The sequence below is a fragment of the Streptomyces aquilus genome, from assembly GCF_003955715.1.
In the GTDB taxonomy this organism is placed as follows: Bacteria; Actinomycetota; Actinomycetes; order Streptomycetales; family Streptomycetaceae; genus Streptomyces; species Streptomyces aquilus.
This window is the reverse complement of sequence record NZ_CP034463.1, coordinates 8,999,604-9,054,083: the sequence shown is the minus strand read 5'-3', so window position 1 is coordinate 9,054,083 and position 54,480 is coordinate 8,999,604. Positions and strand designations below refer to the sequence as shown.

General features: G+C 72.1%; 55 protein-coding genes (2 of these 55 running past the window's edge). 25 read left to right on the top strand and 30 right to left on the bottom strand.

All coding sequences use genetic code 11. From position 1 onward, the window contains the following. Both EJC51_RS41485 and EJC51_RS41480 read left to right on the top strand, forming a co-directional pair. Positions 1-89, top strand: the 3' portion of a protein-coding gene (locus EJC51_RS41485) for a methylated-DNA--[protein]-cysteine S-methyltransferase (RefSeq protein WP_126275813.1). The gene continues 427 nt to the left of window position 1, outside the view; only the last 89 of its 516 coding nucleotides appear in the window; its start codon lies beyond the left edge, outside the window; its stop codon occupies positions 87-89. 13 nt (positions 90-102) lie between these two features. Beyond that, positions 103-825: a 2OG-Fe(II) oxygenase gene (locus EJC51_RS41480; RefSeq protein ID WP_126275812.1), complete on the top strand. Its 723-nt coding sequence runs from the start codon at positions 103-105 to the stop codon at positions 823-825. 20 nt (positions 826-845) lie between these two features. Here the strand turns inward: EJC51_RS41480 and EJC51_RS41475 are convergent, their stop codons facing one another. Further along, positions 846-1,457: a hemerythrin domain-containing protein gene (locus tag EJC51_RS41475; protein WP_244363079.1), complete on the bottom strand. Its 612-nt coding sequence runs from the start codon at positions 1,455-1,457 to the stop codon at positions 846-848. 172 nt (positions 1,458-1,629) lie between these two features. Between EJC51_RS41475 and sigJ the strand changes: the two genes are divergently transcribed. Beyond that, positions 1,630-2,553: an RNA polymerase sigma factor SigJ gene (sigJ, locus tag EJC51_RS41470; RefSeq protein WP_126275811.1), complete on the top strand. Its 924-nt coding sequence runs from the start codon at positions 1,630-1,632 to the stop codon at positions 2,551-2,553. After that, positions 2,550-3,995 carry a cytochrome bc1 complex cytochrome b subunit gene (gene qcrB / locus EJC51_RS41465; RefSeq protein WP_126275810.1) on the top strand — a complete coding sequence of 482 codons (1,446 nt, stop codon included), beginning with the start codon at positions 2,550-2,552 and terminating at the stop codon, positions 3,993-3,995. The genes sigJ and qcrB overlap by 4 nt, the downstream gene beginning before the upstream one ends. A gap of 134 nt (positions 3,996-4,129) precedes the next feature. Here qcrB and EJC51_RS41460 read toward each other — a convergent pair whose 3' ends face one another. Continuing rightward, positions 4,130-6,373, bottom strand: a complete 2,244-nt coding sequence (locus EJC51_RS41460; protein WP_126275809.1) for a glycoside hydrolase family 9 protein — start codon at positions 6,371-6,373, stop codon at positions 4,130-4,132. A gap of 290 nt (positions 6,374-6,663) precedes the next feature. On the opposite strand from EJC51_RS41460, the gene EJC51_RS41455 reads away from it, so the two are divergent. Beyond that, the gene (locus EJC51_RS41455; protein WP_126275808.1) at positions 6,664-9,045 is read left to right on the top strand and encodes a SpoIIE family protein phosphatase; all 2,382 of its coding nucleotides are present in this window, start codon (positions 6,664-6,666) and stop codon (positions 9,043-9,045) included. Between the two features lie 4 nt (positions 9,046-9,049). On the opposite strand, the gene EJC51_RS41450 is transcribed toward EJC51_RS41455, so the two are convergent. Beyond that, entirely contained in the window at positions 9,050-9,637 is a 588-nt protein-coding gene (locus EJC51_RS41450) for an RNA polymerase sigma factor (RefSeq protein WP_207924687.1), read from the bottom strand. Positions 9,638-9,646: 9 nt separating this feature from the next. On the opposite strand from EJC51_RS41450, the gene EJC51_RS41445 reads away from it, so the two are divergent. From EJC51_RS41445 to EJC51_RS41435, 3 genes are all read left to right on the top strand, one after another. Then, complete coding sequence (locus tag EJC51_RS41445; protein WP_126275807.1) at positions 9,647-11,185, top strand: serine/threonine-protein kinase; 1,539 nt, start codon at positions 9,647-9,649, stop codon at positions 11,183-11,185. 78 nt (positions 11,186-11,263) lie between these two features. After that, positions 11,264-11,923 carry a DUF4232 domain-containing protein gene (locus tag EJC51_RS41440; protein WP_126275806.1) on the top strand — a complete coding sequence of 220 codons (660 nt, stop codon included), beginning with the start codon at positions 11,264-11,266 and terminating at the stop codon, positions 11,921-11,923. A gap of 91 nt (positions 11,924-12,014) precedes the next feature. Then, positions 12,015-13,271, top strand: coding sequence for an arsenic transporter (locus EJC51_RS41435; RefSeq protein WP_208870846.1), 1,257 nt, complete (start codon positions 12,015-12,017; stop codon positions 13,269-13,271). Between the two features lie 12 nt (positions 13,272-13,283). Here the strand turns inward: EJC51_RS41435 and EJC51_RS41430 are convergent, their stop codons facing one another. Next, positions 13,284-15,191, bottom strand: a complete 1,908-nt coding sequence (locus EJC51_RS41430) for a ricin-type beta-trefoil lectin domain protein (RefSeq protein WP_244363076.1) — start codon at positions 15,189-15,191, stop codon at positions 13,284-13,286. Positions 15,192-15,509: 318 nt separating this feature from the next. Then, complete coding sequence (locus tag EJC51_RS41425) at positions 15,510-16,436, bottom strand: helix-turn-helix domain-containing protein (protein WP_126275803.1); 927 nt, start codon at positions 16,434-16,436, stop codon at positions 15,510-15,512. Positions 16,437-16,499: 63 nt separating this feature from the next. On the opposite strand from EJC51_RS41425, the gene EJC51_RS41420 reads away from it, so the two are divergent. Beyond that, positions 16,500-17,297, top strand: coding sequence for a phytanoyl-CoA dioxygenase family protein (locus EJC51_RS41420; RefSeq protein WP_126275802.1), 798 nt, complete (start codon positions 16,500-16,502; stop codon positions 17,295-17,297). Positions 17,298-17,306: 9 nt separating this feature from the next. Here EJC51_RS41420 and EJC51_RS41415 read toward each other — a convergent pair whose 3' ends face one another. From EJC51_RS41415 to EJC51_RS41405, 3 genes are all read right to left on the bottom strand, one after another. After that, positions 17,307-18,275 carry an aldo/keto reductase gene (locus tag EJC51_RS41415; RefSeq protein ID WP_126275801.1) on the bottom strand — a complete coding sequence of 323 codons (969 nt, stop codon included), beginning with the start codon at positions 18,273-18,275 and terminating at the stop codon, positions 17,307-17,309. A gap of 70 nt (positions 18,276-18,345) precedes the next feature. Then, positions 18,346-18,861: a flavoprotein gene (locus EJC51_RS41410; RefSeq protein ID WP_126275800.1), complete on the bottom strand. Its 516-nt coding sequence runs from the start codon at positions 18,859-18,861 to the stop codon at positions 18,346-18,348. 9 nt (positions 18,862-18,870) lie between these two features. Then, positions 18,871-19,329 (bottom strand): nuclear transport factor 2 family protein, encoded by a 459-nt coding sequence (locus EJC51_RS41405; protein ID WP_126275799.1) that lies wholly within the window; start codon positions 19,327-19,329, stop codon positions 18,871-18,873. Between the two features lie 122 nt (positions 19,330-19,451). Between EJC51_RS41405 and EJC51_RS41400 the strand changes: the two genes are divergently transcribed. Then, positions 19,452-20,027 carry a TetR/AcrR family transcriptional regulator gene (locus tag EJC51_RS41400; protein ID WP_126275798.1) on the top strand — a complete coding sequence of 192 codons (576 nt, stop codon included), beginning with the start codon at positions 19,452-19,454 and terminating at the stop codon, positions 20,025-20,027. Here the strand turns inward: EJC51_RS41400 and EJC51_RS41395 are convergent. Then, positions 20,014-20,202: a ferredoxin gene (locus tag EJC51_RS41395; RefSeq protein ID WP_126275797.1), complete on the bottom strand. Its 189-nt coding sequence runs from the start codon at positions 20,200-20,202 to the stop codon at positions 20,014-20,016. The genes EJC51_RS41400 and EJC51_RS41395 overlap by 14 nt on opposite strands. 13 nt (positions 20,203-20,215) lie before the next feature. Next, the gene (locus EJC51_RS41390; protein ID WP_425276822.1) at positions 20,216-21,430 is read right to left on the bottom strand and encodes a cytochrome P450; all 1,215 of its coding nucleotides are present in this window, start codon (positions 21,428-21,430) and stop codon (positions 20,216-20,218) included. Here EJC51_RS41390 and EJC51_RS41385 point away from each other — a divergent pair. Then, positions 21,429-21,737 carry a hypothetical protein gene (locus EJC51_RS41385; RefSeq protein WP_126275795.1) on the top strand — a complete coding sequence of 103 codons (309 nt, stop codon included), beginning with the start codon at positions 21,429-21,431 and terminating at the stop codon, positions 21,735-21,737. The genes EJC51_RS41390 and EJC51_RS41385 overlap by 2 nt on opposite strands. After that, entirely contained in the window at positions 21,734-22,357 is a 624-nt protein-coding gene (locus EJC51_RS41380; RefSeq protein WP_126275794.1) for a LysE family transporter, read from the top strand. Before EJC51_RS41385 ends, EJC51_RS41380 begins: the two co-directional genes overlap by 4 nt. A gap of 285 nt (positions 22,358-22,642) precedes the next feature. On the opposite strand, the gene EJC51_RS41375 is transcribed toward EJC51_RS41380, so the two are convergent. Then, the gene (locus EJC51_RS41375; RefSeq protein ID WP_126275793.1) at positions 22,643-23,077 is read right to left on the bottom strand and encodes a nuclear transport factor 2 family protein; all 435 of its coding nucleotides are present in this window, start codon (positions 23,075-23,077) and stop codon (positions 22,643-22,645) included. A gap of 157 nt (positions 23,078-23,234) precedes the next feature. Between EJC51_RS41375 and EJC51_RS41370 the strand changes: the two genes are divergently transcribed. Next, positions 23,235-23,684: a nitroreductase family deazaflavin-dependent oxidoreductase gene (locus tag EJC51_RS41370; RefSeq protein ID WP_126275792.1), complete on the top strand. Its 450-nt coding sequence runs from the start codon at positions 23,235-23,237 to the stop codon at positions 23,682-23,684. A gap of 214 nt (positions 23,685-23,898) precedes the next feature. Here EJC51_RS41370 and EJC51_RS41365 read toward each other — a convergent pair whose 3' ends face one another. Beyond that, the gene (locus tag EJC51_RS41365) at positions 23,899-24,903 is read right to left on the bottom strand and encodes a cation diffusion facilitator family transporter (RefSeq protein WP_126277327.1); all 1,005 of its coding nucleotides are present in this window, start codon (positions 24,901-24,903) and stop codon (positions 23,899-23,901) included. Between the two features lie 136 nt (positions 24,904-25,039). Here EJC51_RS41365 and EJC51_RS41360 point away from each other — a divergent pair, with 136 nt between their 5' ends. Both EJC51_RS41360 and EJC51_RS41355 read left to right on the top strand, forming a co-directional pair. Next, on the top strand, positions 25,040-26,068 hold the full coding sequence (locus EJC51_RS41360) for a glutathione S-transferase family protein (RefSeq protein ID WP_126275791.1): 1,029 nt from the start codon (positions 25,040-25,042) through the stop codon (positions 26,066-26,068). Between the two features lie 39 nt (positions 26,069-26,107). Next, the gene (locus EJC51_RS41355) at positions 26,108-26,416 is read left to right on the top strand and encodes a DUF4235 domain-containing protein (protein WP_126275790.1); all 309 of its coding nucleotides are present in this window, start codon (positions 26,108-26,110) and stop codon (positions 26,414-26,416) included. Between the two features lie 32 nt (positions 26,417-26,448). On the opposite strand, the gene EJC51_RS41350 is transcribed toward EJC51_RS41355, so the two are convergent. Together EJC51_RS41350 and EJC51_RS41345 are read right to left on the bottom strand one after the other, a co-directional pair. After that, entirely contained in the window at positions 26,449-26,841 is a 393-nt protein-coding gene (locus tag EJC51_RS41350) for a VOC family protein (RefSeq protein ID WP_126275789.1), read from the bottom strand. Positions 26,842-27,095: 254 nt separating this feature from the next. Beyond that, entirely contained in the window at positions 27,096-27,815 is a 720-nt protein-coding gene (locus EJC51_RS41345) for a TetR/AcrR family transcriptional regulator (protein ID WP_126275788.1), read from the bottom strand. Between the two features lie 126 nt (positions 27,816-27,941). Here EJC51_RS41345 and EJC51_RS41340 point away from each other — a divergent pair, with 126 nt between their 5' ends. The 3 genes from EJC51_RS41340 (at position 27,942) to EJC51_RS41330 (ending at position 32,997) form a co-directional block, all read left to right on the top strand. Next, positions 27,942-29,441, top strand: a complete 1,500-nt coding sequence (locus tag EJC51_RS41340; protein WP_126275787.1) for an APC family permease — start codon at positions 27,942-27,944, stop codon at positions 29,439-29,441. 26 nt (positions 29,442-29,467) lie between these two features. After that, positions 29,468-31,108, top strand: coding sequence for an amidohydrolase (locus EJC51_RS41335; RefSeq protein ID WP_126275786.1), 1,641 nt, complete (start codon positions 29,468-29,470; stop codon positions 31,106-31,108). 182 nt (positions 31,109-31,290) lie between these two features. After that, positions 31,291-32,997, top strand: a complete 1,707-nt coding sequence (locus EJC51_RS41330) for a hypothetical protein (protein ID WP_244363074.1) — start codon at positions 31,291-31,293, stop codon at positions 32,995-32,997. Positions 32,998-33,069: 72 nt separating this feature from the next. On the opposite strand, the gene EJC51_RS41325 is transcribed toward EJC51_RS41330, so the two are convergent. The 6 genes from EJC51_RS41325 to EJC51_RS41300 all read right to left on the bottom strand — a co-directional run bounded on the left by EJC51_RS41325 (position 33,070) and on the right by EJC51_RS41300 (position 38,112). Further along, positions 33,070-34,320 carry a cytochrome P450 gene (locus EJC51_RS41325; protein ID WP_126275785.1) on the bottom strand — a complete coding sequence of 417 codons (1,251 nt, stop codon included), beginning with the start codon at positions 34,318-34,320 and terminating at the stop codon, positions 33,070-33,072. Next, positions 34,317-34,922 carry a GTP-binding protein gene (locus tag EJC51_RS41320; RefSeq protein WP_097271731.1) on the bottom strand — a complete coding sequence of 202 codons (606 nt, stop codon included), beginning with the start codon at positions 34,920-34,922 and terminating at the stop codon, positions 34,317-34,319. The genes EJC51_RS41325 and EJC51_RS41320 overlap by 4 nt, the downstream gene beginning before the upstream one ends. Next, positions 34,903-35,274, bottom strand: coding sequence for a DUF742 domain-containing protein (locus tag EJC51_RS41315; RefSeq protein WP_059194658.1), 372 nt, complete (start codon positions 35,272-35,274; stop codon positions 34,903-34,905). Before EJC51_RS41315 ends, EJC51_RS41320 begins: the two co-directional genes overlap by 20 nt. Then, positions 35,271-35,681, bottom strand: a complete 411-nt coding sequence (locus EJC51_RS41310; protein WP_109494137.1) for a roadblock/LC7 domain-containing protein — start codon at positions 35,679-35,681, stop codon at positions 35,271-35,273. Before EJC51_RS41310 ends, EJC51_RS41315 begins: the two co-directional genes overlap by 4 nt. Positions 35,682-35,687: 6 nt before the next feature. After that, positions 35,688-37,412 carry an ATP-binding protein gene (locus tag EJC51_RS41305; protein WP_126275784.1) on the bottom strand — a complete coding sequence of 575 codons (1,725 nt, stop codon included), beginning with the start codon at positions 37,410-37,412 and terminating at the stop codon, positions 35,688-35,690. 223 nt (positions 37,413-37,635) lie between these two features. Beyond that, on the bottom strand, positions 37,636-38,112 hold the full coding sequence (locus EJC51_RS41300; RefSeq protein WP_126275783.1) for a GNAT family N-acetyltransferase: 477 nt from the start codon (positions 38,110-38,112) through the stop codon (positions 37,636-37,638). Positions 38,113-38,208: 96 nt separating this feature from the next. Between EJC51_RS41300 and EJC51_RS41295 the strand changes: the two genes are divergently transcribed. Next, the gene (locus EJC51_RS41295) at positions 38,209-38,571 is read left to right on the top strand and encodes a DUF1304 domain-containing protein (protein ID WP_097271723.1); all 363 of its coding nucleotides are present in this window, start codon (positions 38,209-38,211) and stop codon (positions 38,569-38,571) included. Beyond that, complete coding sequence (locus tag EJC51_RS41290; protein ID WP_126275782.1) at positions 38,568-39,125, top strand: TetR/AcrR family transcriptional regulator; 558 nt, start codon at positions 38,568-38,570, stop codon at positions 39,123-39,125. The genes EJC51_RS41295 and EJC51_RS41290 overlap by 4 nt, the downstream gene beginning before the upstream one ends. Before the next feature lie 4 nt (positions 39,126-39,129). Here the strand turns inward: EJC51_RS41290 and EJC51_RS41285 are convergent, their stop codons facing one another. Together EJC51_RS41285 and EJC51_RS41280 are read right to left on the bottom strand one after the other, a co-directional pair. Then, positions 39,130-39,984: a hypothetical protein gene (locus tag EJC51_RS41285; protein ID WP_126275781.1), complete on the bottom strand. Its 855-nt coding sequence runs from the start codon at positions 39,982-39,984 to the stop codon at positions 39,130-39,132. Between the two features lie 61 nt (positions 39,985-40,045). Next, positions 40,046-41,002 (bottom strand): GlxA family transcriptional regulator, encoded by a 957-nt coding sequence (locus EJC51_RS41280; RefSeq protein ID WP_126275780.1) that lies wholly within the window; start codon positions 41,000-41,002, stop codon positions 40,046-40,048. A gap of 71 nt (positions 41,003-41,073) precedes the next feature. Between EJC51_RS41280 and EJC51_RS41275 the strand changes: the two genes are divergently transcribed. Further along, positions 41,074-42,024, top strand: a complete 951-nt coding sequence (locus EJC51_RS41275) for an NADP-dependent oxidoreductase (protein WP_126275779.1) — start codon at positions 41,074-41,076, stop codon at positions 42,022-42,024. A gap of 41 nt (positions 42,025-42,065) precedes the next feature. Here the strand turns inward: EJC51_RS41275 and EJC51_RS41270 are convergent, their stop codons facing one another. Beyond that, positions 42,066-43,172: an NAD(P)-dependent alcohol dehydrogenase gene (locus EJC51_RS41270; protein WP_126275778.1), complete on the bottom strand. Its 1,107-nt coding sequence runs from the start codon at positions 43,170-43,172 to the stop codon at positions 42,066-42,068. Positions 43,173-43,212: 40 nt separating this feature from the next. Continuing rightward, positions 43,213-44,667, bottom strand: a complete 1,455-nt coding sequence (locus tag EJC51_RS41265) for an aldehyde dehydrogenase family protein (protein ID WP_126275777.1) — start codon at positions 44,665-44,667, stop codon at positions 43,213-43,215. Between the two features lie 115 nt (positions 44,668-44,782). Between EJC51_RS41265 and EJC51_RS41260 the strand changes: the two genes are divergently transcribed. Together EJC51_RS41260 and EJC51_RS41255 are read left to right on the top strand one after the other, a co-directional pair. Further along, positions 44,783-45,220 (top strand): MarR family winged helix-turn-helix transcriptional regulator, encoded by a 438-nt coding sequence (locus EJC51_RS41260; RefSeq protein ID WP_126275776.1) that lies wholly within the window; start codon positions 44,783-44,785, stop codon positions 45,218-45,220. Between the two features lie 206 nt (positions 45,221-45,426). Continuing rightward, positions 45,427-45,807, top strand: coding sequence for an anti-sigma factor antagonist (locus EJC51_RS41255; RefSeq protein ID WP_244363072.1), 381 nt, complete (start codon positions 45,427-45,429; stop codon positions 45,805-45,807). A 6-nt stretch (positions 45,808-45,813) separates the two neighbouring features. On the opposite strand, the gene tuf is transcribed toward EJC51_RS41255, so the two are convergent. Then, positions 45,814-47,007, bottom strand: a complete 1,194-nt coding sequence (gene tuf / locus EJC51_RS41250; protein WP_126275774.1) for an elongation factor Tu — start codon at positions 47,005-47,007, stop codon at positions 45,814-45,816. A 55-nt stretch (positions 47,008-47,062) separates the two neighbouring features. Continuing rightward, the gene (locus tag EJC51_RS41245; RefSeq protein ID WP_126275773.1) at positions 47,063-48,016 is read right to left on the bottom strand and encodes a ribose-phosphate diphosphokinase; all 954 of its coding nucleotides are present in this window, start codon (positions 48,014-48,016) and stop codon (positions 47,063-47,065) included. Positions 48,017-48,215: 199 nt separating this feature from the next. Here EJC51_RS41245 and otr(A) point away from each other — a divergent pair, with 199 nt between their 5' ends. Next, the gene (gene otr(A), locus EJC51_RS41240; protein ID WP_126275772.1) at positions 48,216-50,072 is read left to right on the top strand and encodes a tetracycline resistance ribosomal protection protein Otr(A); all 1,857 of its coding nucleotides are present in this window, start codon (positions 48,216-48,218) and stop codon (positions 50,070-50,072) included. Between the two features lie 9 nt (positions 50,073-50,081). Here otr(A) and EJC51_RS41235 read toward each other — a convergent pair whose 3' ends face one another. Further along, a complete protein-coding gene (locus EJC51_RS41235) occupies positions 50,082-51,272 on the bottom strand; it encodes a cytochrome P450 (protein WP_126275771.1) in 1,191 nt (396 codons plus the stop codon). Positions 51,273-51,415: 143 nt separating this feature from the next. Between EJC51_RS41235 and EJC51_RS41230 the strand changes: the two genes are divergently transcribed. After that, positions 51,416-52,078, top strand: coding sequence for a DUF4230 domain-containing protein (locus EJC51_RS41230; protein WP_126275770.1), 663 nt, complete (start codon positions 51,416-51,418; stop codon positions 52,076-52,078). On the opposite strand, the gene EJC51_RS41225 is transcribed toward EJC51_RS41230, so the two are convergent. The 3 genes in view from EJC51_RS41225 to mbhE are tightly spaced (each overlapping or abutting the next) and all read right to left on the bottom strand, a layout consistent with a single transcriptional unit that may run on beyond the window. Further along, positions 52,079-53,842 (bottom strand): complex I subunit 5 family protein, encoded by a 1,764-nt coding sequence (locus tag EJC51_RS41225; protein WP_126275769.1) that lies wholly within the window; start codon positions 53,840-53,842, stop codon positions 52,079-52,081. Continuing rightward, positions 53,842-54,189, bottom strand: a complete 348-nt coding sequence (locus EJC51_RS41220) for a sodium:proton antiporter (protein ID WP_126275768.1) — start codon at positions 54,187-54,189, stop codon at positions 53,842-53,844. The genes EJC51_RS41225 and EJC51_RS41220 overlap by 1 nt, the downstream gene beginning before the upstream one ends. Further along, positions 54,189-54,480 carry the 3' end of a hydrogen gas-evolving membrane-bound hydrogenase subunit E gene (mbhE, locus tag EJC51_RS41215; RefSeq protein ID WP_126275767.1) on the bottom strand. It continues 443 nt past the right edge of the window, so 292 of the gene's 735 nt are visible here — the last part of the coding sequence; the start codon falls outside the window, past its right edge; the stop codon is at positions 54,189-54,191. Before mbhE ends, EJC51_RS41220 begins: the two co-directional genes overlap by 1 nt.

Below are 54,480 nucleotides of genomic sequence, written 5' to 3'. Positions count from 1 at the left end.
ACGGCTCGATGCGCGGGTACGCGGGCGGCGTGGAGCGCAAGGTGCGGCTGCTCACGCACGAGGGCGCACTGCAACCGACGCTCGTCTGACGGGAGGACCCTCATGACCCTCACCCTGAACCAGGCCCGCCAGCGGGTCGCCGGGACCGACTGGGACGCGCTCGCCGCGGAGCTGGACGAGTACGGCAGCGCGCCCACGGGGCCGTTGCTGACGCCCGCCGAGTGCCGTGACCTGACGGCCCTGTACGAGAAGCCGGAACTGTTCCGTACGACCGTCGACCTGGCCCGGCACCGCTTCGGCTCCGGCCAGTACCGGTACTTCACCCACGACCTGCCCGCCCCGGTGGCCGCGCTGCGGGCCGCGCTCTACCCGCGCCTGCTGCCGGTCGCCCGCGACTGGGCGGCCCGCCTCGGCCGTCCGGCGCCCTGGCCCGACTCCCTCGCGGAGTGGCTGGAGCGCTGCCACGCGGCCGGGCAGGACCGGTCGGCGCAGATCCTGCTGCGGTACGGGACGGGCGACTGGAACGCCCTGCACCGGGACGTGTTCGGCGAGCTGGTCTTCCCGCTCCAGGTCGTCGTCGGGCTCGACGTGTACGGCACGGACTACACGGGCGGCGAGTTCCTGATGGTGGAGCAGCGGCCCAGGGCGCAGTCCCGGGGCATGTCGACCGTGCTGCGGCAGGGCCACGGGCTGGTCTTCACCACCCGGGACCACCCGGTGCGCACCCGCCGCGGCTGGTCCGCCGGTGCGATGCGGCACGGCGTGAGCACGGTCCGCTCCGGCCACCGGCACACCCTGGGCCTGGTCTTCCACGACGCGACCTGAACCAGCCCCTGCCCTGGCCCTCAGCCGTGCGCCCACAACCCCTTGCGCCGGTAACCGGCCTGCCAGAACAGGCGGTTGAGGACGCGGACCGGCGGCGGCATGCTGCCGAGGAACCTGGCACGGTCGGCGGGCGGGGCGCCGTCGACGACCCACGGCACGAACACCGCGGCGCCGCGCACCCCTTGGGTCTCCCGGATGCGGCCGATGAAGGCGCCCCAGTCGGCGTCCGTCAGGACGTCCTGGATCAGGGGCAGGGCATCGTCCTCCTCGTGCTTGAGATGGTCGTCCAGGGTCGCGGTCAACGCCCGGACCAGATCGCCGAGTTCGGGGGCGCGGTCGGCCAGCGCGGTGTCGACGGCGGCCAGCAGGGGATCGATGCGGGAGTGCTCGTCCTCCATCGCGTCGAGCAGCGCGAGCTCGCGCGGCCGCCCGGCGACCCGCTCCCTGACGCGCGGCCACAGCCCGGCGTCCTCGGCGGTGTGGTGGACGTGCAGCTGGTGCTGGAAGTTCTGCCAGCCGGTCCGGACCGCGGGGGTGCCGGCCCGTCCCTCGGCGACGGCGTCGGCCAGCCGGGCCAGATCGCGGCGGAAGGCGTCGTGGGACGCGTACATGGCGGTGAAGTCGATGGTCACCGGTCCTCCTCAGGGCCCACGGATGCGGACTCGCGGTCAAGAGGCCGGGGTGTCGCGGCGGTGTGACACCGCGCCCTCCCGGTGAGGCACACGTCACATTCAGGCCGTCCGATGTCACATTCGCGCCTCCGGAAGCCCTCGCAGTAGTGAGCGCGTACCGGGAGGCCCACGCATGTCCAAGATTCGTTTTCCCGAGGCCGACGAGGCGACGGACGTCTTCGTCGGCCATCGTGAGCTGCTGTTCGGCATCGTCTACAACATGCTGGGCAGCGTCGCCGACACCGAGGACGTCTTGCAGGAGACCTGGCTGTCCTGGACGGCCCGGCGCCGGATCACCGACTCGCCCCTGGACGGGATCGCCAACCCGCGCGCCTATCTCGTCCGTATCGCCGTGAACCACGCCCTCGGCCGACGTGCCGCGATCAACCGGCGGCGCGAGACGTACGTCGGCCCGTGGCTGCCGGAGCCACTGGTCGCGGACGACACCGCCGACGACCCCGCGATGCGCGCCGAGTCGGTCTCCCTGGCGCTGCTGGTGGTCCTGGAGTCGCTGACCCCGCTGGAACGCGCGGTGTTCGTGCTGCACGAGGTGTTCGGGTACCCGCACACCGAGATCGCGGAGATCCTCGACCGCACCCCGGCGGCGGTACGGCAGGTGGCGCACCGGGCCCGCGACCACGTGCATGCCCGGCGGCCGCTGTACGAGGCGCATCCCCGGGTGCGGCGGGAGGCGACCGAGCGGTTCGTGGAGGCCGCGCTCGGCGGGGACATCGGCGCGCTGATGGAGATCCTCGCCCCGGACGTGACGGTGTGGACGGACGGCGGCGGCAATCGCCGGGGGGCGGGGTCGCGCCCGGTGCGCGGCCGGGACAAGGTCGCGCGTCTCATCGACGGGTTCCGCTCCCGCGGTGCCTCGCTCGACCTGGAGCTGCGCTACCGGCAGGCCAACGGCGACGCGGCGGCCGTGCTGTTCGAGGGCGGGGCGCCGTACGCGGTGATGGTCATGGACCTCACGCCCGAGGGCGACCGGGTGTCCGACATCTACATCGTCGCCAACCCCGACAAGCTCGGGCACGTCGAGCGGGGGGAGCGATGAGCGGGGAGCGGATCGCCGACTGGTTCGACGGCCGGCTCGGCATCCACTCCCTCGGCCGGCGCTATCTGCGCAAGGTCTTCCCGGACCACTGGTCGTTCCTGCTCGGCGAGATCTGCTTCTACAGCTTCGTCGTGCTCGTCCTCAGCGGGGTGTGGCTGACGCTGTTCTTCCATCCCTCGATGAACGAGGTGACGTACCACGGCGGTTACGTCCCGCTCAACGGGGTGCGGATGTCCGAGGCGTACGCCTCCACGCTGGAGATCAGCTTCGACGTGCGCGGCGGGCTGCTGATCCGGCAGCTGCACCACTGGTCGGCGCTGGTGTTCGTGGCCGGGATGCTGACGCACATGATGCGGCACTTCTTCACCGGTTCGTTCCGCAAGCCGCGGGAGGTCAACTGGGTGTTCGGCTGGACCCTGTTGTTCCTCGGGCTGTTCGAGGGCCTCTTCGGCTACTCGCTGCCGGACGACCTGCTGTCGGGCACGGGGCTGCGGTTCGTCAACGGGGCGCTGCTGGCGGTGCCGGTCGTGGGGACGTATCTGTCGATGTTCCTGCTGGGCGGCGAGTTCCCCGGGAACGACATCGTGGCCCGCTTCTACTCGCTGCACATCCTGGTGATCCCGGGCATCATGGCGGCCCTCGTCGTGGCCCATGTCCTCCTCGTCGTGTACCACAAGCACACCCAGTTCGCGGGCCCCGGCCGGACCGAACGCAACGTCGTGGGCGCCCCGTTCCTGCCGGTGTACCTCGCGAAGGCGGGCGGCTTCTTCTTCCTGGTGTTCGGCGTCCTCACCCTGATCGCGGCGATGGCGAGCATCAACCCCGTGTGGCAGTACGGTCCCTTCCGCGCCGACCAGGTCTCCACGGGCGCCCAGCCGGACTGGTACCTGGGCTTCGCCGAGGGGCTGGTGCGGATCATGCCGGGCTGGGAGATCACCCTGTGGGGGCACACGCTCGTGCTGGGCGTCCTGATCCCGATCCTGGTGTTCCCGTTGCTGCTGGTGTTCATCGGCGTCTACCCGTTCGTGGAGGCCAGGGTCACCGGCGACCGGCGCGAGCACCATCTCCTGGACCGCCCCCGCAACCGCCCGGTCCGCACCGCGATCGGCGCGGCCTGGATCAGTCTGTATCTGATCCTGCTGGCAGGCGGCGGCAACGACCTCGTGGCGACCCGCCTCCACCTGTCGATCAACACGGTCACCTGGGTGGTGCGGGTCGGGGTGTTCGCCGTCCCGGCGGCGGTCTTCGTCGTCACCCGGCGCATCTGCCTGGGCCTGCAACTCCGCGACAGGGAACTGGTGTTGCACGGCCGCGAAACGGGCGTGATCAAGCGCCTCCCGCACGGCGAGTACATCGAGGTCCACGAGCCCCTGGACCAGGCCAGGCTGCACACCCTGACCGCCCACGAACGGCCGAAGGAGCTCGTGGAACACGAACGTTAGTCACCAGGCGCGAACTCGAAGGTCTCCGGGGCCGAGTCGTGGAGCCGCACGGTTCGCGGGAGTTCGATCGCCGGGAGGGGCTCCATGACCCCGGAATCGCCCGGTGCATGGAGCCCCCGCGAACCGTTTTCCTCCTACGTCTGGTCCGCCACGAAGGAGGCCATCCGGGCCAGGGCGGAGTTCCAGTTGATGGTGTGCTCGTTCGTCGACCAGGACTGGATGTCGTCGATGTAGCAGAACTGGCCGACGCAGCCCTGGAGTTTGCTCTGTGCGTAGGGGTCCTGGATGCCCGAGTTCGGTCCGCCGGCGAGGGTGCCCTTGGGCGGGTTCGGGAGGTTGGGGTCGAGCTGGTGGGCGTACCAACGGCTGTGCTGGTTGTGGGAGTTCACCTCGCCGTAGCCGGTGACGTACGACATGTTGAGCGCGTTGCGGCCGAAGAGGTAGTCGACGCTCTGGAGGGCGCCGTCCCGGTACTTCGAGCCGCCCGTGATGTCGTACGCGGTGGCGATGACGATGCCGTTGTGCAGGATCTGGTGGTTGGAGCCCCAGTCGTAGAGGTTGTCGGTGGGCGCGTACGGCATGCCGTACGGCTGTGACGTCAGCGTGGTCAGGTAGCGGTCGGCGCCCTTGACGACCGACTGGCGGACCTTGTCGCGGCCGGGCAGCTTGCTGGGCACGGTCGCGAGGTCGAGGCGGGCCGCGGCGGCCGTGCGGGCCCAGTCGTAGCCGAGGGGGCCGAAGATGTCGGCGGTGTGGACGGGCGAGTTGAGGACGTAGTCCGCGAACTGCTTCTCCCCGGTGGTGAGATACAGCTCGGCCGCCGCCCAGTAGAACTCGTCGGTGGCGTCGGTGTCCGCGTAGGCGCCGCCGCCGATGCCGTCGTTCGGGTCGGCGTGCAGGGCGGGGTGCGCGAGCGCCGCGGTCCAGGCCGTGCGGGCGGCCGCGAGGGTCTTCGCCGCGAACGCCTTGTCGTAGGGCTTGTAGAGGCGGGCCGCCTGCGCCGCGGTGGCCGCGAGGTTCAGGGTCGCCTCGGTGGTCGCCGGGTGCAGTTCACGCTTCTGCGGGTCCTCGCTCGGCAGCAGTGGAAGGCCGGTCCACGCCTCGTCGTGGATCTTGTGGTGGGCCATTCCGGCCAGCGGCTGCCCCGCGGGCACCTGCATCTTCAGCAGGAACTCCAGCTCCCAGCGGCTCTCGTCGAGGATGTCCGGCACCTTGTTGCCGCTCTCCGGGATGGCGAGGGTGCCGTCGCCGAGCTTGCCGGGCCGTCCGGTGCGGGCGTGCAGGGCACGCTCGTAGGTGCTCAGCAGCTCCCAGGTGGAGATGCCGCCGTTGACGACGTACTTGCCGTGGTCGCCGGCGTCGTACCAGCCGCCGGTGACGTCGAGCTTGTAGTCGCAGACGCCGGGCTGGCAGGGGACGGCGGAGTCGCCCTGGTTGGGTGCCACGTCGACATGGCCGGCGGCGCGGCCGTAGCCGGGGCGCAGGTCGTCGCGGATCGCGATGCCGCTGCGCTGGGTGTAGTAGTACTTCAGCGCGTCCAGGCGGAGTTGCCGGTAGGCGGCGGTGCCGATGTCGAAGGGACGGCTCGTCTCCCCGTCGGCGACCAGCGTGTACCCGGTGCCCTCCTTCCGGTACGACCCGAAGTCGATCGACTGGACGTTCTGCCCGGAGGACGCGTCGACGCCCCGCGGCGTGGTCGACCCCTGTGCCACGACGGTCCCGGAGGCGTTCTTCAGCTGCCAGGGCAGCTTGCCCGTCGCGTCCGTGACGAGCGTGGCGTTCTTCGGACCGGAGGGCAGATAGGCGACCTGGTTCACGCGCACGCGCGGCCCGGTGTCGGGCTCGTACACCTCCGGCGGCACCCCGCCGAGCAGGGACACGTCGTCCATGCAGAACTTCCAGGCGTCCGCGCTGCCGCCGAGCTGGAAGCCGACCTGCGCCTGGGTGGCGTCCACGGGCGAGGTGAAGGTGTACGAGTACGTGTTGCCGGAGACGCTGAGCTGCGGGCTGACCTCGAAATAGGTGTCGTACGGCGCCACTTGGAGCCCCACGATCGCGCGCACGACATGCCCGTCGGGCGAACCGTTCGCGGTGAAGGCGAACTTGTACGACTCCCCTTTGACCAGCGTGACGTCGTTCTGGCCGACGGCGGCGTCCCAGCGGTTGGCGGTGCCGCCCGGCACGTCCGCGCACAGCTGCCCGCCGGACAGACCCGCGGTGACGTTGCTGGTCGCCCACCACGGCTCGGTGGTGGTGTCGAAGGTGCCGTTCTTGAGCTGCTCGACCTCGTCGGCGGTCGCCGGCGAGGACGGCGCGGCGACAAGTACCGCTCCCAGCAGGGCCGTCAGGGACAGCAGGGTGGTGTTGCGTCTTTTCACGTCCGGGCTCCTCGGTGAGCTACGGGCGACGCTCGCAAAATGGGAGCGCTCCCAAGAGACGGTCGGAGGCCATGCTTGTTGCAGGCATGACACCTCGTCAACGGTCCGGACGGGACTGGTTGGCCAGACGGCCCCACCCGTCACATCGGCCGGATTTCCCCCTTGACCGCGGGGCGTCCCCGCCATCGGGCGGCTAGGGGGGTTCCCGTCCGCGCCGGGGCCCGACGCACTAGGCTGGAACTCAAGTGACGGCTTTGTTCACTGTGAGTGTCCGCAATGGAGTGGCGACGATGAGCCCGGACTACCCGTTCGACGATGCCGCGACGGCACGGGCTGTCATCGACGAGCGGGGCCGAGTCGTGGAGTGGAACGGCGGCGCGGAGCGGCTGCTCGGGCTCCCGGCCGCCGACGTCGTGGGCCGTCCCGCCGAGAACCTGCTGGTCGGCGACGGGGCGGGGGCGGCCTTCGCCCCGGCCGGCGCCCGCTGGGACGGCACGGTCACGCTGCGCCACCGCGACGGCCGCGCTGTGTCCGTGTGGCTGCTCGCCCACCACCGCCCCTCCGACGACGGCACGCCGGGCCACTGGCTCGTCGTCACCCCGCTGGAGGGCGGCGGCCCCCGCTCCGCCGACGACCCCCTGGCCACCGCGGCGCTCGTGCAGTCGCCGTGCGCCGTGGCGGTCTACGACGAGCGGCTGCGGCTGAGCCATCTCAATGACGCCATGGCCGAGGTGATAGGGCTCCCGGAGGAGCGCATCCGGGGCCTCAGGCTGTCGGAGATCGGCGGCAAGCCGCAGAGCGCGGAGCTGGAGCGGCATCTGCTGCGGGTGCTCACCTCCGGCCGGGCCGAGGACGTCCAGACCTACATGCGCACCGGCGGCGAGTCGCTGGCCCACGCCTGGCTGGCCCGGATGGCCCCCGTCACCGACCGCGAGGGACGGGTCCGGGGCGTCTGCCTGGCGGCGCACGACTTCACCGAGAACTACCTCGCGCGCGAGCGGCTGCAACTGGTCAACGAGGCGAGCGTCCGCATCGGCACCACCCTCGACGTCACCCGGACGGCCCAGGAGCTCGCCGACGTCTGCGTGCCCGCGCTCGCCGACTTCGTCAGCATCGACCTGCTGGACCCGCGGGAGAACGGCGACCCGCTCCCGCCGGTCACCGCCCCGATCGTGCTGCGCCGGGCCGCCCACCAGTCGGTCAACCCGGGCACCCCGGAGGCCGTGGCCAAGCCGGGGCAGGTAGAGATGTACCCTGCCTCCTCGCCACAGGCCGACTCGCTGGTGGCGGGCCGTACGATCGTCGCCACCGTGGCCTCCGGGCAACTGGACGAGTGGCTGAACTGGAACAAGGCGCGCGGCGACGCCGTCCGGCAGTTCGGCATCCACTCCACGATGTCGGTGCCGATCCAGGCCCGCGGTCTGACCCTCGGGGTCGCGGTGCTGACCCGGTTCCGGCGGCCCGATCCGTTCACGCCGGACGACGTGCTGCTGGCCGAGGAGGTCACGGCCCGCGCGGCCGTCTGCATCGACAACGCCCGCCGGTTCTCCCGCGAGCGGGAGACCGCGCTCGCGCTCCAGCGCAGCCTGCTGCCCCGCTCGCTGCCGCGCACCGCGGCCGTGGCGGCGGCCTCCCGGTATCTGCCGGCCGCGCGGGCGGGCGTGGGCGGCGACTGGTTCGACGTGATCCCGCTGTCCGGGATGCGGGTCGCGATGGTCGTCGGCGACGTCGTCGGCCACGGCATCCAGGCCTCGGCCACCATGGGCCGGCTGCGCACCGCCGTGCGCACCCTCGCCGACATCGACCTGGCCCCGGACGAGCTCCTCACCCACCTCGACGACCTCGTCGTACGGCTGTCCGCGGAGGCCGGTGCGGAGGGCAGTCCGGGCGAGGTCGGGGCGACCTGTGTGTACGCGGTCTACGACCCGGTGTCACGGCGCTGCACGCTGGCCCGGGCCGGGCATCCGGCACCGATGCTGATCCCGCCCGGCGGCGCGCCCGAACAGCTCGACCTGCCGTCCGGCCCGCCGCTGGGCGTGGGCGGGCTGCCCTTCGAGTCGGCCGAGCTGGAGCTGCGCGAGGGCTCGGTGCTGGCGTTCTACACGGACGGGCTGGTCGAGTCCCCGGAGCGGGACATCGACGCCGGGCACGCACTGCTGAGCCAGTCGCTGGCGGTGTTCTCCGACTCGCTGGACGAGACCTGCGACCGGGTCCTGCACGCCCTGCTGCCGGCCGGCGGCTCCACCGACGACGTCGCCCTGCTGCTGGCCCGCACCCGGGGACTGCCCGCCTCCCAGGTGGCGACCTGGCACATCCCCGCCGACCCCGCGCTCGTCGCCCCCATCCGCAAGCAGGTCGTCGACCAGCTCGGCACCTGGGAGATGTCGGAGGCGTCCTTCACCGCGGAACTGGTGGTCAGCGAACTCGTCACCAACGCCATCCGGTACGGCGCCCACCCCATCCGGCTGCGTCTGATCCACGACGCCACCACGCTGATCTGCGAGGTGTCCGACACCAGCCACACGGCCCCGCATCTGCGCCGCGCCAAGACCTGGGACGAGGGCGGCCGCGGTCTGTTGCTGGTCGCCCAGCTCACCCAGCGCTGGGGCAGCCGGCACACGACCGACGGCAAGACCATCTGGGCGGAGATCGAGCTGGTCGACGAGGAGTGAGCGGTCACGGCGCCTCGGCCAGCCAAGGTCTGACCTGACGGCGTGCCTCGTGCAGGCGGGACTTGAAGGTGCCCAGCGGGATGCCGACCCGTTCGGCCGCCTCCGCGTACTCCAGCCGGCAGATGTCCCGGTACACCAACGGCTCGACCAGCAGGGGGTGTTCACGCTCCAGCCGGTCCAGTGCCTCCAGCAGGTCGATCCGCGAACCGGCGATGACACTGGTGGTGCGCGGGTCGGCGCGGAGGTCGTCGACCGTCGCGGCCGGCTGTTCGGCGGAGCGCCGCTTGAGTTCGCGGTACTTCTGCCGGCAGCAGTTGGCCACCACCGTGTGGAGCCAGGTGCCGAAGCGGCTGCGACCCTCGAACGTGCCGATCTTCCGGGCGACTTGGAGCAGCACGTCCTGTGCGGCCTCCTCCGCGTCCTCCCGGCAGGGCAGGAACCGGCCACAGCGCCGGACGACCTCGGGGCGGATCGCCGCGAGCAGCGCGTCGAGAGCGGCCGGGTCACCGGCGGCCGCGCGCCGGGCGAGGTCCTCGGTCGGGGACTGGTCCGGCACGGCTGCTCCCGTCGGTGTGGTCGGTGCGGCAGGCATGATAGTCGTATGCACTCCGTCGAGCGGATCGGCCGCTACCGGGTCCAACGGCGCCTGGGGGCGGGCGCGTTCGGGACGGTGTGGCTCGCGCACGACGACACGCTCGACGCGCCGGTGGCCGTGAAGGTGCTCGCCGACAACTGGTCGCACCGGCTCGACGTCCGCGAACGCTTCCTGGCCGAGGCGCGGTTGCTGCGCCGGGCCGCGTCGCGGCGGGTGGTGCAGGTCCACGACATCGGTGAACTCCCGGACGGCAGACCGTACTTCGTGATGGAGTACGCCGACGGCGGCACCCTCGCCGACCTGCTCGACGACGGCCCGCTCCCCGTCGACGAGGCGCTGCGGCTGACGGCTGCGGCGGCGCTCGGGGCCGCCGCACTGCACGAGGCCGGGATCGTGCACCGGGACATCAAGCCGTCCAACCTGCTGCTGCGCACGGGCACCTCCGGCGATGCCGGCGCCCGGCAGGTGCTGCTGGCCGACCTCGGGCTGGCCAAGATCCTGGCCGAGGCGTCCGGCCTGACGCTGGCCGCCGGTTCGGCGGGGTACCGGCCGCCCGAGCAGGCCGAGCCGGGCACCGGCATCGACGCGCGGGCCGACGTCTACAGCCTGGGCGCGGTCGGCTACCAGCTGGTCACCGGGGTCGTACCGGCCGCGCCCGGCAAGGTCGTACGCCCCGACCGGCTGCGTCCGGGCCTGGACCCCGGGGTCCGCCGGGCCCTGCTGCGCGCCCTGCGTCCGGACCGTGCGCGGCGCTGGCCCGACGCGCGGACGTTCGCGGCGGAGCTGGAACGGCTAGGGCGTGTTGCGAAAGTGCCGTCGTCCGCCCGGAGGGCGGGCCGAGCGGCGTCTGGTGCGTGCTCTCGGCGTGCCGGGCGGAAGCCCTCGCACTGGTTGTACGTGGGCTTCCGCCCGGTGCGGCGAGAGTGCGTGCCAGGCGTCGGGCGGCAGGCGGCACTTTCGCCATACGCCCTAGTGGCGGACCGGCGGCCCCGGCGGTGGCCCGCCCTCCTCGCCGGGACGGCGGTGACGGCGGCCCTGATCGGCGCGACCTTCGCGCTGTGGCCGCACGGTTCCGCGCCCGCCGGCCGGCGGATCGAGGACGTGACGGGGCGGGTGTCGGCCGAGGTGCCCGCCGCCTGGGCCGGTCAGGTGCGCGACGCGGGCTGGGACCCGGCCGTCCTCGGTCTGCGCGCCGGGCACGAGCCGGGGTTCGCCGTCGCCGACGACCTGGCGAGGTGGCCGGACCTCCGCGCGGGCGTCGACGGCGTCTTCGTCGGGGTACTGGAACACGGTGACGTCACGGCCGTGGTGAACGACCGTGCCCATCCCGAGTGCCACTACGACGGCGCGCGTGACCGCACCCTGGCCGCGGGGCACGGCAGGGTGCGCAGCTGGAGCGACTGCCCCGGCGGCGGCTCGGTCGTCGAGGCCGGGCTCACGCCCCCGGACGGGGGCGGGCGGCCGCAGGTGTACGTGCAGATCAGGACGGCCGGCGGCGGTCCGGCGGCGAGGGACGTCCTCGACTCGGTGCGGGTCGGGGACTGAGCGCGCGAACTTTTCCGGCCGTGGGCGCATCGGACTCTCACGACGGGGCACAACGCGCCGTACGAGGAGTGAGACGACATGGTGAACACGTATCGGCCCGGACACCGGGCGGCCCTGCTCGCGGGCGCGGCCACCGTGCTGAGCCTGCTGACCGCCTGCGGCGGTGGCGATGCGGGTGAGGCGGCGACGACGCCCACGACGCTGCCCGGCACCGCCGCGCCGGCCACCAGCGGCGTGACCTCGGCGACGCCCTCGGTGCCACCGAGCGCCGGCCCGACCTCGACCGCCCCCTCGTCGCCGCCCACCGCGAGTCCGGCCGGCAGCCGCTGCCACACCGGCGAGCTGGAGGCCGTCCTCGGCCGCAACGATCCGGGGGCCGGGCAGGAGAACTTCCCCGTGATCCTCACCAACACGTCCTCGCGGACCTGCACCATCCACGGCTACCCGGGCGCCGCCTTCGTGGACGCCGCCGGCAAGCAGCTGGGGCCCGACCCCGAGCGCTCCCCCGGCACACCCACGACCGTGCGGCTGGCACCGGGGCACAGCGCCTGGTCGGGCATCACGTTCGCCAACCCGAAGATCAGCGGCGCCCGCACCGCCAACCCCGACGCCCTGCTGGTGACACCGCCGGACGAGCGGGAGCCGCTGAAGGTGTCGTGGTCGGCGGGAGAGGTGCCGGTCTCCGGAAACGAGTCCACGGTCTTCCTGACGGTGTTCGACCAGGGCCCCGGCGCCTGACTGATCGCCGCTCCCCCGTACCACCGCGGTCTCTTACCCGAGCCTGTTCTCATCGGAGGCCGCAGCTCGACCACGCTCCGAAGGATCCCCCCTGAACACCCCGCTCGCCGAAGTCCTGTCCATAGCACTGCTCGTCGCCGTACTCGCCTGGGCCGTCATCCGTCCACGCGGTCTGCCGGAGGCGGTGCTGGCGGTCCCGGCGGCCGGGCTCGCGCTCGCCACCGGAGCCATCTCGCCCGCGCACGCGTGGACCGAGGCCGAACGGCTCGGGCCGGTGGTCGGCTTTCTCGCCGCGGTGCTCGTGCTCGCCCACTTCTGTGACGTCGAGGGGCTCTTCCGGGCGTGCGGCGCGTGGATGTCCCGCCGGGCCGCCGGCCGCCCCGGCACCCTGCTGGCCTCGGTGTTCGTGCTCGCGTCGGCGATCACGGCGGTCCTGAGCCTGGACGCCACCGTGGTGCTGCTGACGCCGGTCGTGCTGGCCACCGCGGCCCGCAGCGGCGTACCGGCCCGACCGCATCTGTATGCCTGCGCGCACCTGTCGAACACCGCGTCCCTGCTGCTGCCGGTGTCCAACCTCACCAACCTGCTGGCCTTCGAGGCGAGCGGTCTGAGCTTCACGCGGTTCGCGGCCCTCATGGCGCTGCCCTGGCTGGTCGCGGTCGGCGCCGAGTACCTGGTGTTCCGGCGCTTCTTCGCGGACGACCTCAAGACCGCCGTCGCCGCTCCCGACACCGGTGAGGCGCCCGAGCTGCCGGTGTTCGCGCTCGTCACCGTCGGCTGCACGCTCGCCGGGTTCGTGGTGGCGTCCGCCGTCGGTGTCGAGCCGGCGTGGGTGGCGCTCGCGGGCGCGCTGGTGATGGCCGGCCGGGCACTGGTGCGGCGGCGGGCCACGCCGCTCACCGTGGTGAAGGCCGCCGCGCCGGGGTTCCTGGCGTTCGTGCTCGCGCTCGGCGTGGTGGTGCGCGCGGTCGTCGACAACGGGCTCGCCGACGCCCTGCGCCAGGTGATCCCGGAGGGGTCCGGGGTGGTGACGCTGCTCGGGATCGCCGTGCTGGCCGCCGTGCTGGCGAACCTGATCAACAACCTGCCCGCGGTGCTGGTCCTGCTGCCGCTCACCGCGGCGGCCGGGCCGGGTGCGGTGCTCGCGGTGCTGATCGGCGTCAACATCGGCCCGAACCTGACGTACGCCGGTTCGCTGGCGACGCTGCTGTGGCGGCGGATCGTGCAGCGCGACGGTCAGGACGTCGAGCTCGGCGAGTTCACCCGCCTCGGTCTGCTCGCCGTCCCCGCCGCGCTGGTGCCGGCCACGCTGGCCCTGTGGGGTTCGATCCAGCTGATCGGGGCCTGAGCGGCGCCGGGGTCAGCGCCGGCCGCCGCCGTAGCCCCCGTACCCGCCGTAGCCCCCGTACCCACCGCCGTACCCGTACCCGCCGCCGTACTGACCGTCCCCGCCGCAGGAGTACGTGTAGTAGCAGGGGACGTCGGTCGGATACGGGCTGCTGGGGGCCGGCGCCGCGGTCGACGGAGTCGGGGACGGCGTCGGGGCCGCCTTCTTCGGGGTGGGCGTGGGGGTCGGCGTCGGGGTCGGTGTGGGGTCGGCCACCGCGCCCCAGTTGACCCACTCCATCTGAAGGTCGGCCTTCGAGGTGTCGAAGACCCAGCGCTGGACGGCGCTGTCGTCCTCGCGGGACTTCAGGACCAGGGCGCCGGTGCCGTCGGTGGCGGCAGGGGTCAGGGCCAGGTCCTCGTCCCAGCGCGGCACCAGGTTGCCGCGCGCCGTGAAGTCGTACCGCACGTCCTTGTTCTCGGCGTTCCCGGCGCCGGTGCACGGGGCCAGCTGCACCGAGTAGCCGAGGTGGGAGTCGAGGCAGAGCTCGGGGTCGGCGGAACTGCGCAGCAGTCCGTCGGTCTCGTACGTCCACTGCTGCGCGGCGTCCGAGGAGCAGTCGGTGACCTCGGTCTCGGCGCCCTTGACGGCCTTCTTGCCGGCGATGGCCACGCAGAGCCCGGAGTCGACGTTGTGGATCCGGCCGCTCAGGGTGCCCTGCCCCTTCTGGCCCGAGCCCACCAAGGTCGGGTCGGTGGTGGAGTGGTCGGTGCCGGTGCCGGGCGTGTCGGAGGCCTGGGCGCCCGTGGCCGGCGCGGTGTCGTCGCCGTCGGCCAGGGACCACAGGACCAGCGGGAGGACGACGAGGGCGCCGGCGGTGGCGACGGCCGCGGTGAGGTTGCGGCGGCGGGCGGCGGCCTTCTTCGCCGAGTGCCGTCTGCGGCTTCTCGGCGCCGGCGCGGGGCCCGCGGCACGAGCGGCGGGCGGTGCGCCGGGGACGGAGGGGGCGGTACGGGGAAGGGGCGGCGCGTCGAAGAAGGGCTCGCCCGCGATGGTGTGGGCGACGAACTCCGCGGGTGCCTCCGGTGCGGGTGCGTCCGCCGCCTCCTGGGCGGCCCGGGTCTCGGCGTAGGCGCGCCCGCCCCAGCCGAGGACCGCCTCGGCAAGGGCGACACCGAGGCCCTGGTCGTTGAACTGGTTCAGCTGGTCGGCGGTGTGCCGGCAGTGCTTGCAGCGGTCCAGGTGGGCGCGCAGGTCGGGGTCGACGTCGATGCCGCCGCGCCGGTAGGTGACGTCGAGCATCCGCAGGAAGCTGCGGCACTCCTGCTCGGGCGCGAGTTCGCGGTGGACCTGGAGGCACTCCTCGCGCAACCGCTCGCGGGCGCGGCCCAGTTCGACGCGGACGTCCTCCTCGTCCAGGCCCAACAGGGCGCCGGGTATCTCCAGCGGTTCGCCCTCGACCTCGCTGTGCCACAGCAGCGCGCGGGCGGACTGGGGCAGCCGCTGGAACGCGCCGGACAGCAGCCGCCGGTCGGCGGACGGCAGCAGCCGGGCCGAGGCGCGCTCCCCGTGGCCGCTCTCGGAGCGCAGTTCGGGGTGGAGTTGTTCGCGTCGGCGGTCGGTGTCCCATTCGGCGGCGATGCGTCGCACGGTGACGAGGATCTGCGGGCGCCAGGCGGCCGTCGGTCCGTTGTGCCGCAGGGACTCGCCGAAGAGCCGGGTGAATGCGGCGGTGGTGAGCATTCCGGCGGAACGCGGTCCGTCGGTGCACAGCCGGGCGTAGACGTAGGCCGCTTCCCAGTGCCGGTCGAGGAGTTCACCGACGGGGTGGAGGGCGGGCGTCGTTCCCGTCCACTTCTTCAGCTCCGCGCTGAGTTGTGCGTCCGTCACGTCGAAGAGGCGGCCCGGGGCGGTGGAATTCGGCAGGCCTGCGTCTTTCACGGCGGCATTCCTCTCGGGGGCTTGCACAAAAAAGTCCATACCAATAGGCATGGCGCCTCGCCGACGACAGCTCTTGTGGAGCGTGGGGGATGTACGGGAGGGGTGCGCACGAACCGGAATCTTCTTGTCCGCGCGCCGACAAGGCCCCACCTTTGCACAGGTCAGCGAGATGTAACAAGAGATCCCGCGGTTTTGTGCATTGCGTGCGCACCACGTGTTTTTGACGATGAGTCAATACCGGGAGTGTGGCTGAAAGGGCTTTCCCGCGGCAAACCATTGAACTGCCATGACAACGACTGTCCGGCGGGTCCACGCGCGTCATGTGCCAACCATTGGGCCGCCGGAGCGGTACGCACCGGGCGGCATACCGAATCGCTCACGGAAGACGCGGTGGAAATGGAAGGGACTCACGAACCCCGAGGCCGTGGCCACCCGTTCCACCGGCAGATCGGTGGCCTCCAGCAGCCGCGCGGCGTGCCGCAGCCGCGCCTCGCGCAGGGCCCGCATGGGCGACTGCCCGACCTGCCGGGTGAACAGGTGCGCCAGCCGGGAGGGCGACAGCGCGACACGCGCGGCGAGGGAGTCGACGGTGTGGGGCGCGCCGGGGTCGGCGGCGATGAGCTCCTGGACGCGCGCGATGCGGGGGTCGAGGCCGGGGGCCGGGGGACGCCGGCGTGCGGCTCCGGCCGTGAGCAGGACGACCTCCTCCAGTGCGCACAGGGCGAGTTCACGCGCGACGGTGTCGTGCGCCACGGCGATGCGGTCGTCCGTGGCCTCGCGTCCCGGCGCCGGTTCCCCCGTGCCGGGCGGCCGGCGGGCGTCCGTGCGCATCCGGTGGAACGCCGACTCGACGCGGGCGCGCAGGGCGGCAGGGGTCGGGGTGACGACGTACAGGCCGTCGCCGCGGTCGTACGGGCGCAGCCAGGGCAGCCAGGAGGGGCGGGCCTGGCAGTGCGCCCACCAGAACCGCCAGTGCGGGGCGTCCGGTGCGACGCCGTAGCCGTGCGGGGAGCCGGGGGCGAGGACGACGAGATCGCCGGCCGCGGCCCGGGTCGCGGCCGAGCCGTGCCGCAGTTCCCCGCCGCCGGCCGTGGTCCAGGTGAACAGCCAGCTGTCCGAGCCCTGCGGGCGGTTGACGACGTAGCCCGGCGACTCGTCGTAGCGGCCGAGCACGACCAGGCCCGCGGGCGGCGCGGGCACGCCCGGGGCAGCAGTCCCGGACAGTCGGTCAGCGGTCACGGACATCCTCCTGAAGTGGCCCCCCACCTAGCGTGACACGCGGACACACACCGACCGAGGAGGGGACGCATGACCGTCATGGACAAGGAAGCCGCCGACCGTGTGAGGCAGTTCGAGGAGGCGGGGTTCCTCGTCGTCCGGGGGCTGTTCGGGGCGGACGAGATCGACCGGCTGTGCGCGGAGTTCACGGCACTGCACGCGGCCGGGCCGGTGCGCGGGCACTTCGAGCCGCGGCCCGGGGACGACCCGCTGGCGGCGTGGCCGCGGGTGATGCAGCCGCACGAGATCAACGCGCTCGCCCGGCGGACGCTGCTCGACGCGCGGCTGCGGGGTGTCCTGGAAGGACTGCTCGGCGAGGAGGTGCTGGCCGCGCAGAGCATGTTCTACTTCAAGCCGCCGGGGGCGCGCGGGCAGGCGCTGCACCAGGACAACTTCTATCTGCGGGTCGAGCCGGGGACGTGTGTCGCGGCGTGGGTGGCGTGCGATGTGATCGACCGGGAGAACGGCGGCCTGGAGGTCGTTCCCGGTACGCACCGGATGGACCTGTTCTGCCCGGAGGAGGCGGACGACGGGGTGTCGTTCGCACGGGAGTACGTGCCGCCGCCGGCGGGGCTCGCGGCGGTGCCGGTGGACATGGCGCCGGGGGACGTCCTGTTCTTCAACGGCAGTGTGGTGCACGGCTCGCAGCCGAACCGGAGCGCCTCGCGGTTCCGGCGCTCGTTCATCGGGCACTACGTGGGGGCGTCCGCCGAACGCATCGGCGCGTACTACCGCACGCTGTCGATGCGGGGAGAGCGCGTCGCCCTGCGGGAGAGCGAGGGCGCGGGCCCCTGCGGGACGGAGTTCGCACCGCAGGGACCGCACTGAGAAGCGGTGTCAGTGGCCGACGATCGGCCGGGCGGTGTACGGCTGCTCCAGTTCCTCGATCTCCTTCTCGCTGAGGGCGAGTTCGACCGCCGCGACCGCGTCCTCGATGTGGTGGGGCTTGGCCGCGCCGACGATCGGGGCCGCCACCGTGTCCTGGTGGAGCAGCCAGGCCAGCGCCACCTGGGCCCGGGGGACGCCGCGGTCGCCGGCGATACGGGTGACCGCCTCGACGATGGTGCGGTCACCCTCCTGGTAGAGGCGGTTGCCGAAGTTGTCGTTGGCGCTGCGGTCGGTGACCGTGCCCCAGTCCCGGGTCAGCCGGCCCCGGGCGAGCGGGCTCCAGGGCAGCGCGCTGACGCCCTGGTCGGCGCAGAGCGGGAGCATCTCGCGCTCCTCCTCGCGGTAGAGGAGGTTGTAGTGGTTCTGCATGGAGACGAACTTGGTCCAGCCGTGCTTCTCCGCCGTGTACTGCATCTTGGAGAACTGCCACGCGTACATCGAACTGGCCCCGAGGTAGCGGACCTTGCCGGCCTTGACCAGGTCGTGCAGGGCCTCCATCGTCTCCTCGACCGGGGTGTGCGGGTCGTAGCGGTGGATCTGGTAGAGGTCGACGTAGTCGGTGCCGAGGCGGGTCAGGCTGTGGTCGATCTCGGTCATGATCGCCTTGCGGGACAGTCCGCCGCCGTTGGGTCCGGACCGCATCCGGCCGTGCACCTTGGTGGCGAGGACGATCTCGTCGCGGTCGGCGAAGTCCCGCAGCGCCTTGCCGACGATCTCCTCGCTGGTGCCGTCGGAGTAGACGTTCGCGGTGTCGAAGAAGTTGATGCCCGCGTCGAGCGCCTGCCGTATCAGCGGCCGGGACGCCTCCTCGTCGAGGGTCCACTCGTGCACGCCGCGGTCGGGCAGGCCGTAGGTCATGCACCCCAGACAGATCCGCGACACGTCCAGGCCGGTCGAACCGAGCTTCACGTACTGCATCGTTGCTGCTCCTGCCTTCCGAGTGGTTACGAAGGGGAGCGTACGGTGTCCGGCCGCGCCCCTCAGCGGGTCACCTTCCGAGCAGGTCCAGTGCCTGTTCCCAGCCGAACTCCGCCCCCGGCCCGCCCGCGAACGGCGGCGCGAACCGCACGCCCATCCCCCGCAGTCGTATCAGGCTGTCCTGGTAGGCCGGATGGGCGGCCAACGCGTCGGCCACACACGGCAGTACGGCTATCGGGACGCCCAGGCCGTACGCCTCGCACAGGGTGGCCACGGCGAGGGTGTCGGCGAGGCCGGCCGCCCATTTGTTGACGGTGTTGAAGGTCGCGGGCGCGACCACGACGGCGTCCGGCGGCGGGAAGGGACGCGGCTCGCCCGGGGTGCGCCAGGCGGAGCGGATCGGGCGGCCCGTCCGCGCCGCCACGGCGGCGGTGTCGAAGAACCCGTTCGCCGCGACGGGGGTGGCGATGACGCCGACCTCCCAGTCCCGCTCCTGGGCGGCGGTGATGAGTTCGCCGACGTCGGCGGCGATGCCGGCGGCGCAGACGACGACGTAGAGGAAGGGTTTCTGAACCTGTTCGGTCACTCCGGAACCCTACTGAAGGGGGAACGACCGCCCGTGCTCGGCTTCGGGACGCGGGCCGAAGATGCGGCGCTCCTTCTCCTCGATCGGGACGTCATTGATGCTGGCCTCACGCCGGGTCATCAGGCCGTGCTCGTCGAACTCCCAGAGCTCGTTGCCGTAACTGCGCCACCACCGGCCGTCGGGGTCGAGGGACTCGTACTGGAAGCGGACGGCGATGCGGTTGCCGTCGAAGGCCCACAGGTCCTTGCGCAGGGCGTACTCCTGCTCGCGCGCCCACTTCGCGGTGAGGAACGCGACGATCTCCTCTCGCCCGGTGACGAAGGTGTCGCGGTTGCGCCACACCGAGTCCTCGGAGTACGCGAGCGCCACCTTGTGCGGGTCGCGGGTGTTCCAGGCGTCCTCGGCGGCCTGCACCTTCCGGGCGGCGGTCTCGCGGGTGAACGGGGGCAGGGGCGGGCGGTCGGTCATGTCATCCTCCGTGACCAGAAAGGGAGAACGTGCGTTCTCCGCGCTGCTGCTACCGTAGGAGAACGCACGTTCTCGCGTCAAGGGACGCCAGCATTCGTCAAGGAGCTCAAGGAGTGGCCCTCATGGACAGCGCGACCGCCCGGGAGCAGGCACTGGACGCCGCGGAGGAGTTGTTCTACGGCCGCGGCATCCAGTCCGTCGGCATGGACGACGTCCGTGGCGCGTCCGGCGTCTCGCTCAAGCGGCTCTACCAGCTCTTCCCCGCGAAGGAGCAGCTGGTGGAGGCCTACCTGGAGCGCCGCGACGTCCGCTGGCGCGGGCGGCTGGCCCACCACGTCGAGGGACACACGGACCCCGAGGAGCGGATCCTCGCCGTCTACGACTGGCTGGAGTCGTGGTTCGGCGAGGACGGCTTCCGCGGGTGCGCGTGGATCAACTCGTACGGCGAACTGGGCGCGACCTCGGCCCGGGTCACGGCCCAAGTCCGGGCGCACAAAGAGGCGTTCCGGCGCTACCTGGACGGCCTGGTGGCGGACGCGGGACTGCCCGGCGCGTTGTCCGGGCAGCTGTTCCTGCTCGCCGAGGGGGCGATGGTGACGGCGGGGATCGCGCAGGGCACCGCCCCCGCGCGGGAGGCGCGCGAGGCGGCGCGGCTGCTGGTGCGGGCCGCTGGGGGTGGGCCGGCTAGGTCACGGTGATGGCGCCCACGGGGCAGGCCCGGGCCGCTTCGCGGACCATCGGGTTCCCGGCGCCGTCCTCCCGGTCGGGCAGCAGCGTGCTGAATCCGTCGTCGTCCTGGGTGAACACGGCCGGGGCGGCCAGGGCGCACTGGCCGGCGCCGATGCAGACGTCCTTGTCGATGTCGATGTGCATGGCCCTGAGCCTCTTACCAGGTCACGGGGAGTTCCAGCATCCCCTGGATCGTGTCGCCGGGCTTGAAGGGGATCTCGTCCGCGGGGGCGGCGAGACGGAGTGCGGGCAGCCGGGTGAAGAGGGTGCGCAGGGCGATCTCCATCTCGGCGCGGGCCAGGTTCTGGCCGAGGCACTGGTGGATGCCGAACCCGAAGCCGACGTGGTGGCGGGCCGAGCGGTGCCAGTCCAGGGTGTCGGGGGCCGGGTAGACGTCCTCGTCACGGTTGATGACCGAGGTCGAGAAGACCACTCCGTCGCCCGCCCGGATGGTCTCGCCGCCGGCCTCGACGTCCTCGGTGGCCAGCCGCAGCAGCCCGTCGGCGATCGAGAGCATGCGCATCAGCTCCTCCACGGCGGCGGGCAGCAGCTCGGGCCGCGCACGCAACTCGGCCAGCCGCTCGGGGTGTTGGAGCAGGGTGAAGGTGCCGAGGGAGATCATGTTGGCGGTCGTCTCGTGTCCGGCGACCAGCAGGATGGTGGCGAGGGAGATGACCTCGACGCGGTCCAACTCCCCGGTGCGCAGCCGGTCGTGGACGAGTTCGTCCAGCACTCCGTCGCCGGGCCGCTCCTGCTTCAGCTTCTGGTCGATCAACTCCTCGAAGTAGGCGTCCAGTTGGTCGCGCGCGTCCTGGGTGTCGGCCGCCCTCGGGCCGCGCAGCAGCCGACGCGACTGCCCCTCGAAGAACTCGTGGTCGGCGTACGGCACGCCCAGCAGGGCGCAGATCACCATCGAGGGCACCGGCAGCGCGAAGGCGCTCACCAGCTCGGCGGGCGGGCCCTGCGCGACCATCGCGTCGAGCCGCTCGTCGACGATCCGCTGGATCTGCGGCCGCAGTTCGGCGGCCCGGCGCAGGGTGAAGCTGGGCACCATCATCCGCCGCTGCGCGTGGTGCTTCGGGTCGTCGACGCCGAGCAGCGCCACCCTCCGGTTGCGGACCGCCGCGAAGCGTTCGGTGGGCGCGGGGAAGTCCGGGCGGGTGCGGTCGGTCGACAGGCGCGGGTCGGCGAGGAGGGCGCGGGCGAGGGCGTGCCCCGTCACCAGCCAGGCCGGCCGGCCGTCGTAGAGGGTGATACGGGCCAGCGGGCGGCCGTCGCGCAGCGGGGCGTAGGCGGTGGGCGGGTGGTAGGGGCAGGTGCGGTCCTGCGGGAAGGCGACGGGTTCCGTTTGCGTGGGGGGCATTGCCGTCATGGAAGACCTCGCAGACGAAGTGAGCTTCGTGCCCGATGCTGGACGGGACATCGCGCAGATCTTCATTAGATGCCCGGGGCATCTATGCGGCGACGAGAAGTTCGGCCAGATCGGTGGCGCCGGGAGGTTGGCCGGGGATGCTCGCTCGGGAATCGAAAACCGGTTGTGGGCGACGGCGGCTCCGGCCCAGAATCCGGCCATGCCTACGACGCATCACGCCCTTCTGCCGCTGACCGCCGCCGCCACGCCGGTGCGGTTCCAGCAGCAGACCGGCCGTCCGGAGGGACCGACACCTCCCGCCTCGTGACCGGGGCGCTCGTCGCGGGCCTGCTCGCCGGCTATGGCATCGCCATGCCCGTCGGCGCGGTCGCGACCTACCTCGTCTCGCTCACCGCCCGTACGTCCCTGCGCACCGGTGTCTGCGCCGCGCTCGGCGTCGCCGCGGCCGACGGGCTGTACGCCCTGGTGGCCACGGTCGGGGGCACCGCCCTGGCCGCCGCACTGCGCCCGGTGCTCGGGCCGTTGCGGTGGGCCTCGGCACTGCTGCTGCTCGCGCTGGCGGTCCGGGGCGCGGTCGTCGCCGTACGCCAGTACCGCGGCCGTCACCTCGGCGGCCGCACCGACCCTCCGCCCCCGAGCCCCGCCCGCGCCTTCGTCGCGCTCCTCGGGATCACCCTGCTCAACCCGACCACCGTGATCTACTTCGTGGCCCTGGTCCTCGGCACCCGCACCGCGGACCCCGTCCGGCCGCTGGAACAGGGCGTGTTCGTCCTGGCGGCATTCGCCGCGTCCGCGAGCTGGCAGGTACTGCTGGCCGCCGGCGGCGCCCTACTCGGCCGAACGCTGACCGGACGGCGGGGACGCCTGGTGACGGCACTGGTGTCGAGCGCGGTGATCGCGGCACTCGCGGTACGGATGACGCGGTGAAACGGGGCGGGCTGCGCTGCGCTCACGGGGCGCGGACCTGGCCGGCGGGCGGCCAGGGGCGAAGGCCCGGGCGGCGGCCGACAAGGGGCGAAGGCCCGGGCGGCGGCCAACTAGGGACGGAGACCCGGGCCACGGCAGGCCACGGGCGAAGGCCCGGGAGACGACCGACCACGGGCAAGGACCCAGGCGGCGGCCGAGCAGGGGCGGGGGACCCGAGCCATAGCCGGTCAGGGATGATGGCCCCGCGGAGGCCGGTCACGGGACGTGGGCCCGGGCGGGCGCCGGTCAGGTGGTGAAGGCTCGGGCGACCGTGAGGCTGTCCTCGTACACGTGGTGCCGAACGATCAGGCCGTCCTCGACGGTCAGGTGGAGGGCGAACCTGGCCCGATACGCGCGCCCGGTCTCCCGTGCCGTCTGCCGGATCTCGCCCAGGAGCACCGCGTCGGCACCGTCCACCAGGACGCGTTCGATCCGGGTGTCCGCCTCCCCGGGCGCGTGGTGCGCGGCCAGCTCGCGGTAGTGGGCGGCGGCGTCCGCGCGGGTCGCGCGGTGGCGGATCCACGGGGTGGCGGCGTTACCGTGCTCGTCCTCGGGCCAGTTGAGTTTCCAGTCGGCGTGTTCGGCGTACAGCTCGGCGATCCGCTCCGGGTCGCCCCGGCCGATGCGCCGGAGCAGCTCCGCGATCACCGCGCGGGTCGTGGTCTCGATGGTGGTGGTCATGGTCACTCCTCCCCTTCGGTGATGGCCACTGTGCCCCGGGAGACGCGGGAGAGGCGATTACCCCCGAGGTCATGGCGGGGTGGATGAATCCGCAGTACTCCGGTGTTATGGACCTTGGCAGTCAGCCGCAGGACACGACGACGATGGGACGGATGCCATGCCTCTCGAGGGCGAGTACGAACCCAGCCCGACCGCATGGGTGCGCGAGCAGGTGGAGCTGTACGAGAGCTCCGGCGGTACCGAGGGGACGACCCTGATGGACACCGGAATGCCCGTGATCCTGCTGACGACCCTGGGCGCCAAGAGCGGCAAGATCCGCAAGACGCCGCTGATGCGGGTCGAGCACGACGGCAGGTACGCCGTGGTCGCCTCGCAGGGCGGCGCGCCCACGCACCCGGTCTGGTACCACAACATCAAGGCCGACCCCCGCGTGGAGCTCCAGGACGGACCCGAGAAGCGCGACATGACCGCGCGCGAGGTCACCGGCGCCGAGAAGGCCGAGTGGTGGGAGCGGGCCGTGGCGGCGTATCCCCCCTACGCGGACTACCAGAAGAAGACGGACCGCGAGATCCCGGTCTTCGTCCTGGAACCGTCCAAGGAAAGCTGACCCGCCCCGGCCCGCCGAGCCGACGGAACGGCCCCGGCGAGGCGCCTGACCGGTCGCGGCCAGGTGCCCGGCCGGTCCCGGTGAGGTGCTCGACCGGCCCCGGTGAGGTGTTCGACCGGCCCCGGTGAGGTGTTCGACCGGCCCCGGAAAAAGATCTTCGGAAAAAAATTCCGGGGCGGGGTGCATGAAGCCCCGTCGGCCGGGCACCAGCACGTCAGGCCCCGCCGCGCTCCCCCGTCGCGGCGGGGCTTTCTCGTGCCTCGCGCGCGGGCCGGTCGGTGATGTCGAGGAAGATCTGGTCGGCCTCGCTGAAGGTGTCGGCGACGTGTCGCTTGATGCGGACGGCGACCTCCTCGACCCGCTCGCTGTCCAGCCCCGGCACCAGGTCGACGCGTGCCGCCACCAGGACCGATTCCAGGCCCGTCTTCATCGTGAACAGTGCCTCCACGCTGTCGATCTCGGGCTGCTCCTGGAGCACCGCCCGGATCCGGTCGCTCGTCTCCGCGTCGACGGCCTCCCCGATCAGCTGGTCGCGCGCCTCACGGCCGAGCCGGTAGGCGACGTAGACGAGCAGCGCCCCGATCGCCAGCGACGCGGACGCCTCCCACACGACCTGCCCGGTGACCATGTGCAGGGCCATGCCGGCCATGGCCAGGCTGACGCCCAGCACCGCCGTGCCGTCCTCGGCGACGACCGTGCGCAGCGCCGGGTCGCGCAGGCCGTCGCCCATGCCGCCCTGGCGTCGCGTCTGGTGAAGCGCCCGCGCCAGCGACGCGCCCTCGGCGACGAAGGCGACGCCCAGGACGACGAGCCCGGCGACGTATCCGCTGAGCTCTTCCTCGGCTCCGTTGCGCAGCGCCTCGAAGCCCTGGAAGAAGGAGAAGCAGCCGCCCATGACGAAGATCCCCACGGCGGCGAGCAGTGACCAGAAGAACCGCTCCTTGCCGTAGCCGAAGGGGTGCCGACGGTCGGCTGGGCGGCGGCTGCGGCGCAGGGCGGCCAGGAGGAAGACCTCGTTGAGGCTGTCGGCGACCGAGTGCGCGGCCTCCGACAGCAGGGCGGGCGAGTGCGCGACCAGACCCCCGACGGCCTTCGCCACGGCGATGACCAGATTGGCGGCGAGCGCCACCAGGACGGTGACCCGCGTTCTGCGGTCCGCCTTGTGGCCCTCGGCCTCCTGTGCCGGGGCCGGTGGTGATGCCGGGCGCGGGGTGTTCAGGGATGCGTTCGAGGTCGTGTTCGAAGATGTCCCACTCACCTTCGCCGACTGCCCCGACTGGCGGGGCTCACACGCCGAAATCTGGGAACGCGGTCATGGAACACCCGCACGGCGACAGGGCACGACAGGAGGCGGCATGACTGGCTCGGACGGAGGCAACAGCGCGTACGGGAACAAGGCGTTCCAGCGGTCCAAGGCCCACTTCACGGACCGGATCACCGCGGACGGCCGCGACGGCTGGCCGGTGGAGCCAGGGCGCTACCGGCTGGTGGTCAGCCGGGCCTGCCCGTGGGCGAGCCGGGCCCTGGTCTCCCGGCGGCTGCTGGGCCTGGAGAGCGCCCTGTCGCTCGGGGTGGCCGATCCGATCCAGGACGACCGCAGTTGGCGGTTCACCCTCGACCCCGACGGCCGCGACCCGGTCCTCGGCATCCGCTACCTGAGCGAGGCCTATGACCGGCGGGAGACCGACTACCCGGGCGGGGTGGGCGTGCCCGCGATCGTGGACGTGCCCAGCGGTCAGCTGGTCACCAACGACTACCAGCAGCTCACCCTCGACCTCGCCACCGAGTGGCGCGCCCTGCACCGGGAGGGCGCCCCCGACCTGTATCCGGAGGCGCTGCGCGACGAGATCGACACGGTGATGGCGGACGTCTACGAGGACGTCAACAACGGCGTGTACCGGGCGGGCTTCGCCACCGAGCAGGCGGAGTACGAGGCCGCCTGCTCGGCGGTGTTCCGGCGGCTGGAGCTGCTGACGCCGAGGCTCGCCCGGCAGCGCTATCTCGTCGGCGACACCATCACCGAGGCGGACATCCGGCTGTTCACCACGCTGGTGCGTTTCGACGCCGTCTATCACGGCCACTTCAAGTGCAACCGCTGGAAGCTGGCGGAGAACAAGGTGCTGTGGGGGTACGTCCGCGACCTCTACCAGACGCCGGGCTTCGGTGACACCGTCGACTTCGACCACATCAAGCGGCACTACTACCAGGTGCACACCGGCATCAACCCGACCCGGATCGTGCCGCTGGGACCGGATCTGTCGGGCTGGCTGACCCCGCACCACCGCGAGGAGCTGGTCGGCCGGCCGTTCGGCGACGGGACTCCGCCGGGGCCGCCGCCGCCCGACGAGCAGGTGTCGCCCCAGGGCCGGCCCACACCGAAGTAGCGGAACGGACGAGTAGCGGAACGGACGAAGGAGAGACGCATGGCCAAGAAGAACAAGAAGAAGCTGAAGCTCCCCCTCGCCTACAAGCCCCTCGGTTTCGTGCTGGGTTGGTCGAGCGGGGCGCTGGCCGGGATCGCGTTCCGCAAGACGTGGAAGGTGATCCGGCACGAGGACGACGCGCCCGACGCCCTGGACCGGGACCGGAGTTGGGGCGAGATCCTGCTCGCGGCGGCCGTGCAGGGCGCGATCTTCGCGGTGGTGCGCAGCGCGGTGGACCGCACGGGCGCGAAGGCCATCGAGCGGTCCACCGGCGTGTGGCCGACCGCCGACGACGGCGGCCGGGACTGACGTCGCGTCAACTCCGCCTGAGCACCCCGCCGTCAGCCCGTCTTGGGCGCGGTCGGGGTGACGCGGCGCAGGGTGAACGAGTGGCCCGCCGGGTCGGCGTAGCCGCGCTCCTCGAACGGGCCCGAGGCGTCCTTCGTCTCCAACGGGCGCCCGCCGAGCCCGACGACCCTGCGCTCCGCCTCGTCCAAGTCGTCGACGACGAAGTCGAGATGGGCCTGAAGGGCGTTCTCGGGGCGCGGCCAGCTCGGCGGCGTGGCGTTCATGTCCCGGCGGAACGCCATCCGCATCCCGTCGGCCCCCCTGATCTCCACGCGGTTGGCGGTCGCGTCCGTCTCCTCGCCCTCCAGGAACTCCTTGTAGAACCCGGCGAGCTTCTCCGGCTCGGCGCAGTCGAGCACCACGACGCCCGCTTTCACCAGTGCCATGTCTCCTCCGTACGGTCCGGGGCACGGGGCGTTCGTGCCCCGCGGCCCTGTACCTCACGGATAACCCGGTCCGCCCGGTTCAGTCGGCGACCAGCCACTCCCCGTCCCGCAGGCAGCCCGCCGGCGGCGTCGACCGTCGCGCCCCAGACGTCCTCGCGAACCCGCCCGCACGTCCCGCGAGGTGGTCGGCCTCCAGAGGTCATCGGGGAGGGTCTTGGACACTCTCTCGGGAAGGGTCCTGGACAGTCTCACGGTCAGGTGTCCGTCCCGTCCCGGATCCCGGCGAGCCGGGCCGCCGCCGCGCTCAGCAGCAGGTCCAGCGCCATCGGGTACGAGCTGCGGGGCATGTCCGCCACGAGGTGGCGGGCGGTCGCGGCGATGTGCGGGTGGGTGTCGGCGGGCAGCCGGGCGTACGTCGCCCGCCACACGGCCGCCTCCGCCTCCCGGGCGGGCCGGGGCAGGGCGGTGCTCGCCGAGTCCAGGGCGGCGAAGGCGAGCGCCTGGTCGACGAAGGCGTGGTAGATGCGTACCGCCTCGGCGTCGGGGAACCCCGCGTCGCGCAGCACGCCGATGATGGTCTCCACGGCCTGGATCTCGTGGTCGCGCCCGGTCACCCGGTGCGAGCTGAGGACCGCGGCCCGGGGGTGGGCGAGCGCCCCGGCGTGCATGCGCAGGCCCAGGTCCCGCAGGTCGGCGCGCCAGTCGCCGGTGGGCCGCCAGCTGCGCAGGGTGCGGCCGATGAGTTCGTCGGCGACGGCGAGCATCAGGTCGTCGGTGTGCCGGAAGTACCGGTAGAGGGAGCTGGGGTCGGCGCCGAGGGCGCGGCCGAGGCGGCGCACCGAGAGGGCTTCGGCGCCGTGCTCCTCGATCAGCCGCATGGCCGTCTCGACGATCAGCTCCTCGGACAGGACGACACCCTGCTTGGTGGGTCGTCTGCGCTGCCGCGCGGTGGCCGGGACGACGCGGTCGGTCATGGCGTGCCTCCGTGGGTCCGATGGCCGCACCTTATGACAACACCGTTGACCTGTTAACCCCCCGGCCAGTTTCATGTCGCCTCACCGGGGCCGACCAGGCCCCCCGGTGCGAGCGGAGAACCGGCCATGCCCGACACACCACCCCACGCGTCTCCCGCGCAGCCGGTGCTGCGCAAGTCCCTCGGCGTCCTGGACGGCGTCGCCATCGCCGCGTCCAGCACGGCCGCGACCACCAGCATCGGCATCGGCCTCGGGGTCACGGCCGGGGTGGTCGGACTGCACCTCCCGGCGATCATGCTGCTGGCGTTCCTGCCGGTCCTCGGCATCGCCGGCGCCTACGCCCGGCTCAACCGCGTCGAGCCGAACGCCGGCAACGGCTATGTGTGGGTGGGCCGTTCACTCACTCCCTGGCTGGGTTTCCTGGTCGGCTGGGTGAACATCGTCGCGACGGTGGCGTTCCTCGCCTACACCACGGCCGTCACCGGCTCGGCCCTGATCCAGCTGGCCGGGGACGCCGGAGTGCACCGGCTCGGCGGCCTGACCCTGGACCCCGGATCGACGGCCCAGACGACACTCCTCGGGGTCGGGGTCCTCGCCGCGGTCACCCTGACCGCCGTCACGGGCGTGCGCACCGCGGCACGGTTGCAGGCCGGGCTGCTGGTCTTCGAGTACGTCGTGCTGCTGGGCTTCTGCGGATACGGCATCGTCACCGGCCCGCACGCCTTCAGCTGGAGCTGGTTCGACCCGTTCGCGATCCCGTCCGCGACCGCGCTGGCCCAGGGACTGCTGCTGTCGGTGTTCTGTTACTGGGGTTTCGAGGCCGCGTTCAGCGTGTCCGAGGAGGTCCGCGACCCCCGGGACGCCTCCCGGGCGGGCCTGACGACGCTGTTCACGATGCTCGGACTGTTCCTCCTCGGCTCGATCGCCTTCCAACGCGTCCTGTCCGAAGAGGAGTTGGCGGGACACGGTGCGGAGGGCCTGGCGTTCTTCGGCGACCGGCTGGCCTCACAGCCGCTGGCCGCGCTTCCGCTGGTGGCGCTGATGTTCTCGGCGGTCGCCTCGCTCCAGGCCGGCGTGATCCCGACGGCCCGCGGGATGTTCGCGATGAGCCGGGACCGTACGCTCGGGCCGGTGTGGTCCAAGGTCAGCCGCCGGTACGGCACTCCCGCCGCCGGAACCGTGCTGATCGGCGCGCTGGCGGCCGGGGTCGCGCTCCTCGCCCTCGTCATTCCCCGCCTGGCGGACATGATCATGGCGACGGTGAGCGCCATCGGCATCGTGGTGGCCCTGTCGTACGCGCTGACCGCCCTCGCGGCCGCCGTCCGCTTCCGTTCACTGCTGCGCGAGGACTGGCGGGAGGGCGTACGGGCCGTGGTGCTGCCGACGCTCAGCGCGCTGGCCCTGCTCGGGCTCGGCGGCTATCTCGGCTGGTCCTTCTACACCTCCACCGATCACTTCGCGCTCCGCGCGGACAACGGCTGGTTCCTGCTCAGCACTCCCCTGGCGATGATCGCGTCCGGCTTCGTGGCCGCCGCGTGGGCCAAGTGGGTGCGCGGGTCGGCCTACTTCCGCACCGGCGAGGGCACCGACGCGGACTCCCCTCGCCTGATCCCGACACCCCACTGATCCCACACCCCATCAGGAAACGGACCATGCACGCAGATCTGCTCTTCACCGGCGGCCCCGTCCTCACCCCCGAGGGCCGCACCGCGACCGCCGTCGCCGTCAGCGGCGGCCGTATCACCGCCGTAGGACGGGACGAGGTCCTGGAGCTGCGCGGGCCGCGGACCGAAGTGGTCGACCTCGCCGGGCGGTTGCTGCTGCCGGGGTTCCAGGACGCGCATGTGCACCCGGTGCCGGCCGGCCTCGAACTGACGCAGTGCGATCTCACCGGCACGAGGACCGCCGCGGAGACGGTCGCCGCCGTGCGCGCCTACGCCGACGCGCATCCCGAGCGGGCCTGGATCACCGGCGGCGGCTGGTCCATGGAGGCCTTCGAGGGCGGCACACCGACGAAGGAGCTGCTCGACGCGGTCGTCCCCGACCGGCCCGTGTACCTGCCCAACCGGGACCATCACGGCGCCTGGGTCAACAGCCGCGCCCTCGAACTGGCCGGCATCACGCGCGACACGCCCGACCCGGCCGACGGACGGATCGAGCGGGACGCGTCGGGCTCGGGCGAGCCCAGCGGCACCCTCCAGGAAGGGGCGATGCAGCTCGTCGGACGCCTCGCCCCCGCGGCCACCCCGGCCGACCGGCTGGCCGCCCTGCTGCACGCCCAGCGCCATCTGCACGCGCTCGGCATCACGGCCTGGCAGGACGCGCTCGTCGGGGACTTCCTCGGCATGGACGACCCGGCTCAGGCGTATCTGACGGCGGCCCGGGACGGTTCGCTGACCGCGCGTGTCGTCGGCGCCCTGTGGTGGGACCGGGAGCGCGGGGCCGAGCAGATCCCCGAACTCGTCGAGAAGCGAGCCGCGTTGAGCCACGGCCGGTTCCGGGCGGGCACGGTCAAGCTGATGCTGGACGGGGTCGCCGAGACCGGGACGGCGGCGCTGCTCGACCCGTACCTGGACCGGTGCGGCTGCGCCACCGCCAACCGCGGCACCAGCTTCATCGACCCCGGTCAACTCCCCAAGTACGTCACCGAGTTGGACGCGCTCGGCTTCCAGTGCCACTTCCACGCCCTGGGCGACCGTGCCGTACGCGACGCGCTGGACGCGATCGAGGCCGCGCGCACCGCGAACGGACAGCGCGACACGCGGCCCCACCTGGCACATCTTCAGGTCGTTCACCCCGATGACGTGCCGCGGTTCGCGCACCTCGGCGCCACCGCCAACATCCAGCCGCTGTGGGCGGCGCACGAGCCGCAGATGGACGAGCTGACCATTCCCTTCCTGGGGCCCGAACGGGCCGCGTGGCAGTACCCGTTCGGTGCGCTGCTGCGGTCCGGCGCCAGGCTCGCGGCGGGCAGCGACTGGCCGGTGAGCAGCCCAGATCCGCTGGAGGGCATCCATGTCGCGGTCAACCGGCGGACGCCGGACGCGGCCGGCGCGCCGGTGTTCCTGCCCGCCGAACGCATCGGTCTCGCCGAGGCGTTGGCGGCGTACACGGCGGGTTCGGCGTACGTGAACCATCTCGACGACACCGGGGAGGTGCGCGCGGGGGCGCTGGCGGACCTGGTCGTGCTGGACCGCGACCCGTTCGACGTTCCGCCCGCGGAGATCGCAACGACGCGCGTGGCGCTGACGTACGTCGGGGGCGCGCGAGTATACGCAGCTCAAGGGGCTTGAGCAGTAACGGAGATCACGGTCGGGTCACGGTGTAGATCATTTACGCTCTGGGAAGTCTCGTTCCGCTTCTCGATTCAACTTTCGCGCCACGAAGGCGAGTTCGAGTGCATGGGCGGTCTCCCCCTGGACCGCCCACTCGCAGGGGTGGGGGGTTCTGCGCGCCGTCTCCCGAAAGGAACCACATGCCTCAGGCCGTCACGTCCGACCTGCCCTCCGACGCCCCCACCGGCCACCACCAGTCCACGGAGGCGGCTGCCGCCCTGGTCCGCCTCCTGACGCAGCAGATCAAGGGCCTCACCGAGCGGCACCGAAGTTCCCAGGCCGCCGTGCAGCAGCGGCTGGACGCGCTCCGCTCCCCCCACGCCGGGTCCGCACTGCGGCTGGAGGGAGCCCTCCGGCTCGCGCCGCCGGCCTTTCTCCCACCCGACGAGGCGGGCCTCGCCCGGCTGCGGCGGCTGGACGCCGGACTGCGGGTGATAGAGGCCGCGTTCCCCCAGGTCAGCACCGACGTCGAGATCTGCCGGCTGACCTGCACGATGCTGGAAGGCGCCTGGCGCAGCCGGGCACTCGCCCCGCCGCGCGAGGAGGAGCAGGCGGCGGTCTGCGACTGCGCCCTGTGCGGCCGGCTGCCCACACCCCCCGTCCGCACGCTGGGCGACTACGACTGGCGGCACAGCGCCGGCCGTCCGCTCACCGTCAAGACCTGGCCGTACCGCCGGGAGCTCGACAGCGTCCTGACCGGTGGCTGGTCCTGGACCCGGCAGATGAACGACCTGGAGCACGATCTCGGCCATCGGCACCGCTACGAGGACGACATCCTCGTCTTCCACGAGTACAAACGCGTGATCGACACCATCGACACCACCCGCCTCACCCAACTCGTCGAGGACCGCCTGGCCGAGAACTTCAGCACCAACACGGCACGGGCCCTGGTCGCCGGCCTGTTCGCGGCCCACAAGCGGGCCGTCGACGAGTACTGGCTCCAGCGGCACGGCGCGGGCGAGGTCACGCTCCCCCAGTCCAACCCGCTGAGCCACAGCACCTATTCGGCCCTGCAGATGATGGACTGCCTGTTCTGGCACGTCGCGCCCGACACCGAACTCTGGCAGGAGGAGAACCTCGCCTCGCTGCTGCTGTGCCGTGTCATCGACGACATGGCCGACGTCCGGGCCGACGCCCTCACCGGCGAGATCAGCAACTTCTGGCTCGCCGACCTGCCCAGCCACACCAAGGCCCTCTACGGCGCCAGTGCCATCGCCCTCGTCAAGTACGGCTGCACGCCCGAGGCGCACGAGCCGATGTGGAACACCTGGCTGATGACCACGACCATCGTGTGGATGGGGCTCACCGGCCGCCACGCGCTGTGGTTCGACGGCATCACCCAGGGCCTCCCGTCCGCCGAGGCCTGCCCGCTGTGCGCTCTGCAACCCAACCCGTGCACCGGCATCCTCACCGAGGGCACCACGCTCACCCTCGCCCCGCGGGCGACCGTACCGACGCTGAGCGCCCGGACCGCCGAGCTGTCCGCGCGGTGCAGGGACCGACACCCGCAGGCCTGGCCGCTGTTCGACGCCGAGCTGCACGCCTTCGAGGCCGTGCACGGCCCCTGGTCCGGCGACGTCGACAACGCGTGGGAGATCCTGCGCCGCACGTTCATAGCCGGCGTGGAGGCCTCCATGGCCGCGCCGTCCCCGGGCCGTGCCCGGGCCGTCCAGGTGGACGCGGGCGTGGTCGGGTCCGAGAGGTTCCACGCCCTGCACGACCCGCGGACCGGCAGGGAGGACATCGCGCTGCTGGCGTACATGTTCGCCTGCGCGCACCCGCATTTCCTGTGGAACGCCATGGGATACGTGCCCACGGACGTGGCCGGGGACTGGCTCGACGGCTGACCCCGCGGACACCGCCGCCGCCCGGGCCGGGGAATCCGGCCGGGCGGCGGCGGTGTCGCGGCGGCGGTGGTGTCAGACGGCGAACTCCACCGGCAGGCTGTCGAGCCGGGACTCCCAGGTGGAGGCGGTCGAGGAGAGCTCCTCCGGCGGCACCGCCAGCCGCAGGCCCGGCAGCCGGTGCAGCAGGACGTCGACACCGATCTCGATGATGGACTGGCCGATGCTCTGTCCCGGGCACTCGTGCGGTCCGGAGCTGAACGCCAGGTGCGAGTGGTTGCCCTGCACGGTGACGGCCGCGTCGGGCCGTACCTCCGGGTCGACGTTGCCGGCGGCCAGGCCCAGGATCAGCAGTTCGCCCTCCTGGATGTGATGGCCGCCCAGTTCCAGGTCCGAGGCCGCGAACCGGCCCGGCAGCACCGACAGCGGCGGGGTGTCCCACATGACCTCCTCCACCACGGAGGAGATGGTCAGCTGCCCGCTGACCAGCCCCGACAGCCGGCCGGCGTCGGTGAGGACCAGTTGCAGCACCCGGGCCAGCAGGTTGCTGGTGGTGGTGTGCGCGGCGATCAGCACCAGCCGCAGATGGCTGACGACCTCGTCGTGGTCGAGGCCCGCCGGGTGCTGGATGAGGGCCGTGGCGAAGTCGGAGCCCGGCTCGGCCCGCTTGCGCTCGGCGAGTTCGGAGAGGATCTGCATGATCCGGCCGTTGTGCTCCAGGGCGCCCTCGCCGCCCTTGAGGACCTGGGCGCACGACTCGACCAGACGCCGCCCTTCCGCCATGGGAAGGCCCAGGATCCGGGTGAGCACGAGCATCGGCAGGTACTCGGCGTAGTCGGCGACGAGGTCGGCGCGCCCGGTGTCGGCGAACGCGTCGATCTGCTTGTTCGCGAAGAACGTGGCATGGCGCCGCACACCGCGGCTGGACGCCGCGAGCAGCCCGTCGGTGACCGCGCCGCGCAGCCGGCGGTGCGGTTCGCCGTCCTGGGAGATGCAGTCGGGCCGCCAGCCGATCATCGGGATCAGCGGGTGCGTCTCCGGGATGTGTCCCTCCCGCCAGTCCCGCCAGATCCGCGCGTCCCGGCTGAACTGCCGCGGGTTGTCGAGCACCCGCCGGTTGTCCCGGTAGCCGAGGACCAGCCACGCGGGCACGTCGCCCTCCAGCAGCACCGGCGCGACCGAACCGTGCTCCTTGCGCAGCCGCTCGTAGATCCCCTGCGGATCCGTCGCCGCCTCCGGCCCGTACAGCCGCGCGACATCGGCTCCGCCGTGGGCGACGGGGCAGCCGCGCGGGGTGTCGGCGCCGTTTAAGGGCTGATCGGTCATCGGGACTCCAGAGCGACGGCGGAGCGGTCCTTCAAGTGACGTATCAGGGTGACCAGTACGTCCCGGCTGGAGGCCCGGTCGCGGGCGTCGCAGGCCACGACCGGAATGTGCTCGGGGATGTCGAGGGCGTCGCGGATCTCCTCGACCGGGTAGTCCTTGGAGTCCGGGAAGACGTTCAGGGCGACGACGAAGGGGACGTTCTGCCGCTCCATCTCCTCGATCGCCCGGAAGCTGGAGGCGAGCCTGCGGGTGTCCACCAGCACGACCGCGCCGAGCGCGCCCTTGAACAGCCCGTTCCACAGGAACCAGAACCGCTCCTGGCCGGGGGTGCCGAACAGGTACAGCATCAGGCTGTCGTTGAGGCTGATCTTGCCGAAGTCCAGACTGACGGTGGTCTCCGTCTTGTCCGCGACGCCGATCAGGTGGTCGACGTCGGCGCTGGCCTGGGTGAGGGTCTCCTCGGTGGTCAGCGGCTTGATGTCGCTGACCGAGCGGACCATCGTGGTCTTCCCGGTGCCGAAGCCGCCGGCGATCATCACCTTCACCGAGCGGGTGCCCTCGTCACCCGGCCCGCCGGGGTGGTCAAAGCCTTTCAAGTCCACTGAGTACCTCCTCAAGCAGCGCGAGGTCGGGCCCGCGGCGGGCGTCGTGCGCCGGGATGGGGTCACGGGCTTCCACGCGGTCTGCCTCCAGCAGGTCCGCCAGCAGCACCGCGAGAATGTTGAACGGCAATCCGAGGTGGGCGCCGAGTTCGGCGACCGACAGCGGATCACGGCAGCGCCGGAGGATCTCCTCGTGCTCGTGCTGCATCCCCGGGGCGGGGGCGGTGCGGGAGACGATGAGGGTCGCCACGTCGAGACTCGACGCCGAACCGCCCGGCCCGCTACGTCCTCCGGTGAGGACGTAGTAACGCTCGAGACCGGACGGATCTGTGGGCCGGCGGGGAGCACTCATGCAGAGTGCTCCTCCAGCCGCGGAGTCGTGCCGAGGAGCTCGCCCATCCTGCGGGCCAGATCCCTCATCTGGTGCCCGAGCAGGCCCTGGTCGAGGCCTTCCCGGGCCAGCACGCCGAGATACGTCTCCACGCCCGCGCGGACGACGAAGAGGTGGCCGCCGTCGACCTCGATCATCGCCAGCCGCAGCTGCCCCGCGTATTTGGGGAACTGCTCGGCGACGGGCTGGGCCAGCGCCTGCAGGCCGGCCACCACCGCCGCGAAGCGGTCCACGTCGTCGGGGTCCTCGGCGCCGAAAGAGGTGATGGCCTTGCCGTCGCTGGAGGCCACGAGGGCGAAACGGATCTCCGGGATGGACTCCACGAGATCGCGGAGCGCCCAGCTCACGTCGGTTCCCTGTTGCGTCATGTCGACTCAGTCGCTCTCTTCCGTGCGGTGCTCGGTGGACTCGCGGCCGTCGGCCGAGGCGCCGTTGCCCCGGTCCGGGTCGGACTCGCGTCCGGCGGTGGCGAAGGCGGCCAGGCCGGCGAAGGACGCGTCCGGCGGGACGGCGGAGACGGCCGACGTCTCCTCCTGGGTCCGCTCGGTGCGCTCGCCCGGCTGGTGCCGGGTCTCCTCGCTCCGCCTGCTTCTTCGCCGGGGCAGTCCGCCGGGCGTGGTCTCCGCGGTCTCGCCGACCTCGACGGTCTCCGCCAAGGCGGCCGGGGGCGTCGGGGCCTCCTCCCTGACGGGGGCCGGGGCGGAGGCCTGCACCACCGGGGCCGCCGTGGGCAGCGGGCTGAAGTACTTGTGCGGGACCACCACGACCACCGAGGTGCCGAGCCAGGGCGAGTCCGCGAAGGTGACGCGGATGCCGTAGCGCCGGGCGAGGATGCCGACGACCCGCAGGCCGATGGTGGCGTCCTCGGAGACACCGCCGAGTCCGGGACCGGAGCCGGTGCCGGCGAGGGCCTGCTCGGCCTCGCGCTTCTTCTCCTCGCTCAGCCCCTTGCCGGCGTCCTGGATCTCGATGCCGACGCCGTTCGGCACCTCCTTGCCGGAGACGAGCACCGGCTCGGTGGGCGGCGAGTAGCGGGCCGCGTTGTCGAGGAGGTGGGCGAAGATCAGCGTGAGGTGGTCCACCAGACCGCCGTCGACGCCGAGTTCGGGCAGCTGGCGTACGTCGACCCGGTGGAAGTCCTTGATCCGGCCGATGCCGCCGCGGACCACGCTGAGCAGCCGCTGCGGTTCCTGCCACTGCCGGCCGGGCCGGTCCGAGCCGCCCAGCACGCCGATGCTGGCGGCGAGACAGTCGGCGGGGCCGATCTCCTGGTCGAGTTCCATGAGTCCCCGCGCCACGGAGGGCAGCCGGCCGTGCTCGCCCTGCATCTCGTGCAGTCGGCCGCGCAGCTTGCTGGTCAGCACGTGGATGCGGTTGCCGATACCGATGACGGCCTGCTCGGCGGCGGTGGACCGGTCGAACTCGCGCTCGACGCCGATGAGCGCGGTCCGCAGGACCTTGCGCAGCTCGGTCTGGAGCTCCGAACTCACCTTGGCGCACTGGTTGGTGGCCGGCAGCAGGTCGTCGACGGCGTCACCGGCGCGCAGTTGCTCCAGTGCCTCGGGCAGCTGCTCGTCGGCGAGCCGGGCGACGGCGGAGAGCTGGTGGGCCAGCTGCTCCTGCCAGACCTCGGCCTGGTCGGCCAGCTGGGCCTCGTAGCCCGCGGCCTGCTCGGTCAGCCGCCCCTCGTAGGCGCGGGCCTGTTCGGCGAGTCGCTCCTCGTAACCGGCGACCTGCTCGGCGAGCTGGGCCTCGTAGCCCGCTGCCTGGTCGGCCAGCCGGGCGTCCTGGGCGGCGTGCTCGGCGGCGAACTTCCGCTCCAGGCCCGCGACATGCTGCTGCCACTGCTGGGAGTGCTCGGCCTGCGCGCTGCGGAAGCCGCTCTCGGCCTGGTGGAGCTGCTTGCGGGTGCGGACCAGGAGCCGGACGCACACCGAGCTCGCCGCGGTGGCGGCGGCGCCGGCGACGGCCGCGGTTATTCGCTCCGAGCTCATGAAGGTGGCGGCAACCGTCCCGCCTCCTAAGGCCAGCGGCATCAGCCACCAGCTGTACCAGGCGACCGGGGCCCGCGCCGCCGGCGGCGGAGTGGCGAGTTCCATCAGCATCCTTCGAGGCAACACGATCGAACAGGGGGGTGTGCAAGGGGGGAGCGCACTGTCCAATGCGCACCGCAAGACGACCGATCACGACCGGGTCAACTCGCAGCGCCGCAGGGGAGCTTATCGGGTTTGAACCCGAAAGGATCAACTCCCGGCGCCCGCCGGAGGTGAGGGTTCCGTCACGCTCAGCCAGTATCGAACAGTCGACAAACCCCCACTCCGGTCAAAGGGTCCGGCGCAGAGTGAGCAACTGCGGGCCGAAGCCGTTGCGTTCGTAGAAGCGGATCGCGTCCGTGTTGGCGGCGTAGGCGGTCACCTCGACCTGCTCGGCGCCCGCACCCTTGGCCCAGGCGAGGAACTCCCCCATCAGGCCGGCCCCGGCCCGGGCCCGCCGGTGCGCCGGGAGGACGTACATGCTGATCAGCGTGGCCGACGAGACCAGCCGCTTGTCCGTCGGCCCGGTCACCGAGCCCAGCAGATGACCGACGACCTGCCCGCCGTGGTCGACCACGAGCACCAGCCGCGTCGGGTCCTCTATGGCGGCGGCGAACGACTCCGCGCCGTGCTCCCGGGGCCAGTTGACGTTGATGGCCGGGTCGCGGGTGCCGCCGTCCTCCGCGAAGAGCCCCGCGCTGGAGGCGACGAGTCCCGGTATGTCCTCCGTGCGGGCTCGCCGCACGATCACGCCCTGATCACTCATGCTCACACCCTAGCGATCACCTCCAACATCCTGGACACCTGTCCAGCTATAGTGGACACCTGTCCAACAAGTAGACGCAGACAATCGAGGGAGATCATGGAAGCCGTCGCGAACGTTCTGGTGGGCCTGGTGGCCGCGCTGCACGCGTACATCCTGGTGATGGAGATGTTCCTGTGGCAGAAGAAGCCGGGGATGCGCTTCCACGGCTTCGACCGGGACATGGCCAAGGCGACCGCCGCCATGGCCGCCAACCAGGGTCTCTACAACGGCTTTCTCGCGGCCGGCCTGGTCTGGGGCCTGATCGCCGCCGACCCGACCGGCTTCCGCGCCCAGGTCTTCTTCCTGTCGTGCGTGATCGTGGCGGGTGTGTACGGCGCGGTCACCGCCAACGTCCGCATCCTCGTCGCGCAGGCCCTGCCGGGTGCGCTGGCGCTGGGCGCGGTCCTGCTGGCGCGGTGACGGCCGCCGAGGACCCGCGGGCGGCCCGGACCCGCGAGAAGCTGCGCCGGGCACTGCTCGCCGAGTGCGCCGAACGCCCGCTCGCCGAGGTCGGGGTGGCCGCCCTGGTGCGCCGGGCGGGGGTCGGCCGGGCCACGTTCTACGTCCACTACGCCGACCTGGAGGCCCTGGCCGTCGACGCCTGCGCCGATGTCGTACGCGAGGCCGTGGAGGCGCTGCACGCCTGGCGCGGCCGGCCCGACCCGGTGCACGCGCCGCCCGCGCTCCCGGAGTTCTTCGCCTCGCTCGCCCCGCACGCCGGGCTGTACCGGGCCCTGTTGAGCCCGGGCGGCGGCGGTCCGCTGGGCCGGGTGCTGCACCGGGACCTGCGGGCCTACAGCCTGCGCGAGCGGGAACTGGCGGGCGCCGCGGACGCGCCGCTGGTGGCGTCGGCGGTCGCCGCCACCTTCGCCGGGGTGCTGGCCGACTGGCTGCACGGCCTGCTGGACGGTGACGCGGGTGACATCGCCGACCAGGTCTGGCAGTTGCTGGTCGCCCTGCACGCGAGCCGGTGACGGTTCACTTGCAGAGCATGCCGTCCTTCACCCGCGGCCAGGCCTCCACGCCGTCGGACGTGCGCACGTAGGCCACCTTCTCGTCGCCGGAGAGCCACAACTGCCAGTCGCGCAGCCGGTATCCGGTGTCGCGCGCGTCGGCGGGCATCGGGACGTCGCCGTCGTACTCACCCAGCAGCATCTCGTCACCGAGCACCCCGTGCGGATCGCGGGCGTAGGTCCTGCCGTCCCTGCCCTCGCCCAGACCCAGGAAGTGCGCGTCCTGCCAGTCGCAATGGGCGGAGCCGACCGAGCTGCTGATGACGGTGAGCGGCACCCGCCTGCCGCTGCGGTCCGTCCAGATCTCGTAGTCCTGGGAGTCGGTGAAACTGGGCTCGAACTCCGCGGGATCGCAGGCGGCGCTGGTCTCGGGTCCCCAACCGGGCCTGTTCTTCTGGTCCTTGGCGACGATGACGGCCACTTTGGTCCGGCCGCCGACGTCGTACGAGAACAGGACGCGGCCGCCCTCCTTGCGCTCCACCCGGTAGCCCTCCCGCGGCACGCCGGGCTGCTCGATGTCGAAGTACGCCTTCAGCCCCTCCTCCGGCGTCTCTCCCCCGTCGCCCTCGCTCCACGGCTCGCTGCCGCCGGCCGTGTCGATCGACCAGTCGCACTCCAGCGCGCGGGCCGCGGCGCCGGTGTTCACGAGGTCGGAGCGGTCGTCCTTCTCCTCGTCCCAGTCCTTGCCGGGGATGTGGAGCGGCCCGCTGTAAGGCGTGGGCGGGGCCGTGCCCTCGACCACGAGGTCGCCCTCGGCATCACCGCATCCCACCGCCGCCACGGCCACCAGCACCGCCACGGCCACGAGTCCTCTGCGCATCCCCACCCCTTGTTCACCCGCTGTCGTTCCGTTCCTCCGACGCGGCCGTGCGGGGAAACGTTCAGCGGGCTGCCTGGAACGTACGCCGGTACGCCTGCGGCGACACCCCGATCGCCGCGTGCAGGTGCTGGCGCAGCGAGGCGCCGGTGGCGAAGCCGACCGCCCCGGCGATCTGGTCCACCGACAGATCGCTGGACTCGAGCAGGTGACGGGCGCGGGCCACGCGCTGCTGGATCAGCCAGCGGCCGGGGCTGACGCCCACCTCGTCGTGGAAGCGGCGGGCGAAGGTGCGCAGGCTCATCCTGGCGTGGGCGGCGAGGTCGGTCAGGGCGAGGGGCTCGTCGAGGCGGGTCAGGACCCACTCGCGCGTGGCGGCGGTGCTGGTCGCCCCGCTCTCCGGCACGGGCTGTTCGATGTACTGCGCCTGCCCTCCGTCGCGGAACGGCGGCACGACACAGCGCCGGGCCACCGTGTTGGCCAGCTCGCTGCCGTGGTCGGTGCGGACGATGTGGAGGCAGACGTCCACGCCGGAGGCCGCGCCGGCCGAGGTGAGGATGCGGCCGTCGTGGACGAACAGGACGTCCGGGTCCAGCTCGACGTCCGGGTGGAGCCGCCGGAGCGCCTCGGTCACCTGCCAGTGCGTGGTGGCCCTGCGGCCCTTCAGCAGGCCGGCCGCCGCGAGCACGAAGGCCGCCGTGCAGATGGACACGATGCGGGCGTCCGGGGGGATGAGCGCGAGCGCGGCGGCGACCTCGGCGGGCAGCTCGGTGGGGATGTGCTCCGCGGCCATGGAGGCGACCACCACGGTGTCGGCCGTCGCGAGGATCTCCGGGCCGTGCTCGACCCCGATCGTGAAGTCCGCGTTGCTGCGCACCGGCCGGCCGTCGACGCTGCACGTCAGCACCTCGTAGTGCCCGTCGGCGGCGCCGAAGATCCGGCTGGGGATGCCCAGCTCGAAGGGGTAGACGCCCTCCAGGGCCAGGACCACGACTCTTTCGACCCGCTGCTGCGCACTCATGGCACGATTCTATCGAAGGTTGGCAATCATGCCATTTTCCGAGGAGGCGGGCCCCGGCAGGCTGGTTGACCATGAGCACTGTGAAGACGATGCGAGCCATCAGCCAGGACGTCCTCGGCGGTCCCGAGGTCCTCAGGGAAGTGGAGCTGGAGCGGCCCGAGCCGCGTACGAACGAGGTACTGGTCCGGGTCCGGGCCGCCGGGGTCAACCCCACCGACTGGAAGCACCGCGCCACCGGCGGCTTCCTGGGCGAGCCGCCCTTCGTCCTGGGCTGGGACGTCTCCGGCGTGGTCGAGGCGGTCGGGATCGGCGTCGCCCGGTTCCAGCCGGGCGACGAGGTGTTCGGCATGCTGTCGTACCCGTACGGCCACGGTTCGCACGCCGAGTACGTCACCGGCCCGGCGCGCTGGTTCGCGCACAAGCCGGCCTCGATCGACCACACCGAGGCGGGCGCGCTGCCGCTGGTCTCCCTGACCGCCTGGCAGGCGCTGGTGGAGTACGCCGACATCCAGCCGGGCCAGCGGGTGCTGATCCACGCGGCGGCCGGCGGCGTCGGGCATGTCGCGGCGCAGATCGCCAAGGCGCGGGGCGCGTACGTGATCGGCACGGCGAGCGCGGGCAAGCACGAGTTCCTGCGCGGGCTGGGCGTGGACGAGACGATCGACTACCGGGAGACGGACTTCGCCGAGGCGGTCAAGGACGTCGACGTCGTCCTCGACACCCTCGGCGGTGACACGTCCGTGCGCTCGCTGCGGGTGCTGCGGCCGGGCGGGATCGTCGTGTCGATCCTGCCGGTGGGCTCGAACGAGTTCTACGAGGAGGCCGAGCGGCTCGGTGTCCGGGCGCTGCGCATGCTGGTCGACGCCTCGCACAGCGGGATGGCGGCGATCGCCGAACTGGTCGAGGCGGGGAAGCTGCGTCCCACGATCGCCGGCACCTTCCCGCTGGCCGACGCCGCCGAGGCACACGCCCTCGGCGACACCGGCCGGACCACGGGCAAGCTGGTCCTGGTGACGGACTGACGTCCTGGGTGACGGACTGACGTCCTGGGTGACGGACTGACTCAGAAGGTCAGCACGGGCTTGATCGCCTTGCCCGTGCCCATGTCCCGCACCGCCCGGTCGATGTCCGCGAACGCGTACGTGCTGATCAGGCGGTGCAGCGGGAGCCGTCCCTCCTTCACCATCCGGACCAGGGCGGGGATGAAGGACTGCGTCTCGGCGTCACCGAGGGTCAGACCGACGACCCTCTTGCCGCCGAGCAACCCGTTGACGTCCAGGGCGACTTCGGTGCCGAACGGCGGGGCGCCGACGACGACCAGGGTGCCGCGGGCGCCGAGCGCGTCCACGCCCTGGCGGAGCACGCCGACGTTGCCGGTGGTCTCGACGACACCGTCGGCCCCCTGGCCGCCGGTGATCTCGGCGAGGGCCTTGCCGAGGTCGTCGTCACCGGCGTTCACCACATGGGTGGCGCCCAACTCCCGTGCCAGTGCGAGGCGTTCGCCGACCCGGTCGACGGCGACGATCGTCGTGGCGGGGGTCAGGGCGGCGGCCATGACCGCGGACAGGCCGACCGCTCCGGCGCCGAGGACGACGACCGTGCTGCCGGTGTCCGGCTTCAGGACGTTCCAGACCGCGCCGACGCCGGTCTGCACTCCGCAGCCCAGCGGGGCGATCGAGGTCAGCGGCACCTCGGGGTCGACCTTCACGAGGCTGCGCTCGTCCACCAACGCGCGTTCGGCGAAGGAGGACTGGCCGAAGAAGTGGCCGCCCAGCGGTTCGCCGCCCCGGCTGATGGTGCTGCTGCCGTCGGCCCGTCGGCCGCCGATGAGGTTGAGCGGCAGCCAGGTGGCGCAGTACGCCGGGTGGCCGCCGTCGCAGTTGCGGCAGGAGCCGCAGGACGTGAACGACAGCACGACGTGGTCGCCCGGCGCGACCCCGGTGACGGCCGGGCCCACGGCCTCGACGATCCCGGCGCCTTCGTGGCCGAGCACCCCGGGCAGCGGGAAGGGCAGGCCGCCGCTCGCGACCCCGAGGTCGGTGTGACAGAGCCCGGTGGCCACCATGCGGACGACCGCCTCGCGGGGCCCCGGCTCGTCGAGCTCGACGTCGGCGAGGGTGAAGGGCGCCCCGCCGGACTCGACGACCGCGGCACGGGTGGGGATGGACATCGTACGAACTCCCTTGTCTTTGCAGCCGGTTCGGGGCGGTTCAGCCGAGCGAGACGACGACGGACTTGACCTTGGTGTAGGAGGCGAGCGCCTCGGGGCCGTACTCGCGGCCGAAGCCGGAGTCCTTGACGCCGCCGAAGGGGACCGCGGGGTCGAGCATCGCCCAGTCGTTGACCCAGACGATGCCCGCCTGGAGCCGGTCGGCGACGCGGTGGGCACGGGCGAGGTTGCTGGTCTGGATGCCCGAAGCCAGGCCGTACGGCGTGGAGTTGGCGAGGCGGACGGCCTCGTCCTCGGAGTCGAAGGGCTGCACGGTGAGGACCGGGCCGAAGATCTCCTCCTGGATCACCCGGGAGTCGTTGGGGAGGTCGGCGATGACGGTGGGCTTGTAGTAGTAGCCGCCGTCCAGGTCGAGGCGTTCGCCGCCGCAGACGATGCGGCCGCCTTCCTTGCGGGCGAGTTCGACGTACTCCTCGACCTTCTTGAGGTGCTTCTCCCCCGCCATCGGGCCGACGACCGTCTCCGGCTGCCGCGGATCGCCCAACGGCACGCCGGGCACGGCCTGTTCGAGGATGCCGAGCAGGGTGCTGTAGACGGAGCGGGCCACCAGCAGGCGCGGGCCGCCCATGCAGAACTGCCCGGAGTTGAAGACGAAGGCCTTGATGATCGCGCCGACGGCCTGTTCCAGGTCGGCGTCCTCGAAGACGATGTGGGCCGCGTTGCCGCCCAGTTCCATGGTGACGGGCTTGAGGTTCTCCCCGGCGACGCTCGCGGCGTGCCGGCCGACCGCGGTGGAGCCGGTGAAGGCGATCTTGTCGACGCCGCTGTGCCGCAGGAGGGCCTCTCCGGCGACCGGCCCGGCGCCGGTGACGACATTGACCACGCCGTCGGGGACACCGGCCCGCTGGAACAGCTCGGCCATGTAGAGCGCGCTGAGCGGGGTCTCGTCGGCGGGCTTGTGCACGACCGTGTTGCCCGCAGCGAGCGCCGGGGCGATCTTCGAACCGGCCAGGATCAGGGGGAAGTTGAACGGCGTGATCGCGGCGACCACACCGAGCGGCTCGCGCCGGGTGTAGGCGAGGGCGTTCATGGGGGTGTCGCGGTGGGAGCCGTGCAGGGAGTGGGCGAGGGCGGCGAAGTGCTCGTAGTCGTTGGCCGCGTTGGTGACGTCGACGGCATGGGCGAGCGTGATCGGCTTGCCGACGTCGAGGCTCTCCAGGCGGGCGATGTCGTCGGCGTTCTCCCGGATGAGCTCGGCGATGCGGTGCAGCACCCGGCCGCGCTCCCGGCCGCTGAGGCCGGACCAGGAGCCGTCGTCGTAGGCCTCCCGCGCGGCGCGCACGGCCGCGTCCACGTCGGCGGCGCCCGCCTCCGCGACGGTGGTGACGACCGCGCCCCGCGACGGGTCGACCACCTCGGTGCGCGCCCCGTCGGCGGCCTCGCGCCACTGTCCCCCGATGAACAGCCGCCCGGGTTCGATCTCGAAGGTGGTCATCACCACTCCTCAGCCTCATTGCCAAGATTTCAACCAACAGGATTCCTGTCGGTTCGCAGGTATGTCGGCAGTCTCATTACAGACAGGTTTCCTGTCAATGCCCTAGGGTGAAGTCATGCTCGACACCCAGGCGACCAAGACGGCCCCGTCCCTGCTCTACATGGTCAAACAAGTGGAACTCGTCGTCCGGTCCCACCTCGACGAGCTGGTCAGGCCGTCCGGGATCACGGCACTCCAGTACACCGCGCTGACCGTCCTGGAGCGACACGACGGACTGTCGGCCGCGCAGCTCGCGCGCGACTCCTTCGTCACGGCCCAGTCGATCGCCGACCTCGTCCGGTCGCTGGAGAACCGCGAGCTGGTGCGCCGGGAGCGCAATCCGCGCAATCGCCGGGAGCTGCTGATCCTGCTGACCGACGCCGGGCGCGAGCTGCTCGCGCGGCACGAGGAGCCGGTCCGTGAGCTGGAGGAGCGGATGGTCCGCGATCTCACCGCGCACCAGACCGAGCAGTTCCGCCAGGCCCTGTCCCGGGCCTGGCACGCCCTGTCCTGAGGTCGCATCGCAATTCGAAGACATATGTCAATCGAACATGCTCAAATTCACTCCATCGGGGGTAACTTGCAGGGCGGGGAAAGGACTTGCACGCACTCCGGGCATGGGGACACGGCGACCTCTCGTAGGCTCGCCGCACGATGTCACCCCAGCCCCCGGTGACCTGCACCCCGTCACTCGAAGGGCCGGTTGGAGGCGATGTCGTCGTGCAGCAGCAACCTGCACCGCGCACTCGGCACCTGCACATCCACCAGGACCGGGGACACACGGTGCTGGAGTTCCGTGGTGAGATCGACATCTCGGCCGCCCTGGAGATCGTCCCGTACCTGGACCGGGAGACCGGGCGCGACCACCCCCGGGTCGTGATCGACCTGCGGCAGGTGGAGTTCTTCGACTGCTCCGGCCTGCGGCTGCTCTACCGCGCCCGCAGCAGGGTGCTCGACCACGACGGGCAACTGCGCCTGGTCTGTGTGCACCCCCTCACCCTGCGCATCATGAAGGTCACCGGACTGCATCGATTACTGCCGCCGCACGCGACGCTGGACGCGGCCCTGGGACAGTCCGAGGCCACGTCCGGGTCGCTGTGACCGCGCCTATTTGAGGATCCTGGTGACCTGGCCCGCGCCGACGGTCCGCCCGCCCTCGCGGATGGCGAACTTCAGCCCCTCCTCCATGGCGATGGGCTGGATCAGCTGCACGTTCATGGTCGTGTTGTCGCCCGGCATGACCATCTCGGTGCCCTTGGGCAGGGTCACCACCCCGGTGACGTCGGTGGTGCGGAAGTAGAACTGCGGGCGGTAGTTGTCGAAGAACGGCGTGTGCCGGCCGCCCTCGTCCTTGGACAGGATGTACGCGCGCGCCTCGAACTCCTTGTGCGGGGTGACCGAGCCCGGCTGGATGACGACCTGTCCGCGTTCGACGTCCTCGCGCTTGATGCCGCGCAACAGCAGACCCACGTTCTCCCCCGCCCGGCCCTCGTCGAGGAGTTTGCGGAACATCTCGATGCCGGTGACGGTCGTCCTGGTCTTCGTCTCGTGGATGCCGATGATCTCGACCTCCTTGTTGACGTGCAGCACACCGCGCTCGATCCGGCCGGTGACGACGGTCCCGCGCCCGGTGATCGTGAAGACGTCCTCGATCGGCATCAGGAACGGCTTGTCCACGTCCCGCTGCGGCTCGGGGACGGCCGTGTCGACGGCGTCGAGCAGCTCCAGCACCGACCGCGCCCACTGCTCGTCGCCCTCCAGGGCCTTGAGCGCGGACACCTTGATCACGGGCACGTCGTCGCCGGGGAACTCGTACTCGGTGAGCAGCTCGCGGACCTCCAGCTCGACGAGTTCCAGGATCTCCTCGTCGTCGACCATGTCCGTCTTGTTGAGGGCGACGACGATGTACGGCACGCCCACCTGCCGGGCCAGCAGGACGTGTTCCTTGGTCTGCGGCATCGGCCCGTCGGTGGCGGCGACGACGAGGATCGCGCCGTCCATCTGGGCCGCGCCGGTGATCATGTTCTTGATGTAGTCGGCGTGGCCGGGGCAGTCGACGTGGGCGTAGTGCCGGCGCTCGGTCTGGTACTCGACGTGGGCGATCGAGATGGTGATGCCGCGCTGCCGCTCCTCGGGCGCCTTGTCGATCTGGTCGAAGGGCGTGAACGGGTTCAGGTCGGGATACCTGTCGTGCAGCACCTTCGTGATGGCCGCCGTGAGCGTGGTCTTGCCGTGGTCGATGTGCCCGATGGTGCCGATGTTCACATGCGGCTTGGTCCGCTCGAACTTCGCCTTCGCCACTGGGGCCTCCAGGTCACCTCAGGGATGCCGGGCCGGGCCCGGCTCTCCCTCCTGTCTATTCGCTCGGCCGCGCGTCGAACAGGGCGCTGACGGACTCGCCGTTGTGAATGCGCCGCACGGCCTCGGCGAGCGCCGGGGCGATGGACAGGATGCGCAGCTTCTCGGTGCGCTCCTCCTCGGGCACCGGCACCGTGTTGGTGCACACGATCTCCAGCACGTCGGGCTGCTCGCCGATCCGCTTGAGCGCGCCGGCCGCGAACAGGCCGTGCGTGCAGGCCACTCGGATCGAGCGGGGCTTCAACTCACGCAGCCGGTCGAGGAGTTCGAGGACAGTGCTGCCCTTGGCGATCTCGTCGTCCAGGACGATGACGTCCCGGTCCGTCACCTCGCCGATGACGTCGCTGATGCTGACCCGGTCGTCCGCGAACCGCTGCTTGGCCCCGGCGGCGACCTGCGCGCCGATGAGCCGGGCGAACGCGGCGGCCTCCTTGGCGTTGCCGAGGTCCGGGGAGACGACGGTGGTGCGTGAGAGGTCGTGGCGCTGGAAGTGCGCGGCCAGTTCACGCAGCGCGTGCAGATGGTCGACGGGGACCGAGAAGAAGCCGTGGACCTGCGGCGAGTGCAGGGTCATGGCGAGGACCCGGCTCGCGCCGGCCGCCACCATCAGGTCGGCGACGAGCCGGCCGCCGAGGGAGATGCGGGGCGCGTCCTTCTTGTCGGATCGGGCGTAGGAATAGTGCGGCATGACCACGGTGATCCGGCGGGCGGAGGCGCCGCGGGCCGCGTCGCACATCAGCAGCAGCTCGACGAGGTGCTCCTGGACGGGCTTGACCAGCGGCTGGACCAGGAAGACGTCCCGCTCCCGGCAGTTGGCCTGGAGCTGCACCTCCAGACAGTCGTTGGCGAACCGGCTGACCCGGGTGGGGCTGAGCGGCACACCGAGATGCGCGCAGACCTCCGCCGCCAGCTCGGGGTGGGCACTACCGCTGAACACGGCGATGTCTCGCACGGTCCGCTCCTCGCATGATCATCTCGGGCTGCCGCCCCTCATGCTACTGACCAGCGAAATTCGCTTGCGCTCCGCCCGCACCGCCCGGCCATGATGGAGCCGTCCGTGTTCCCTCACGTCAGGAAGACCCGCATGCGCCGACTCCTCGGAATCCCCCAGCCCCTCCACAGGCCCACGGTTCTCGAGGACTCACCTACGCATGCACACCCTGAACATCGGAATTCTGGCCCACGTCGACGCCGGTAAGACCAGCCTCACCGAGCGGCTGCTGTTCGACCACGGCGCGATCGACCGGCTCGGCAGCGTCGACGCCGGTGACACCCGTACGGACGACGGGGCGATCGAGCGGCAGCGCGGCATCACCATCCGCTCGGCCGTCGCCGCCTTCACGGTCGGCGACACCCAGGTCAACCTCATCGACACCCCCGGGCACTCCGACTTCATCGCCGAGGTCGAGCGCGCCCTGGCGGTCCGGGACGGCGCGGTCCTGGTGCTCTCCGCCGTGGAGGGCGTCCAGGCGCAGACCCGCGTCCTGATGCGCACCCTGCGCCGACTACGGCTGCCCACGCTCGTCTTCGTCAACAAGGTCGACCGGGCGGGCGCCCGCGCGGAGGGTCTGCTCGACGACGTCCGGCGGCTGCTGACGCCGCACGTCGCGCCGCTCACCACGGTCCGGGACATCGGCACCCCGAGGGCCCGCGTGACCGCGGTGCCGCTCGCCTCCCTGGCCGAGCCCCTCGCCGACGTCGACCCGGACATCCTCGCGGCGGTCGTCGACGGCCCGGCGCCCACCCCGGCCGACCTGCACAAGGCCCTCGCCGCACACACCGCCGACGGCACCTTCCACCCCGTCCTCTTCGGTTCCGCGCTCGGCGGCGAGGGCGTCGGCGACCTGGTCGACGCCCTGGTCCGGCTCGTCCCGCCGGCACCGACCGCCGTGGGCGGCCCGCCGCGCGGCACGGTGTTCGCCGTCCGGCCCGGACCCGGTGGCGAGCGCACGGCGTTTCTCCGGCTCTACGACGGTGAGGTGACGGAGCGTCAGAAGCTCACGCTGCTGCGGCGCGACGCCGACGGCCGCACCGCGGAGGTCTCCGGCCGGGTGACCCGCCTGGACGTCATCGGCGGCAGCGGTCCCCTCACCGCCGGGAACATCGCGGCGCTGACCGGCCTCGCGGGCGTCCGCGTGGGCGACCGGCTGGGTGAACTCACCGAGCAGGAGGCCCAGTTCGCGCCGCCGACCCTGGAGACCATGGTCACCGCCCGACGCCCCGACCAGGCGGCCCGGCTCCGCTCCGCGCTGCTCGTCCTGGCCGACCAGGACCCGCTGATCCACGCCAGCCCGGCGGCCGACGGCGGCACCGCGCTGCTCCTCTACGGCGAGGTCCAGATGGAGGTGCTGGCGGCCGTCCTCGCCCAGGACCACGGCATCGAGGCGGAGTTCGCACCGGGCCGGGTGCGGTTCCTGGAGCGCCCGCGCGGGGTCGGCGAGGCCTGGGAGGCAAATCCCTGGCTCGACGGCACCCGTCACTGGGCGACGATCGGGGTGCGCGTGGCACCGGGCGAGCGCGGCTCCGGCGGGGTGTTCACCTACGAGACCGAACTCGGCGCCCTCCCCCGGGCCTTCCACCAGGCCGTCGAGGACACCGTGCACACGAGCATGCGCACCGGACTGAACGGCGCGGCCGTGACGGACTACCGGGTCACCCTGATCCGCTCCGGTTTCGTCGCCCCGCTCAGCACGGCCGGGGACTTCCGCGCGCTCACCCCGTACGTGCTGCGCCGCGCCCTGGAGCGGGCACGGACGCGGCTGTACGAGCCGTACCACGCCTTCGAGACGGAGGTCCCGCTCGACGCGTTGGCGCCGGTGACCGCGCACCTCGCCTCGCTGGGAGCGGAGTTCACCGGCACGACCGGCGGCAGCACGGCATGGGTGATCACCGGCGAGCTGCCGGCCCGGCGGGTGCGCGAGATGGAGCTGCGACTGCCGGGGCTCACGCACGGGGAGGGGATGTGGTGGTCCCGTACGTCGGGCGACCGCGAACTGCGCTCGCACTGACCGGCGTTGTCACCACGACACCGGCAGCCGCGAGGGGCTGCGGGTCATCTGGCCCACCCGCCACTCGATCGTCTCCGGCGTGAACTCGGCCCGTAGCCCCGGGAAGCGGGCGGCCAGGTGGTGCAGGGCGAGTTCGAGTTCCAGCCGGGCCAGCCAGGCGCCGAGGCAGTGGTGGGGTCCGGCGCCGAAGGCGATGCCGGGCGAGGTGAGGGGCGCGGACAGGTCGGGCGGCCCCGGTGGGAAGACGTCGGGGTCGCGGCCGGCGGAGTTGGTCTGGACGGCGACCACGCCGCCCGCGGGGATCAGCACCCCGCCGACCTCGACGTCCGCCACCGCGCGCCGGATCAGACCGGGCAGCACCCGCCCCTCGCTGAGCGGCACGGTGCGCAGCAGCTGCTCGGCCGCGGTCGCCGCCGCCTCCTCGTCGCGGGCGAGCAGCGGCCAGCCGTCGCGTCCGTCGGTGAGGAGGTAGACGACGGCGTTGCCGAGGGCGCTCATGGTGGTCTCGTGCCCGGCCACCACCAGCCCCAGCGTGAGGGTGATCAACTGCCGTTCCTCGATGCCCAGTTCGTCACCGGCCGCGACCAGGCCGCTGACCAGGTCGTCGCCCGGCTCCTTGCGCCGCTCGGCGATCAGTCCGGCGGCGAAGACGCCGAACTCGGTCATCGCCGCCACGACCTCCTCGGCCGTGTGAGCCCCGCCGGACAGGGCGTGGTCGGCCCAGTGGCGGATGCGGTCGCGGTCCAGGTGGTCGAGCCCCATGAGCCGGCAGATCACGGACACGGGCAGCGGCCGGGTGAACCCCTCGACGATGTCGGCGGGTCGGGGCCGGGCCGCGAAGTCGTCGAGCAGCGAGGCCACCACGGACCCCACCCAGGGCCGCCAGCGGGCGATGGCCCGCGGGGTGAACGCCCGCTGGACGGTGCCGCGCAGCCGCTGGTGGGCGGGGCCGTCCTGGTTGATCAGCCCATTGGGGTCGTCGAGCAGGTTCGGTACGACGAGCAGCGGAGGGGCGTTCTCCGCGTGCAGCGACCGCCGGTCGAACCGGGGGTCCATGAGCACCTGGCGCACCTCGGCGTACCGGGTCACGAGCCACACCGGGGTGCCGGTGGCGAGGGTGACGAGCCGGGGCGGCCCGGACTCGGGAAGGCTGATGCGATGCATGGGACGTAACGGCCGGGACGCGCTCTGCGCACTCATCCGGTTCTCCAGAAGCGCCGATGGGGACGGCTTTCCACGCTAGTGCGCCGCCCGTGCCCCCGTCAGCGGCGCCAATCGGCCAACGCCCCGGTCTGCCAAGGGCTTTGGGGGGCATTCGTTGAAGGAGGAAGGAGGGCCGTCGCATGACGACTCCCATCAGGCGCATGTCCAAACGCATGCCCGGCTGGGCGAAGCTGGTGAGTGCCGTCGTTCTGGTGCTCGTCGTGTTCTTCGCCGGTATCCGCTTCAGCGTGCTCCCGGGCCTCAAGGACCTGTTCGGCACCGAGACCCATGACCGTTCGGGGCCCGCTCTGCTCCAGTCCATCCAGGACATCAGCCGGTACGACGCCGCCTCCGGCAACTTCCAGGTCGTGGTGGACCTGGAGAAGGACGCCAAGTACCTGCCCGACGCGATCCGCGGCACCCGCACCCTGTACGTCGGGGCGGGCACCGTCGACGCCTTCGTGGACCTCGGCAAGGTGGGCGAGAACGACGTGCAGGTCAATGACGACCGTACGTCCGCCACGCTGGTGCTGCCGCACGCGCAGCTCGGCAAGCCCGCCCTGGACGCGGACCGCTCCTACGCGGTGTCGAAGCAGCGGGGTTTCCTGGACCGCCTGGGCGATCTGTTCTCGGACAACCCCAACAGCGAGCAGGCCGTGCAGAAGCTCGCGGTGAAGCACATCCGCGACGCGGCCAAGGACAGCGCGCTGACCGGGCGCGCCGAGAAGAACACCACGGACATGCTGGAAGGTCTGCTGCGCTCGCTCGGCTTCAAGGAGGTGAAGGTCACCTACAAGGCCTGATCAGGAGGCCAGGATGCCCGGCAGGGCCAGCGCCCCGAGCAGTCCGGCGCCGACCAGCAGCCAGGCCACGTAGTCCCCGATGTGCCCGGACTGCAGCCGGCGCAGCGGCAGCGCCCAGCCCGGGGCGGCGAGCAGCTTCGGGCGGGTGACCGCCACCGCGGCCAGGCCCATGGCCAGCAGCGTCGAGGTGACCCCCAGCAGGACACCGAGCGGCGTCCAGTGCACCGGGGCCACCACGACCCCGCCGGACCCGGCTTCGTTCACGGCGTGGGCGACCACGTCGCCGAAGCCGGGTGCCACGCCGACCGTGAGCGACCCGGCGAGCAGCAGCGCCGGGACCGCCGTCATCGTGCCGGGGACCCAGCGCAGCCGTTGCCCCGTCTCGGGCTCCTCGCCGGAGCCGGTCGTCTCGTAGCCGCCGTCGTCGGACGGCCTGGGCCCGAGCCCGAGGAACACGCGGGCGGCGACGCGCAGGACGGCACCGGCCGTGACGGCGCTGGCGGCGACGTAGAGCACGGTGAGGGGGCCACCCGCGGCCTCCTCGGTGACGGCCTTGCCGAGCGCCGTGCCGAAGGGCGGCAGCCCGGCGAGTCCGAGGGCTCCGAGGGTGAACAGCACGGCGACACCACGGAGTTGGCGCGCTCTGCCGTGCAGGGCGTGTTCGTCGACGCTGCCGTAGCGGTCGAGGAGGATGCCGGTGCAGGCGAACAGCGCGGCCTTCACTCCGGCGTGGCCGAGCAGGTACAGGGCGACGCCGTCGTCGGCCTCGGGCTTGAGGAGGCCGATGCCGATGAGGAACAGGCCGGTGTGGGCGACGGTCGAGTAGGCGAGCAGGCGTTTGATGTGGCGCTGGTACCAGCACATGACGGCGCCGACCGCGGCGGTGAGCACGCCGAGGACGACGAGCAGCCGGTGCAGGTCGGCGGCCGGGACGCCGCCGGGTCCGGAGAACACGGTGCCGTACACCCGCCACACGCCGTAGGTGCCGAGTTCGACCATGACGCCGGACAACAGCATGCACACCGGGGTGGGGGCGACGGCGTGGGCGTCGGGGAGCCAGAAGTGGAAGGGGACGGCGGCGGCCTTCACCAGCAGCGCGGTGAGGACGAGAACGAAGGCGCCGAGGACGAGCGCGTCGGGCGGGCCGTGTGCGTCGAGGCCGCGCCCGATCTGGGTGAGCGCCAGCTCGCCGGTGCGGGCGTACAGCAGCCCGATGCCCATCAGCAGGGCGTAGCCGCCCAGTGAGGTGATGACGGCGAAGGTCAGGGCGCCCTGCACCGCCTTGGCCTCCTCCACCCGGTGGCCGGTGAGGGCGTAGGCGCACACGCTCATCAGCTCGAACCACACGAAGGCGTTGAACAGGTCGCCCGCGAGTGCGAAGCCGCACATGCCGGCCTGGAAGAGCAGCATCAGCGCGGGGAACGAGCCCGCGTGCCGGCGCGGGGGTTCGTCGAAGTAGTGCCAGGAGTACGCGAGCGCCGCGAGGGTGAGCAGCGAGGCGAGCGCGGCCATGCCGAGCCCGGGCCCGTCGCCGACGAGGACGATGCCGACGCTCTGGCCGTTCACGGGCACCCAGCCGCCGGCCCACTCGACCATGGGCGGCGAGGAGTCGAGCAGCAGCACGATCGCGAGGGCGGCCGTACCCGCCGACACCGCGCAGCCGGTGGACTCGGCGACGACACGGGGCAGCCGGCGGCCCCCGGCGACCAGCAGGGCGGCCCCGAGCAGGGGGACGGCGACGAGGAGCGGCAGCAGGTCGTTCATCAGCCGCGCAGCTCCGAGAGTGCGTCGGGGTCGACCGTGCCGTGCCGCTTGGAGACCTGTACGACGAGGGCGAGCAGCAGCGCGGTGACGGTGGCGCCGACCACGACGTCGGTCAGGGTCAGCGCCTGGACGACGGGGTCGACGACCGGCCGGGAGCCGGGCTTCACATCGGAGAAGACCGGCGCGGTCGCGTCGTCGCGGTAGCCGACGGCCAGCAGCAGGACGTAGGTGGCGGACTGGCACACGGACAGACAGCCGACGGCGTGGATCAGATTGCGGCTGGTGGCGAGGCCGTAGCAGCCGACCAGGAAGATCCACACGGCGACGAGGTACGGCAGGACGCCCATCACTTCCCCTTCTCGATCTCGACGGCCTGGTCCAGGAAGCGGGCGAGCAGCACCACGACCGCGCAGGCGACCTCCATGCCGACGGCGGCGTTCAGCAGCGGAACGGTGCCGCCGGAGGACAGCGTGTTGAAGGTGCCGTACGGCAGCAGCGTGTTGGCGAGGAAGGCGGTGCCGCCGATCAGGCCCGCGAGGCCGGTGACGAGGTAGGCGGAGACGGCGAGCGCGTCGCCGACCTCGTAGAGGCCGACCGGGCGGATGCGTTCCAGGGCGCGGTAGTCGGCGCCCAGGTAG

Coding starts and splice junctions, on each gene's coding strand:
- EJC51_RS41310 (WP_109494137.1), bottom strand. CDS start 35,681: ATGACGCAACAGGGAACCGACGTGAGCTGGGCGCTCCGCGATCTCGTG.
- EJC51_RS41455 (WP_126275808.1), top strand. CDS start 6,664: ATGAGCCCGGACTACCCGTTCGACGATGCCGCGACGGCACGGGCTGTC.
- EJC51_RS41295 (WP_097271723.1), top strand. CDS start 38,209: ATGGAAGCCGTCGCGAACGTTCTGGTGGGCCTGGTGGCCGCGCTGCAC.
- EJC51_RS41370 (WP_126275792.1), top strand. CDS start 23,235: ATGCCTCTCGAGGGCGAGTACGAACCCAGCCCGACCGCATGGGTGCGC.
- EJC51_RS41405 (WP_126275799.1), bottom strand. CDS start 19,329: ATGACCGACCGCCCGCCCCTGCCCCCGTTCACCCGCGAGACCGCCGCC.
- EJC51_RS41375 (WP_126275793.1), bottom strand. CDS start 23,077: ATGACCACCACCATCGAGACCACGACCCGCGCGGTGATCGCGGAGCTG.
- qcrB (WP_126275810.1), top strand. CDS start 2,550: ATGAGCGGGGAGCGGATCGCCGACTGGTTCGACGGCCGGCTCGGCATC.
- EJC51_RS41275 (WP_126275779.1), top strand. CDS start 41,074: ATGAGCACTGTGAAGACGATGCGAGCCATCAGCCAGGACGTCCTCGGC.
- EJC51_RS41225 (WP_126275769.1), bottom strand. CDS start 53,842: ATGAACGACCTGCTGCCGCTCCTCGTCGCCGTCCCCCTGCTCGGGGCC.
- EJC51_RS41390 (WP_425276822.1), bottom strand. CDS start 21,430: ATGACGGCAATGCCCCCCACGCAAACGGAACCCGTCGCCTTCCCGCAG.
- EJC51_RS41325 (WP_126275785.1), bottom strand. CDS start 34,320: ATGACCGATCAGCCCTTAAACGGCGCCGACACCCCGCGCGGCTGCCCC.
- EJC51_RS41480 (WP_126275812.1), top strand. CDS start 103: ATGACCCTCACCCTGAACCAGGCCCGCCAGCGGGTCGCCGGGACCGAC.
- EJC51_RS41270 (WP_126275778.1), bottom strand. CDS start 43,172: ATGTCCATCCCCACCCGTGCCGCGGTCGTCGAGTCCGGCGGGGCGCCC.
- EJC51_RS41355 (WP_126275790.1), top strand. CDS start 26,108: ATGGCCAAGAAGAACAAGAAGAAGCTGAAGCTCCCCCTCGCCTACAAG.
- EJC51_RS41395 (WP_126275797.1), bottom strand. CDS start 20,202: ATGCACATCGACATCGACAAGGACGTCTGCATCGGCGCCGGCCAGTGC.
- EJC51_RS41400 (WP_126275798.1), top strand. CDS start 19,452: ATGGACAGCGCGACCGCCCGGGAGCAGGCACTGGACGCCGCGGAGGAG.
- EJC51_RS41340 (WP_126275787.1), top strand. CDS start 27,942: ATGCCCGACACACCACCCCACGCGTCTCCCGCGCAGCCGGTGCTGCGC.
- EJC51_RS41420 (WP_126275802.1), top strand. CDS start 16,500: ATGACCGTCATGGACAAGGAAGCCGCCGACCGTGTGAGGCAGTTCGAG.
- EJC51_RS41360 (WP_126275791.1), top strand. CDS start 25,040: ATGACTGGCTCGGACGGAGGCAACAGCGCGTACGGGAACAAGGCGTTC.
- EJC51_RS41220 (WP_126275768.1), bottom strand. CDS start 54,189: ATGGGCGTCCTGCCGTACCTCGTCGCCGTGTGGATCTTCCTGGTCGGC.
- EJC51_RS41335 (WP_126275786.1), top strand. CDS start 29,468: ATGCACGCAGATCTGCTCTTCACCGGCGGCCCCGTCCTCACCCCCGAG.
- EJC51_RS41280 (WP_126275780.1), bottom strand. CDS start 41,002: ATGAGTGCGCAGCAGCGGGTCGAAAGAGTCGTGGTCCTGGCCCTGGAG.
- EJC51_RS41285 (WP_126275781.1), bottom strand. CDS start 39,984: ATGCGCAGAGGACTCGTGGCCGTGGCGGTGCTGGTGGCCGTGGCGGCG.
- EJC51_RS41445 (WP_126275807.1), top strand. CDS start 9,647: ATGCACTCCGTCGAGCGGATCGGCCGCTACCGGGTCCAACGGCGCCTG.
- EJC51_RS41230 (WP_126275770.1), top strand. CDS start 51,416: ATGACGACTCCCATCAGGCGCATGTCCAAACGCATGCCCGGCTGGGCG.
- EJC51_RS41300 (WP_126275783.1), bottom strand. CDS start 38,112: ATGAGTGATCAGGGCGTGATCGTGCGGCGAGCCCGCACGGAGGACATA.
- sigJ (WP_126275811.1), top strand. CDS start 1,630: ATGTCCAAGATTCGTTTTCCCGAGGCCGACGAGGCGACGGACGTCTTC.
- EJC51_RS41415 (WP_126275801.1), bottom strand. CDS start 18,275: ATGCAGTACGTGAAGCTCGGTTCGACCGGCCTGGACGTGTCGCGGATC.
- EJC51_RS41315 (WP_059194658.1), bottom strand. CDS start 35,274: ATGAGTGCTCCCCGCCGGCCCACAGATCCGTCCGGTCTCGAGCGTTAC.
- EJC51_RS41425 (WP_126275803.1), bottom strand. CDS start 16,436: ATGTCCGTGACCGCTGACCGACTGTCCGGGACTGCTGCCCCGGGCGTG.
- EJC51_RS41345 (WP_126275788.1), bottom strand. CDS start 27,815: ATGACCGACCGCGTCGTCCCGGCCACCGCGCGGCAGCGCAGACGACCC.
- EJC51_RS41385 (WP_126275795.1), top strand. CDS start 21,429: ATGGAAGACCTCGCAGACGAAGTGAGCTTCGTGCCCGATGCTGGACGG.
- EJC51_RS41235 (WP_126275771.1), bottom strand. CDS start 51,272: ATGAGTGCGCAGAGCGCGTCCCGGCCGTTACGTCCCATGCATCGCATC.
- EJC51_RS41440 (WP_126275806.1), top strand. CDS start 11,264: ATGGTGAACACGTATCGGCCCGGACACCGGGCGGCCCTGCTCGCGGGC.
- EJC51_RS41330 (WP_244363074.1), top strand. CDS start 31,291: ATGCCTCAGGCCGTCACGTCCGACCTGCCCTCCGACGCCCCCACCGGC.
- EJC51_RS41305 (WP_126275784.1), bottom strand. CDS start 37,412: ATGGAACTCGCCACTCCGCCGCCGGCGGCGCGGGCCCCGGTCGCCTGG.
- EJC51_RS41260 (WP_126275776.1), top strand. CDS start 44,783: ATGCTCGACACCCAGGCGACCAAGACGGCCCCGTCCCTGCTCTACATG.
- EJC51_RS41265 (WP_126275777.1), bottom strand. CDS start 44,667: ATGACCACCTTCGAGATCGAACCCGGGCGGCTGTTCATCGGGGGACAG.
- EJC51_RS41450 (WP_207924687.1), bottom strand. CDS start 9,637: ATGCCTGCCGCACCGACCACACCGACGGGAGCAGCCGTGCCGGACCAG.
- EJC51_RS41350 (WP_126275789.1), bottom strand. CDS start 26,841: ATGGCACTGGTGAAAGCGGGCGTCGTGGTGCTCGACTGCGCCGAGCCG.